Below are 57,671 nucleotides of genomic sequence, written 5' to 3'. Positions count from 1 at the left end.
CGCAAATCAATACGAAAACAACCAGACGCAAAAAAATATAACTAACAACAATTAGTTTTTAGCTGTAGGGTTTTTTGCAGGGATACCTTGTTTGATTTTGTGGTAAGTTAGTGGGTTTCGGATTCTTCTACAGATGGGATCAGTGGTGTTGAGGCAAACGCCATGGGTTCGCAGAGTAGAACAGTTGTAGGTAACATAGGGTTGTCCAGTAGTTTTTCCGGCCAAGTTTTCAATCTGATATTTGGTCTTCTCGGCATTAAAGTCAGATACCTTTGAAAACAAGTTGGCAATAGCATCAGTGCTGACGCCTTGATGGAGCAGGTAGGTGACCATGGTTATTCGCTCAGTATGGGAGAGATGGGCACCGCTCTTAGCTCGATCGATAAGAGCTGTAATACAGGGAGGATATTCACCTTCTTCTGCACGTGGACCTATGTCAAATTTTTCTTCCAATTGAGATTTTACTTTTAGAAACTCTTCTTTCAACTCGTCTACATCCGCTTGGATTTCGGGGGGTAAGGCAGTTACCTTGTTATTGAGACTGGTTTCAATTCTTTCCTGAACTTCTTCTTGTAAGAGACGAGATAGTTCTTCAGAACTCACCAGCACCCAGCCCCTATCTAGGGCGCGGTTTCCTAGTTTCCATTTGGAAACTTGGATTAATCGTCCCTTGGAGGTATTTTTGAGGAAATTTGCAAAATGTATCCAAGTGCCATAGGTGTCAGTTCGAATCTGCCATTTAAAAGACTTTGCAATCACCGAAACAATCGCAGGGTTTTTTTCTGACTGCAAATATCTTTTGATTATTTTTGCCTCATGCAGTGCATAACGCGTTATCAACAAGGAATCTTCAGTTGCTGAAGCAAGAATAATAGCTGTTGGATAAGAAGCAATCTCTACTTCCATATTTTTGTCAGGCGGCAATAAAGGTTGATCAGGAAAAGATGCCAAGATCCGCTGCTTTGCACGTTTCCTCACCGCAGGGGCATCAACAATATCTTTGAATTCCAACTCTTTTTTAGCTATGAACTCACGTGCCTGCGCAATAAAAGGATACTTAACCATGTCTGCTGTAGCAATTGATATCTTAATACCCAAATCAGCTAATGCATCAACCCTCATATTCCTTCTGCATATAGAACCCGCACAGGTCTTCTTCTGCTATGGACCTGCAAAAGACAAATGGCTTAGAAATAGTCAAGAAAAAAACTAAAATATGCCAATAAAGCTGTATTTGGCGCTAAAACTTCAATTAATACTAAAACAGTTTATTTTTCGATTTTTTCGTAGCTTCGAAAACTCTCCAGCATCCGAATACCTTGAGGGGTTTGGATGAATTCCAAAAAACTGGAAAGTTTTTGCAGGGTTGGAGAGCACAGGATGTGTTCCATGGCGCAGGCGTCTTCTTCAGCGATAGCTTCATCGACGCCCAAAAGGGTAAGGAACGTTTGTAGAGAGCTTTCTCTTTTTTTGAGAAAAACTGCAAGATCGTTGCCTTTTTGTGTTAAAATTACGTTCCGATAGGGGGTATATTTAACAAAGCCCAAAGAGTCGAGTTTTTTGAGCATACTTGTGACGCTTGGAGATTTCACATCGAGCTCTTTGGCGATATCTGTTACCACAGCGTATCCCAGCTTTTTTGTGAGCTCATCTATAGTTTCGAGGTATGTTTCCTCAGTCGTGTTGAGTCTTGCCACACGTTCAGTTTCGCCCATAAGCTCGCTTCCCAGATACTTTCAGCCGGCAGCACTTATAAAATGTATGTTTAAACGGGGATTTTAACCTATCAAACTGATTCTTACACACAACAAGTAATCAGTAATGTAACAATAGTTACTACTTCCAACAGGTATACGGTTAATTTAGCAAAAAGAGGTTTTAGAGACAATCAGCAGGTGGTCTGCGATTGGTCGCAGAGAGAAAGGGAATTGTTCCCAACAAGACCGGCCCTTGCCGGCTGAATTTTTTTCACACAAACACCGCATGATCTTAGTTTATTTGAAGATGCAGTAGAGGGTAAAAGGGGGTAACAAGTTGTGTCTCCAAAAATGGGGCAGAAATCAAACGTTAACAAGCGTTACAGTAGCAAATTTGGAGAGTTTCGGTGTTATAAGGAGACGTTATATCAGTCTCCTCTCTATTTAACAAATGGTTAAACCTTGGAGTTAAGCAAAAAAAGCGGTGTACTCAATCTATGGCAACTACAGGACTAAAAAACTATTCAACAGCTATTCTTGTCATTATAACCTTTACTTTGCTCTGCACCGCTTTATTTTGCCCGATTTCTTCAGCACTACCAACTCGCAGATCAACGCCCATGTTACCGCTCATAAATGTTGCCGCACAGTTGCCAACTTCCCCGTCAGATAATAACTGGCCAATGTTTCGCGGCAATCCTACCAGATCAGGATATTTAACTAACACAACAATTGTTACAACAGGCTGGAACTATTCAACATATAATCCCATATCTTCCTCGCCAGCTATCGCTAACGGTTTAGTGTACATCAAAGGCGAACAGTTACTGTGTATAAACGCCTCAACAGGAACAAAAATCTGGGAATCCACAGTAAATATGGCACAAGAATTTTTATCTCCCGTAGTGTGCGACGGATATGTCTATGTCTGCTCAGACTTTCGAGGTGTAAGCAGTAATGTATACGCATTTAATGCCGCCACCGGCAAACAAATCTGGAGCTCACAAATAAATAATAGTGCATCTACTCCCGCAGTTTTCGATGGAGTACTCTACATAGGCTCAAATAGCGGCAAAGCTTACGCACTAAATGCCCAAACTGGAAAAATGCTCTGGAAACACAACATCGGAAGCGAGATAAACTCATCACCCACAGTAGATAACAATATGGTCTATATCGAAGCAAACGACGGCAAAACATATGCATTGGATGCTTCAACTGGTAAAGAAGTATGGAACCACACAACAGGCATCGAGGTCAAGTACCCCAGAGCATCATCGCCTGCTGTCGATAAGGGTGTTCTCTATATCGGTTCGAATAATAATGGGGTCTATGCTCTAAACGCTAGCACCGGAGAGGAAATATGGCATTTTTCACTCAATCATGCTGTACTTACAACCCCTGCGGTAAGCGACAACACAGTTGTTATACTGACCCATGCCGGTATATATGCTATAAATGCAAATTCCGGAATCGAAGTATGGAAATTCAAAACATCCCCCGAATTCCTGCCAAATGGTCACGAAGCATCTTCACCCGCTATCGCTAAAGGTATTGCCTATGTAAATTCTTATGACTACAACCTCTACGCGCTTAATGTCTCAACAGGTGAAAAAATAGGGAACTTTACAATAGTTGAACCAAAAATTGATGCTCTTACAAGAGTCTCATCACCTGCTGTGTCAAACGGTATCGTATATGTCAGCATCGACAGAACTCTTTTTGCAATCCCCGAATCGACTTTTATAATCACACCCAATCCATCATCAGAACCAGCATCGATCTTCATCTACATGGGCATAACAGGCACTATTTTGGGACTTACGGCAATAGCAATAATTATTCTGAAACTCAAACACAAAAAAGTAGCGTAAACTCCCTTAAACTCCGCCCGTCCATTTTAGATACGATAATAAAACAGTAGACACCTAATCATCACAAAGAAAAGGAAGCAAACAACACCTCCCGCTTAATCTCTTTCTACAAATAACCATTTTGCTCTGGCTTCAAACAGCATACCTCAAGAGTCAAAATCCATATGTCACAAATTTGCCAAGAAAACGCTAAACAGCCATGCAAAAAACCCATTTTTTCCAGTAGGAAAAGAGCAAGTCGACATATAATTACTAAAATAATCAGAAAACGTCTTAAAGTTGTTTTTATGTATGGTTATGCGAAGTTTATATGCCTACTAATCTGCCGCCTGACGCACTCGATAAATGGGAAGAAGTAGAGAACTCCAAGAGTCCTCGCGAGAGAATGGAGAAGATGCAGGAATTTCTAAAGTATGTTCCGCAGCATAAAGGTACCCTCAAACTCCGAGGCGAAATTAAACGCAAAATTGCCATGATCAAAAACGACATGGAAGACAAGAAACGCAAAGGCACAGGCAAAAGCAGTGGAGGACCCAAACTTTTTGTTGAAAAAGAAGGCTCCGCACAGATAGCAATTCTGGGCATGACCAACACGGGCAAAAGCTGTCTAATGCAGGCAGTCACCAAAGCCAACGTTGTTGTTGCACCAACGACATTTACCACCCGACAACCAGTGCCGGGTATTATGGATTTTGGGGATGTTCAGTTTCAGTTAGTAGAAACACCAGCGGTTATGGACGGAAGCGGCGATGGTCGCGCGTGGGGACCTGTAACACTTGGAGTGGCACGCAATGCAGATGGCATATTGCTAATGGTGGATCTTACCCAAAACCCAGTGGAACAACTAGAACTTTTAGTGTCCGAGTTGGAAAAGAGCCGCGTGTTAGTAACCCGGCCTAATGGACGGGTGGAAATTGATCGTCGTCACGCTGGAACCTCTTTGCGTATCATTTTAATTGGTAAACTCATTGGCACCACCATGAAAGATGTTGAAACAATGCTTCGTAGCTACCGCATAAACGATGCGATTGTCAAAATCACAGGTGAAGTCACCCTCGATGATGTTGAAGATTCCATCTTTGAAACCACTACCTACAAAGCCGCCGTAGTTGTCGCCAACAAACTCGATACAAAAGGCGCCGAAAATAATTTGCGCATTCTCAAAAAATATGTGGGTGACAAGATGCCGATCATAGCGATGTCATGTGAACAGAAAAAAGGCATTGAGGAACTGGGCAGAGCCATGATTTCCAGCTTAGGCATCATACGCGTCTACACAAAAGAACCCGGCAACAAACAAGACACCGGACGCCCCTTCGCACTAAAAAAAGGCGCAACCATGGGCGATTTAGCCCGCAACATCCACAAAGAATTCGTCTCAAACTTTATGTTTGCAATGGTTTGGGCAAAACGACTACCCTTTAGCCCCAAAAAAGTCGGCTTAAACTTTGTACTCGACGACGGAGACATCGTTGAAATCCACGTCAAAACCCGAGGCACAACCGAGTAACATACTAAACTTTTGACACGGGCAGTTAAGCTATTGTAGCAAGCTACCAGTTTTTGCCGAAACAAATTTGTTGTCTTTTTGTTTTAGTAACCTCAACTGCACAAATTTTGGGGTAATACGTTTTTGAGAGACAACTTTGTGAGTGGAGTTTCGACCTTTTTTGGGATTTCAATTAACCGCTATTTTATATTTGCATGTTTGACGACGTAGACCTTGGAGAGCAAAAAAAGTAGCTCTCAACGAGATCTCCCCCACCAAATCCGCCACCCGCAACTTCTCCAAAACCCGAAAATACAAAAACAAACAAAGAAACGAAACAAAAAAATAACCCCTAACCGCATCACTATCACCCAAATACACTTATCATTCTCCAACTCATTTTTCATAGCATCAAACACCACCTCAACTAACTCCCGCTCCTCATAGAGCATATAAACTCTCTCCACTCAAAGCCAAATTAGTCAAAATCGAAATCCGCCCCAGCCGACGCTCATCCACCACAATACCGCCCTTTAGTGTCTTTCACCTTGCGCTTTAACAAATTCGATATCGTCTCCCCACGCAATAATACACCTTCAAAGACAAACAACCGCAATATTTTTGGTTGCGTCTTTTTCGGGCAATTTTTGGGCCTCTTTGGGCCTATGCGATTGACAAGACGGCAGTGATAGATTTCGGGCAGTATATTAATACAGGTATAAATTAACTGATGGACTAATGATGGAATAAAATTTTTGGCTACTATAAAAAGAGGGGTCAGGGTGAGACAGCTGGATAGGCGAAGAAGGTTAGGTGAATAAGGGAAGGGAAACTGCCCAGCCATATGTCCCGATGGAAGCATGACACGATGTGAGGATACATCAGTGTGTCATACCTCCATGCCCCTTTGCAAGATACATAGAGGCTTTGTTTGATTTAATGCTAAGCACCAGAACAAACTGTCCAATTATTAGATAAACAAACAGCCGCATCAATACGGTATTGGATAAGTATTGAGCGTTTTATCTAACAATTAGACATACAAACAAATCTAACCGACTTTTAGGTGTTGGCGACGAATAAAACAATCATCTCCCCCATCATTGTGGAACAATATTTGTTTGTCAAACATATACAAATTTATATCAGAATATAGAGTTCCGTAAGGATATACTGTTTTTCCCTTTGGTAGGGTGTTGGAATTTTAGCACATATTTAGCATTGAACTTTATGGAAATTACGCAATATCGTTACAATATTTGCTAGGGATCCTCACGGGGCTAAATACGTACAAAAATTGCAAGGTTTAGTTTTGCCTTTAGCGATTTTTGTTAAATACCCTCTGAAGGGGGTTTTGGAAAATTTGATGACCGATAAATCAATATGCGCTCCAACCACCGTCTACTGTCAGTGTGGTGCCGTTAACAAAGCTTGAATCCTCAGACGCAAGGAAGAGAGCCGCTTTTGCGATTTCTTCTGCAGAACCCTGGCGAGGATTTGTGACCATACCAGATCTCACCCGTGAGAGGCCAAACGCACTAGGATTTTTTATACCAACAGAAATCTCGGTATCTATTGAACCTGGACAGATTGCATTGCACCGGATACCTTTTGATGCATACATAAAGCCAACGTTTTTTGTCAGACCGACAACAGCAAACTTGGAGGTAGTGTACGCCGTACCTGCACGTGAGCCAAAGAGACCACCAACAGATGCAATGTTTATGATAACGCCTGAGCCTTTACTTATCATAATGGGCAAACTTTTTCGAATCAGATTAAAGGGCGCTTTAAGGTTGATGCTCATAACGTGATCCCAGAGTTCGTTTGTTACTTCAGTAACAGGCATCATATCATCCATAATACCTGCATTGTTAACCAAGATGTCTAGTGTACCAAATTCGGTGACAATGCTATCTATGAGTGTATTCATGGTTGACTCATCGGAGACATCGCCTTTACGTGCTATAATTTTGCCCGATAGCTCTGCAGATGAGTTCTCAAGTTCAATGAGACGTTCTAAGCGTCTTGCAACTGCAATAACTGTTGCTCCTTCTTTGGCAAAAAGCAAAGATATAGCCTTGCCCATACCAGAACTTGCACCTGTAACTAATACGATCTTGTTCTCTAGTTTCAACATCTAACATTCCCCAGTTTATTTACGCTTTACCTTAACTAACAATAAGACCAAAAAACATACCGGTATAAAATAAAAAGAGTACAAGTCTCGCAACGGTCTGCGAGTATTACCACATCAGTTAAACGGTTAGAACTTTAGTTAGAACTAAGTGTAAATGGGCAAATTAAAAAAGAGAAGGCAGAGTTGTTTTATCTGCTGGATTGTGCGACGCGTTCGATTTCGTTGCGTTTTGCGACGCCGGCGGATTTGATGTCTTTAGCGGCTGCGAGCACGAGTTCGTCTGCGAGTGTTTCTTGTATGCTGCGTGGGTTGTTGGCTGAAGTGGCGCGGGCACCAGATGTTATGTGGCGGATGGCGAGGTCGATTCTGCGTTGGGGGGCAACATCAACTGAGAGGTGATAGACGACTCCACCGTAGCTGACACGTGTGGTGTCTTCGCATGGGGCGGCGTTTTCTACTGCCTGTACCAGTACATCGATTGGGTTTTTGCCTGTGCGCAGGTTGATTATTTCGAATGTTTCTTTGACAATGTTTGTTGCTTTGGCTTTTTTGCCTGCGTTTTTGCCGCCGCGCATCAAGCCGTTGATTAAGCGTTCAACGATGTTGACTCGGGCTTTGCGGAATCTTTGGTGTTCATGGCGGCCCATGCTGTGGGGGGCAACCATTGGAGTTAGGTTTAGGTATCGTTGAAGTCCGATGTCTTTGACGTTGATGTCTTTGAAGCTCCATTTCTGGAAAAGCTTGATTTCCTGGGGCGGGGAAACAGTTATTGTTTGTGACATAACATTTACCTTGCTGGTTTCTGTTTACGTCCATAGACGAGTTCGTTTAAACTGACGCCGTTGACCATGACAACTTTCCATCTGACACCGGGAATGTCGCCCATAGCACCCCCACGGGTGCCGCCGATGCCTTCTACCACGACTTCATCGTGTTCGTCAACAACGTTTAAGGCGCCGTCTCCGGGGAGGAAAGCAGTTATGGTTCTGCCGTTTTTGATAAGCTGAGTGCGGACACATTTACGAATGGCGCTGTTTGGCTGTTTGGATTCGACACCTACTTTTTCGAGCACAATACCCCGGCTTTGGGGAGCGCCCTGCATAGGGTCAACTTTTTCGTCGAGCATTAACATGCGTCGGTTAAAGTAACGATCGTGCCAGCGGAAATTCTTCCGTTTTTTAGCTAATTGCCTTGCGGCGAATTCGCCTCTTGGTGACTTGGAACCCATACTGTAGATATTCCTTCTTTTTGCACAACCATAGTTCAAACACTCATATTTAAAGGAAACGAAACAGAAACATCATAGCGACACCTAAAGCGTCAGGTTTATCAAACAAACCTACCAATCACCTAAAAAAACACAATTTTCCAATAAAAACTCCGGGGCAGACCCAAATTAGCACCCACAACACAACAGACACACAAAAAGCTACAGGAAAAAAGCCAGCAAAATAACCACAACAACATTGCCAAGAGAGTTAAACACAGAAAGTGAGGAGCTTATTGCTCCAAGTTTGTTTAGCACTTGTTTACCACATGAATAGGTGTGGTGTGTTTATGAGATGAGTTTTTGTCTGCCTTCTTCTATGAGTTTTATGGTTTGGGCTTGCCATGCTTCAAAGCCTTGGGGTGTTGCGGGGTAGGTGTTGTAGTGTGCGCCTAGGCCTCTCATCATGGTGACTGTTAGGCGGAGTTTGTTTAGGAAGCCGACTCTGCGGATGCCGCGGAAGACGCGTTTGGCGGTTTCGGTGATGTTTAGGTGGAAGTCATCGCCCATGCCTGCTTTGAGGACGTCGTCTTCGGTCATGAGTTTTTCGTTCATGCCGTAGTTGAGGTCTTCGTCGTTGCAACTTAGCAAAAACATTTTAAAGATATCAAGGGTGCCCTGTTTTTTGCCATAGGTGTCCATGTATTTTTTGTTATAGTTCCAGAGGCCTTCTTTGGTGGGTTGGTCTTTTTCTATGGCTTCAACGATTTGTTGTCCTGCAAAGTAGCCAGATAGCATTGAGGGACCAATACCGCCGCCGTGGATGGGGTTGACAAGTGATGCTGCATCGCCGACTAGGACAACGCCGTTGCCGACCATGTTGTCGATTGGTCTGCGTACAGGGTCAAACCATGCGCCGCCGGTTAGTACGGTAGAGTTGTTGAACATGGGTTTGGTGAAAGTTGTTTTGTAGAGTTGTTCTTTGGGGTTGGGGTAGCCGGTTTTGCGCATGCAGGTGCCGATGCCAACATTGACGCGGGCGCCGCCTTTGGGGAAAATCCATACGTAGCCGCCTGGGCTGCTTTTTTGGTTGAGATATATTTCGCAGAAACGGGTGTTTTGGGTTTCTTGTTTTAGTTGGCGGATTTCGCGGTAGCAAGCTTCAACGTCTTGGTTGTCTATGTTGCGCTCAATGCCAAACTCGGCTGGGAGTTGCTTGCGAACCATGGCAAAGTAGCCGCTGGCGTCCACTACGACTTTGCTACGTAGCTCGGTGACTTGTCCGGTTTTTGTGTTCTTAGCAACAACACCTGTGACTGCACCCTTTTCGATTATGGGAGAGCGGAAGTTTGTGTTGTCCTGCAACATGGCACCTTTGTCAAGGGCCTTTTTGAGTAGCCATTGGCCAAAGAGGTGTCGGTTAAGGATAAAGCCCACGAAATCTTTGTCGGCTATGGTAAATACGGTGTTTTCGTCGGGGGAGAAGATTTTGATGCCGTCAATGTTGGCGTCTATTTCTCCGCCGGTGGGTTTTTCAAGGCCCAAAAAGGTGAGATGATGTTCGCCTATGGCGTCACCGCAAATTTTTTCTCCGATTGCTTCTTGGGGGCTTTTTTCGATTAGAGTAACTTTTAGTCCTTTTTCAGCGATGGTTTTGGCGGCTAAGCAACCTGCTGTTCCAGCGCCGACAACTATTGCGTCATAGTTCTCCATGGTCCTCTCTCCAATTAACTTTACTTATTACACTATGTTGTGTAAGTAAACCCTAATAAATTAGGAAGTGAGAAAAACCACACCAAGTGACAACAATGAGCACTCCTCTAACGTTGAGCGCGGAATTTCGTAAAACTGTTGAATCTCAGATGAACCAAGTACTTCAAGGCATAGAGATCACCTTTAATCAAATCATAGAAAAACAAAAAATCACCCCCACCGAACTTAAAAACGAAGTTGAGAGCCTCCAAGACACCTTCAATCTTCTCTTCCAGAAATGGAGCTTAGAAATCCTCTACACACTTATGCTAAAAGACACCATAGGTTTTGGAGAAATCAAAAAAATCTTAGGCGTCAACTCCCGCACCCTTAGCGACAAACTCAAGATGCTCCAAACCCACCGATACATAACCCGCAATGTCACCACCGGCCCACCCCTGAACGTAAAATACACTCTAACCATGAAAGGAAAAAACACAGTTCTATTAGCGCTACCACTGCTCTACTACACAAGCTCAACAGAACCAAACGATCTGCCCAAAAAAGACAGATAACTTGGAACGACAGAAAATCCGGTGTATATTTGGCTAACATACAAACATACAAAAGGGCTGTTTGCTTGCAGATGGAAAATGCACTCTCACAACCACACAACCACGGCTTACCTTTGCATATTTATCATATACAAAGATTTATTAAAAAATAAAACATATCAGATGTTTAGGAAATAAAATGGAAACTAAAGAAATGTCATATAAACTTATAGCAGTAGGTTTTATGGCAGTTCTTCTTATAGGGTATAGCTCACTAATTCTCTATTATGGGGTGGCGGTAAGCCTGTCAAGAGGGTTTTTTGGCGGCATAAGTAGTGGTCTAGGAATATGCATTGCAATGCAATTGACGGGCTTAGGGTTATTGCTTATGCTTAGAATTCATCATAAGTCCAAATTAAAATTAAAGCAAACACATGAAACCAAAGTATAGCTAACGAAGGAGCATTCGTGTTATGAATGTGAATAGTCTTGTTTTAGTTGTTGATGTAAGCTTGTTGATTCTTTTATAGTCTCAAATACCATGCAGGTTAGGGTTTTGTCTAGGCCTTTGATGCGGCGGAGTTTGTCTACGACGAATTTGCCGATGGCTTCTACGTTTTCGGCTCGGAGTTTTACCAGCAGGTCCCAGTTGCCGGTTATGATGTGGACTTCTTGGACTTCTGGGAGTTGTGCGATTTCTTCTGCGACGTCTCTTTGGGTGATTTGGGGTTCGTCGTTTTTGCTGTAGGATACTGAGGCTAAGATAAAGGCGGTGGTGCCTAGGTTGAGTTTTTGGGGGTCGAGGATGGCGCGGTATTGTTTGATGATGCCGTGGTCTTCTAGGCGTTTGATTTTGGCAAAGACGGTGGTCAGGGGGATGTTGATTTTTTTGGCGATTTGATTGGCGGTTAGTTTGCTGTTTTCTTGGATGAGTAAAAGAATGGCGTGGTCTTTTTCGTCGAGTTTAACAGCAGGAGCAGTCATGTGTAAATATTACAGGTTTTGGGTATAAAAAGCTATAGGAATTGTAATTTATACAGGTTTTTTTTATAAAAAATTTATTAGTTTCACAGTACAACTTAGAACCAAAAGGGATCTGTATATGCTAAATCAAGAACAAATCGAAATCCCAAAACCCCTCGATCAGCTAACGCCAGAGGAAATCACCCGCAAAGCCGCCATAGGTAAACTCATGACCTACACTCTAAAAAGCCTCACCGACACCTACATCAACAAAGGCTTCCAATGGCTCCTCCCAGTTATGTTAAGCCAAAGCACTGACCCACTCTGGCCAGATCCCAACCTATCAATAGAGAAACGTATCGAATTTGAAATTTATGGCAAACCGGTGCGCACAACCACCAGCATGATAATCCACAAACTCGCAGCAACCTCTACTGCTTATCCTAAACTATTTATCCTCTCACCCAACATCCGCATCGAGAGAGCAGACCGCGCCAAAACCGGCCGACACATCTACGAATTCACCCAACTCGACTTCGAAATCGTAGACGCCACCACCCAAGACGTCTTTACACTCGTCGAGGAAGCCCTAATCACACTCATAAAAGACATAAAACAAAACCATAAAACCGAACTAACCACCCTGGGCCGCCTAAACAACCCAGAAGTACCCAAAGCACCCTTTAAAATCTATGACCGAACAGACCTCGAAGCCAAACACGGCCTCGACTGGGAAACAAACCTCATATCAGAACTCAAAGAACCCGCCTGGGTCATAAACATCCCCCGCCAATTCTACGACTCAGAAGACTTCCAAACAGGGAGATGGGACAACTATGATCTAATCCTACCCCAATTCGGAGAAGTCCTCTCAGGCTCTAAGCGCGAATACCAATATGAAAAAATCATCAAAAAAATGGAACGCGACCAAGTCAAAAAAGAAAACTATAGACGCCTCATCGAGATGGCAAAAGAAGGCAAACTAAAACCAACCGCAGGCGCAGGCATAGGCATAGAACGCCTCGTCGGATGGATAGCAGGCGTCAAACACATAGCAGAATGCCAACCCTTCCCCCGAGCACCAGGAAACGTTAATGAACTCTAACCGTAACTGCTAAACTATGAATCCATATTTAGAAGCCCTACAACCCAAACTAAGCCCCTCAGACTTTAAAAAACTCAGCGCCATAAACAACCCCAACGTACACGAGTTCATCGCAAAAGAAAGCGACCTCTGCGCCCCCGAAAAAATATTCATCTGCAGCGACACCAAAGAAGACATCGAATACGTCCGCAAACAAGCTATAGCCGCCGGCGAAGAAAAAGCCATCCTAAACATGGAAGGACACACCGTACACTTTGACGGTGAACAAGATCAAGGACGAGACCGCCAAGCAACCAAATACCTAGTTTCCAAAGGCTCCACCTTGAGCAAAGCACTCAATCAAATGGATCGCCAAGAAGGCCTCATAGAAGTCAGAGGCCTGCTCAGAAACAGCATGATAGGCAGAACGATGATTGTCCGCTTTATCTCTCTGGGTCCAGCTGACTCCATCTTTACCATTCTTGGACTACAATGCACCGATTCATGGTACGTTGCACACTCCGAATCACTCCTCTACAGACCAGGCTATAACCAGTTTGTGAAAGCAGGAAATATAACTGACTTCCTCAAAGTCGTCCACTCTGCAGGCAAAGTCAACAGCGACATGGTCAGCATAGATTACGCCAAAAAAGCCATCTACATCGACCACATGGACGAAACCATCTATAGCGTCAACACCCAATACGCAGGTAACAGCGTGGGCTTCAAAAAACTGGCCTTCCGCTTAGCCATCCGCAAAGCCAGCAGTGAAGGTTGGCTAGCAGAGCACATGCTACTTATGGGTGTGTTTGGTCCCAACGGACGCAAAACCTATTTTGCAGGAGCATTCCCAAGTGCATGCGGTAAAACCTCCACAGCCATGTTACCCGGCGAAACCATCCTAGGCGACGACATAGCCTACATACGCGATGTCAACTCAACGGCCCGCGCAGTCAACGTAGAGTCAGGCATATTTGGCATTATCCAAGACGTAAAACCCAAAGACGACGCCCTAATCTGGAAAGTCCTAACTAGCCCCGGAGAAATCGTATTTAGCAACATTCTAGTAAAAGACGGCAAACCCTACTGGCTGGGCATGGGTGAAGAACTACCCAAAGACGGCCTAAACTATACCGGCACATGGTATGAAGGTAAAAAAGATGACGCAGGCAACGATGTTCCAGCCGCCCACAAAAACGCACGCTACGCAGTAGCTCTAAAAGCACTCGAAAACGTCGATCCTGAACTTGACAACCCCGCAGGTGTTGAATTAGGCGGTGTCATGTATGGCGGACGCGACGCAAAAGCCTACGTACCAGTTCAGCAAGGTTTCAGCTGGGAACACGGCATCATTGCATACGGCGCATCATTGGAAACCGAAACAACATTTGCCACCATCGGCAAAGAAGGTGTACCTGAGATCAACATGATGAGCATACAAGACTTCATCTCCATCCCTATGGGCAAAAACGTCTCAAACAACCTAAACTTTGGAAGCAAACTCGCAAAACAACCCACCGTGTTTGGAGTTAACTATTTTCTGCGCGACATCGAAAGCGGCAAATACCTCAACAGCCCCCAAGACAAACACGTCTGGATCAAATGGATGGAACAAAGAGTCCACAAAGAAGTAGACGCAATAAAAACACCAACAGGGTACATACCCAAATACGAAGACCTAAAAAGACTCTTCAAAGAAGTCCTCAACAAAGACTACCAAAAAGAAGACTACAACAAACAATTCACCATCCGCATCCCCGAAAACATCGCAAAAATTGAACGCGTACAAAGATTCTACCAAGAAAACGTCACCGATACCCCTCTAGAACTCTTCGGCATACTCTTCCAGCAACGCCAAAGACTAATCGAAGCAAAAGAGAAATACGGCGAATACATTTCACCCGAATGCTTCGAAAAAGAAACCCAAAACTAAAAACAAACCCCACAAGGGTTTTCTCTTTTTATAGTAACCCAACTTTCAAGTTAACAATATAGGAACAACACCAGTTAACCCAATTAAAATTAATAGAGAATTCTGAGACGCCAAAGCGGTAGACCATTACGGGAACGCCAAGAATAAACCAATAAAATCCCAAAAACAGGAATTCAGAGACTAAACTATAGGGCTTAACTCGGAAAAGTTTTGGGTAAAACCATAAATCAAACAATTTTAAATAAACCCCACTAACGCCACAGTTAATTTAATAAAAAAAGAAAAACCATAAGAGAAAGGAAAGGACCAGACGGTGAAAAAACCAGAAAATAAAAATCCCACATACACACTAGACATGACTACTGATGCACAAGGTGACGGCTCAGTTACATGCCCCAAATGCAACACAGCCATCTCACCCGATGATGAAACAGAAGAAAACTATGAAATCATAAGCAGTGAGATCCAAAACGGCGAACTCGCAGAACTAGTACTCAAATGTAGCAAATGTAACAACACCATAAAACTAACAGGCTTCTAGTAAACTCCACAAAACAAACCAACACCAAACACACCATCATAAACTCGATTCTGTAGGTATATATTTTTTTAAATGAGAATTGTCGTGTAAGTACGTTTACTTAGTTTGTGTTAGATGATGACGGATTTACATATCGTGTTGGTACGGCTGGTTTTGTTTAACGGTTATTGCTTTTGTGATTTTTTTTAAAAAATAGAAATAAACCAACAACAATACTGACAATTACAACTATTGGAACTATAAGCACCACATAACCCATCAGACTGTCATCGTCGTCGTTAGGATATATGTTGCTATACTGTGTAGCAGTGTTGCCAGAAATTATACCATCATGTCGGTTAAATGTGCCAGCGTTATATATACCTCCGCCAACGTCAGCCACATTATTAGAAATTACACTATTTCCAGACAAACTAAAATTGCCATCAGGCCAATTATATACCCCACCCCCATTGGTAGCTTGATTATTAGAAATCATACCACCAGACATACTAAAAACACCACTGTTAGACACACCCCCACCTGATTGCATCAAATTTCCACCAACATTATTAGAGATTTCACCACCAAACATACTAAAGATACCCGTGTTTTGCACACCCCCACCATCATTATTACGAATTACACCACCCTTCAGCTCAAAAAGAGGACTCAAGTCATATAGACGACGGTTGTACACGCCAAATCCTATGTTGTTAGAGATTTCACCACCAAACATACTAAAGATACCGTGGTCGCAGTTGTACACACCTCCACCATAGCCAGCATTGGCATTGTTATTGGAAATTTTGCCACCATACATTTCAAATGTGCCCCAATTATTTACACCATCACCAAAATTATTGCCTGAAATCTCGCCATCATACAGAATAAGTGTACCGCCTACACTAACACGTACAAGTCTATTCCAAGCAATAGGATCATTTATGCAAGTTACAACAACACCATCAAGTCTTAACACGCTACTGCTCTCGACATCAATAACAGAAACAGGAAAATTATACTCATTTGGAGTAATTGCAAGGCGACCTGTTTCTCCGCCGATCAGTTTGAAAAACTTGGATGCACTTGCACTTGTTAAGGTAATGTTTTTGTCAACAGGAATAATGAGTGGTTCTGTAAGTGTAATATCGTTAGCAAGAGCAATAACTGTAGAGCCTGCAGCGTTATTGACAGCAGTTCTAAGTTCTCTCTCGTTACTAACTACTCTGTCAGATGCACCCGATACAAAAGGAGAAACACCGCTACTAAACATAGAAATAAAACAAGAAGAAACCAGCACTGTAACAAACAATAGGGAGACAAAAAAAGCCTTATTATAGAAACAACTGGAAGTAGCTTTAGACTTAACATTTGTATACATGAAGGTATCCTCTTAGAGGCGTATCTCCTAATTCAATATATAAGACAATTTATAAATTTTACGAAATAATACTTTTCGGTTTATTTTTAAATTGCCGCTTAACATCGTTTAGGCAAACCCGACAAGATGCGTCCGGTGTGATCGATTTCTCCACGGCGGATACGGGTCGTTGAGATAGGATGATGATTTTGGGCGGGAACCATATCCACCACCACAAGCGCAATAGACCGATAACCAAGGGTAGCTCGTTTTTGGTTAATTATCTGCCCTATTTTCTGGGTTTCTTCACTCACAATTAGAGCCTCAATATCACTATCTAAGAGCATTAACCCATAGGAATCAATTAGCGGTACAATCTGGGCACGTTCAACAAGCCCTTTCTGTGCCAAATAGGCCTCAAGCCCCAAACGTCGGTCTTCATAGGAAGCGGTTTTGTGGGGCTTGTTGATTTGCTCTACAAACACATCAGAAGTTAGACCGATAACAACTGTCTCGCCAACATCAAAAGCCCGGCTTAGAAGAGCTTTGTGTCCGCTGTGCAATTCATCAAATGTTCCACCGACGGCAACCTTTTTGTACGATTTCATTTTATCAGTCTGACGCCCTCAAAATCTATTCGGCTCACTATTACTTGATTGGAAGATAAAGTTTGTTTAAAAGCTTCTGCTACCGAGGAGGCGTTCTCTTCATGAACCACGGCATGCACTACTTCACCAATCATATTCTGCGCCGCCCCAATGGCACCAGCTTTTTCGGCCACTGAAACAAGTTCACGAACACCCTCAGTGGCAAACTCCGCATTCTGCGCGAACAGCCAGCACTGAGCCAAAAAATTCTCCAAACTGGGCTCAGCCAAGATAGCCTCAAGGGCCCTTTGGCCATAAACATTAATCTGCTGCATCCGCTGAGGTGAAGTCAGCACAGGCTTTTTGGGGATTAAGGTTTTATAGCAACCCACAACCACCACATAATCTGGGTTTAGGGGGATGCGATCGATTTTACAAATACCCGGCGCGCCGGGTTCGGTAACCAGTATAAGACCACCGTTAAAAGTCAGTGAGCTCACGGTGCCCAATCCGGTTTGGAGCTGAATTTCAACTAAATGCGCAAGTTTGCCGATTTGGTTGTAGGTTAGGGGCAGATTTAGGACTTCTTTTAGAGCTAAGGCTGTTGTTAGGGCGCCGCCGGCGCTTGTTCCAAAGCCCATACCGATAGGGACATCAATTTGATGTTCAACTGTTACTGCATATTTTTTGGTAACTTGGTTGAGAAGTATTTGGGTTATGGCTTGGGTGACTTTGGCATCGGGGGTTGGTTGATTGTTTATAGAAATTTCAATACTGCTCTCTGTGGCGCCGTTTAGAGTGACTTGGGTGTGGGTACCGCGTTGGAGTCCAAAGCCGCCGCCTCTTGCACCCATGTATTGTAAGTCGGTTATGGGGGTGCCGTTTGGGTGGGTGTTGAAAATTTCAAAGAAGCTGGAGATGGCTCCAGGGGCAAATGCTTTAGCGGTTTTTTTGGTCAATTGTCCCGCCTTTGTTTTGAGGTTTATTTCGGTAACGTAGGGCTGGAAAAGCGCTTTGCACTACTGCGATGATAGGTGGTCCAGCTATTATAATGAATGGGATTTCGGTTGCTATGGTCCAAACAAAGAGCGGTAAAACAAGCGCTACTCCAAAGGGTACTCCGAAATAGTCTAAAAACAGGGGGCTAACAGCCCACACCGTTATCGAGAGTAAAAGACCACCAGCGATTTGTCCAACTATGGCGCCTATGGCGTAGCTACGCCATTCTTTCCAATACACAGAGACTATAGCAATCGCAACTAAACTACCAATTATGGTTAACCCAAAGATAAGTAGAAAGACCCCAGCTGAAAAACCGGCAAAAAGAGTCATGTCGGGGAGGAAAACAATAGAGGGCACTAACAACCCTACAATGGCTAAAGATACGAATATGAGCGCTTGTTTTAGGCTAATGTTTTTAGTGTATAGATATCCTATCAGGAAGAACAAAACAAAGTTTGCCGGAACTCCTGCTACTAAGCTTAGGGGGGCGTTTCCGTGTACAAGCACGTCGCGTATGAATATGCCAATAGCTCCACTTATACCACCAACCCAAGGACCATAAAGTGCAGCAAAAACTGCAGGAATAAGAACTGCGGGAAGAAAACCTATGCCAAAAAAACTAAAACCCGAAGTTACGTAGCCAAATACTGCATAGAGCGCGGAACAAACAACTATTGCAGTAAGGTCTTTTGTTGTAAGGTTGATGTTCAATAGATAGCCCTCTAAACGTTGAATTTAACCTTCAAAAGTTGCAGTCTAAATAAGTATTCCGTATATAACGTTTAAACATGACTATACAAATTTAGAGTTGTCTTAACAAAATATTTTCTGGACTGAATTAACCATTTTAAGGCAGTATAAACGGTCCAAACGGAACAGTAAAAATCAGTTTCGTTGGAACATAACACTAGATGAATAAACAGTTGAATTAACGTATTGTCAATTAATTTTATATTTTTTGATCAAACAGCGAAATAAATAACACAAAAATGGACACTGAACAAGGTATTAAAATAAAAAAGCGGAAAGCCAGCTACAGATTTCTGAAGCTTATTCGGATTCTTTGTCTTCGTTTTTAACTGGTTTCATGGGTTCTTGACAGCAGATCAATGCACAACTCTCGTCACATTCGCAGGGGTTTTCAACGACAACAACAAGACCGCAATCTTCACATTCAAAAGTTTCACCTTTATTTTTTGCCAAAAATTCACCTTCTAAAAATAGCGCTACTAACTATATGGTAATCAAAAAATATAAAATTTTCTGAGCCGTTGCTTTCTGAGATAGAGGAAGTTCAATAGTGTAAAAAGCGTTTGAACCATTCGGTTGCGTATTTGGCGACTTCTTCGAGTTTGCCGGGTTCTTCAAAGAGGTGGGTGGCGTTAGGGATTATAGTGAGTCCATTTTGGTTAGTCATTTGATTTTGGGCTTGGCGATTGAGCTCGATAACCTCTTCATCCCATCCACCTACCAGTAGAAGTGTTGGAGCTTTAACTTGTGAGAGATAAGCGCCTGCGAGGTCAGGCCGGCCACCTCTTGAAACAATAGCGGTCACGGTATCGGATAGTTTTGTTGCTGCGATTAGTGCGGCTGCGGCTCCAGTGCTTGCGCCAAAATAACCCAGTTTTAGTTTTTTGGTTTGGGGTTTGTTTTGCAACCATTGGGTTGCGCCTATGAGACGGTTTGTGAGCAGGTCGATATTGAAACGGTATTCTGCGGTCAGGACATCTATTTTTTCTTCGTTGGGGGTTAGCAGGTCAAAGAGTAGTGTTGCTATGGAGGCTTGGTTGAATTTTTGGGCGACGTATTGGTTTCGGGGGCTAAGACGACTGCTTCCACTGCCATGAACAAATACCACCATGCCTTGGGTGTTTGAGGGTAGAGTCAGATCGCCTTCAACGACTATGTTTTCGATGGGGATTTTTTGGGTTGATGAGAAGAAGGAGGTTGTCAAATTATGACCTCTTGGGTTTGGGGGGTTTGTTTTTTTCTGTTTTCTTGGAGCAGAGTTATGACTTCTTGGTCGCTTGTTTGGTTAAAGTTGTTGTAGAATTGTCCTATGGCTTGGAAGAAATCAGGGGTGTAGAGACATATTACGCGGTCGGTTTGTTGTTTTAGTTCTTGTATGGTTGTTGGGGGTCCGACTGGAATTGCGATGGTTGTGGTTGTTGCGTTTTTGTTTTTGACTGAGGCTAGGGCTGCTTTCATGGTGGAGCCTGTGGCTATGCCGTCATCAACAAGGATAACGTGTAGTCCAGCTATATTGGGGGCGGGTAGGTTTTGGCGGTATGTTTTGAGCCTGCGTGCGATTTCTTTTTTTTGTCGTTCGCTCTCCTCTTGGATGTATTGGTTGGTTATAGCCAAGTAGTTGATGGTGTTGTTGTCCAAGACGGTGGTGCCGTCCTCGGTTATAGCGCCTATGGCTAGTTCGGGGTTGTTGGGGGCGCCTAGTTTGTGGGGTATGATCACATCTATGGGCAGGTTTAGGGCATCGGCGATTTGGTAGCCGACAACAACTCCGCCGCGGGGAATTGCCAAAACTATACCGTTTTGGCCTCTAAAATTCTCTAATGCTGATGCTAAGCGTTTGCCGGCATCTATACGATCATTAAAATAAGCCATGGTAATACCTCAGAAATCTACTTGATAAATGGCAGATTTAGGTATAAAAGGTGGTGCCTGCACACCAAAAATAACATCGCTGGCTATGTTAGTCAAAAGTTAACGCCTCAAAAGTTGGTGTTTAACCTGTTTGTTGATGTTTAATTACATTAAGTCATTATAAGAGGATCTGAGCAGGCTAATGTTCATCAGATGATAGGATCTGAGCAGCTGGATTTGGTTTGGATCTCAGTGAACCCAATCGGTAAGATGTTCCGGGCAGCTAAAATAGGCACACCTATAAAAGAGTCCAGAACAATCATGCCTACATTAAAAGCGGATTTAAGATGAGTGAACAACCAAACGAACAACCACCTCAAACTCAGATAACTAAACTTTTAGTCGATGACCCCGAGAATTTTCAGTTTCATGCTGCATACCTTGTTTATGAGGAGGCCTTTGATAAGGCACGGGACAGCCAAGCAAAAACGGAGCTCAATCGAAATATTTTAGAGTTAAGCGAAAACAAGATTGATACTGAAACGTTTTACATGAATGTGTCTCGTTTTCGAAAACTAGACGTTCCTCGACAGGAACGGTTTTCCATGCAGACACAACGTAAAAAAGACTGGCGCAAAAAGGAACAACGTCAAGACAGAATTAAGCGTCATAAAAAATAGGTAATAAACACTGGGTGTCTACATGACACCCTAATTTTAACATCTAAAAACTAAGCTAAAGAGGTCTTTGCGACAATATTTTTGTTTTCTCTTTGGCTGTTTTTGTTTGACAGCTATTCTTCTTTGTCTTCGTCTTTGATTTTGGTAATAACAATATAACTCATGTTCAATGTATCTTTTTGGCACATCAGCTTTAGCAGAGTTCCCAAAGGTGTAACCACACGCTCCAAGAACCCCGCCACCTCAACCTCAGACAAAGAAAAACCACATTACTCAACTATTTTCTACCCACATCAAATCACACAAGCTAACCGAGATAACCTCATATACTTTTTTGCCCAATATACAGACAAGCAGGCGCCGATATGACCCAAAAAACCAAACACCATACAAAACTTCATGAGCAACCGATTTCGGATCCGGCTAATTCTATGCTTAAGCAAAGAGAATTTTGTAAAAAGTTAAGTCCACGCAAAGGTATACAGGAAGCGTTCAAGTTTCTGGTTCACAATATTGAGCAGATTTACTGCTTAAAGTGCCTAAATCCCAAAGTGTTAAAGATGGAAAGCCGTAAAAATAATTTTTTTGCAAAGTCTAATTACATATTTTGTTTATCAGGTGTCTAAACTATGGATGCCATATTTTTGTATTTAGTGGAGTTTTTAGTATTTATAGTGGCACTAGTTTTTTCCTTCGAATTTTTGATTAAGTGGTATAAGCCATTGCTTTCGAACCGCCCGCTTAACAGAAACAAATCGACAAGATACATACTAGGCTTACTGCCGATAGGCTCTCTTGGTGTTATTTTATTTACCTTAAGAATGTTAGCTTCATTTGATGTTGTGGACAGTTTTATTTACATTTCGATGTATCTGGTTTTAGGGATTGCATGGCTTTTCCTTGGAGTGACACTTATGTCAGGAGTTTTTGATTTGTCATGGCTTGATGATGCGCTGAATTTGAATAATAAAGCTGCTTTAATAGCGGTCGTGGGTGGATTTCTTGGATTAACAATTATTTATTCTGGTGCAAATATCGGGAACGGGCCGGGATGGTGGTGTGTTGTTTTTACCGGAGGATTAGGTCTTGGTGCATGGATTGTTCTTGGGCTTGTAATCAACAGTTGCACAAAAACTTTTGAGCGCATTACCGTTGAGAGAGACATTGGATGTGGAATACGGTTTGGATCTTACCTGTTGGCAAGCGGAATTATTTTGGCGAGAGCGTGCGCCGGAGATTGGACTTCTTTTTATAGAACCACAGTTGAATTTATAGACGGCTGGCCGGTGCTCGTTTTGGCAGGAATTTTGATTTTAGTTGAGCTATACTATATTCATAGAGCCAAATCTAATAAAACTAATAACACCATTTTCAGTTCAATATTTTTGGGAGCTGTTTTTATAGCAATGGCAATCGCGATTGTATATTTGTTGTCACTAACAAGTGGAAACCCAATATATAGAGTAGCACTTGAAGTCTTTTGGAGCCTGCGTATATGAAACACTCAATTAAACTTGAATTGATCCCAGAGGATAAGTACTCCGATTATCGGTACAACGTTATTTTCAAAGCGTACAAATGGGATCCGCAGGTTGGGGACAGTAACACCGTTTCCAAACATGTTATCATATTAGACCCAAAAACTGTTGAACAATTAAAATCATGGGCTGAACAGTTGTCAAGCGAAACAATGCTTATGGAAGAAGAACTGTTAAAAAACCTTTCTTTAGCAAAAGAACTGGGATTGCCCGATAAAATAAGAAAAATGCTTGGCCGTTCGTCAAATTACAATCGAAATAAAAATGTGCGGTTGATGCGTTTTGATTTTCATCCAACTAAAACCGGGTGGGCTATATCGGAGGTAAACAGCGATGTGCCGGGAGGTTTTGCAGAAGCATCTGTTTTACCTGAGATTACCAATACATATTTTGACGGATACACGCCCGCTGAAAATTTTTCAAACATAATGGTTGAAGCCTTTAAAAGCAAAACTAAAGCTGGCGCAAATATAGCTTTTGTTCACGCGACAGCCTACTCTGACGACCGACAAGTTATGCAGTTTTTAAGCGACCGTTTCGTGGAAAACGGCATGAACACAGTTTTTGCTGCACCGGATCATATAAAATGGGCAGATAAAAAGGCGTTTAGCATTGTAGAAGGAAATGAGTGTGAAATAGACGGTATTATTCGGTTTTTCCCATTAGACTGGCTTGTCAGTTTGCCGCGAACAGCGAAATGGCAAGGGTATTACGACTGTGAAACGGTATCCTGCAATCATCCAGTAGCCATATTGACCCAATCAAAAAGATTACCGCTTATTTGGGATAAACTTGGCGTTAAAATTCCCGTATGGAAAGAATTATTACCAGAGACAAAATCTCCAAAGGATATAAATCCACAAAATACTGATTGGATTTATAAACCGGCACTGGGAAGGGTTGGTGAAGGAATTTCAATCAAAGATGCAATCAGTAAAAAGGAACTATCAGAGATTGAAAAGTCTGCGCGTAGGGATTCAAAAAACTGGGTTTCTCAGCAAATGTTTGAAAGCGCTCCTGTTAAATCGGTAAATGGTGAAAATTATCATTTGTGCCTAGGCGTATTTACGATAGACGGAAAATTTGCAGGAATTTATGGAAGAATCAGCTTGTATCCACGCATAGATTCTAACGCGGAGGATATTTCGGTATTGGTATCAAAGGAGAGCGTATAATGAAAGACAAAATGGGCATGTATAAAATTTGGGCTCCAGACAACGTTTTGTGGACGCAATGGACAAAACCTGTGTTATTTACAAGTTTGCTATGTAATAATGATGACAATTACGAGTTAAAAACGCCTAATTCTAACCATATGCAAATGGTTGATTACAATGCAGTTATTATTGTAGATTTACCCGGAAAAGAAAGTGTTGACGAAGGACTGGCTTTGGCACAGTGCGGATATAGACCAGTTCCTCTGTACAACGGAGTATACTGTAATTCAAAATTTTCAATGATTGTAGATGTACAAGGCATTGCCAAAGCACTGCAAGAGGGAACCGATATACTGTCTTCATTAAATATCAAAGCGGATGCTCCACCAGTATTTCTATTAGATTCTAACAGAATGACAGGACAAGGAAAACAACCGGGCAAATATGATAACCGCTGGTGTGTTTTTCCGCAGGATATGCCCTCCGCCTCTTTTCTGTTGAAAAGCGGTATTCAAAAAATTATTGTACGCTCCACAAGGATTCAAGAAGATTTAGCACACATCTTATTACGTTATCAAAATCAGGGCATCAACATTTTCTTATGCGATAATGATGAAAACCCAAAGGAGATAAAAGTTTCAAAACCGTCATTGTTTATGAGCATTTTTTACCGTTTCAAGGTAACTCTCGGCTTAAGCCGTAACGCAACCGGCGGATTTGGCGCAGTTATCCCCGAACCGCAAATAGGCTGGTCAAACAGGAGATATTATATGTATGGATAGACTTTGGGACAAAACTCTTTGAAACCATTTGCATAGTTTCCCTTTGAATACCCAACCATTTAGCTAAGAGAAGTTAAAATTTAGCTATAGCTTAAGTATTTTGGGCTGGATACATAAATTTTTGTAAAACACCAAACACAAAGCAAAAAACAGGTGGTTTAGGGCAAGCCAGTTATGGAAGAGAAGAAGAAACAGAAAGAGATTGATCAGCTGTTTTTTTCTTGTGTGTAAACACAAACCGCACAGCCATGATCAACACCGCCAATAGGAGAATAACCTGCAGAATAGTCCAATTATTCACCAGTCCCATTGGACAAGTCATATCCTCAGTAAATAGAAAAACAACAATACCTGCAACACCCATGACAAGTGCGGCAACTAACCAATAATTAAAGTGATTGTTTTTCTGTTTTTTGGTTCCTCGCTGGCTTGTGATTTCTTTTGCTTTTTCTTATGTTGCAACAGAACACAAACAACTACAACGATAGCCAATATGAGACCCACTACACTTAGCACTAGGTTTACAAGGGCCCACATTTGTACGGGTTCGTCAGTGTCATTGCGTAGAAGTAGTATTGTGCTTGGCGAGGACGGAGTTGCACTTGGAGCTGGAGGTGTCAACCAATATTCACCTAAACAGCCACCCAATCACAAAACAACCAACAACAACCCAACAACAACCCAACAACAACCCAACAACAACCCAACAACTAAACAGACACTAAACCTAAGACAAAAACAAACCACAAAACAAATGTGTATACCGACTGCCAACAACCAAAGCATGGAACCAAAGCTACCAGAATCGACACCTTGCTAAGATGCAGATATTTTGATTCTTAAACGTGAATTATAAAATCAAAGACATCTATTCGCCGACTTTTTCCTAATCTCTTCCTGCTGCTGGGGTGAAAAAACCTCTTCGGCACATACAGGGCACCTCAGAGCCGCCACATCATAAAGCACCACATCGCCGACTTCTAAATCAAACACTACCTCAACATATTCGACACAACAAATAGGACAGAGCAAAGCACCTGCCTTTGTATCTTTGCCTTTGGCACCATCAGGCATAATCCGCGTTTTGTCATCTGCCAGGTCTATCACCACTCAAAACAGCGGCGCACTAAGTAATAAATAACAGGGTATATTGTGATCCACGTTTATATGACACACCACAATTTAGTCAAAACCAGCAGTCCATCAAGCATATAGTCCTCTAGAGGTAACTTTTACCGCTAAACAACGGTGTTGATAGAACAGTTATACCCGCAATTTTTACACTGATTCTGTTGTTGTACCGTCTGAGTTTATATGCAGGTATCAAGTTTAGCCGCTATATGTTACTCTGTAGTTTTTTGCCGCAACAGCCGCAGAAAATGGCATCAGAGGGATTTTTTGCCCCGCAATTTGTGCAGATTATGATATCTGTTTGTTGAGATGAATTTTGGGAGGGCTTTTGGTGCATTTCTTCGTTGACGTGGTTAAACGCTGTCTGTATTTCATGTGCTGCAAAAATGAATGCTTTTTCTAGTTCGATACCGGTTTGGTAGAGAGCTGTACGCAGTGCATCTGTGGGATAGTCGGCGTGGGCGGTTTTGCCGGCTTCTGTTTTGGTGCCGCATCGTGCACAGAAGTAGGCGTCATCGGGGATTTGGGTGCCGCATTTTGAACAGTAAACCATGTTTGTTACCGCTAAGGGTGGGGTGGATTAGGATTTAAGGTTTTATTATCTTCTCGTTATTATTTAGTAGGGGGTTTAGGGTCTTTTTTTGAGTGTTGATTCGGTTTTGTCAAAGATGTATTGGTTGTAGTGTTGGGTATAGTAGAGTTGGAGGTATTCAGTTGCGAATTGGGGGTGGAAGGGTAGATCTGAGGGGGTTAGTTTTTCTTTTTGTTGGAGTTGTTGGGTTATGGCGGTTTTTGCTGTGGGATAGTTGAGGAGGAATTCTTTGCGGTCGGCATATATTGTAAGTGTTTGTATGGCTTCATTGAGGTGGTTAAGAGATAGGGGCAGGTTTTCTAGGATTTGGTTGATGGGGTATTTGGTGGTGTTGGCTATTATTTGGAGGGTTTGTTCTAGTTGTTTGTGTAGGGGAGTGTTTTTTTCCCAGAGGTAATCTTGGGTGGGTAGGAGTTTGTTGATGGTTTTTTGGTCGTGTGTTAGGTTGGTGTGGATTATTGTGAGGATGCCGTTTGATATGGTGATGCAATTTTGTACGTCAGTGGTTAATTCTACGACATCGTGTAGGGTTAGTTTTTCTTTTTCTGCGCGGTGTTCTGCGGCTGTTTGGATGTCTTTTGCTTTTTTGGCGTAGTTGAGTACTTTTTGGGTGTTGCTACCAAAAGCTTGGGATAGTGTTGTTTGGGTTTGGTTGTTTAGCAACAGTAGTTGTAGGTTTGCTATGGGTTTTAGTGTGTGTTGGAGGTGGTGGTTGGTTGTTTGGATGTCTGTGCTGTATTGGCGGGTCCAATTGTTGAGGGCGTTGTAGAGGGCTTCGAGGGCTATCCAGGGGGCTTGGTTTGTGGAGAGTTTTTCTTGGGCGAATTCGATGGCTTTGCTTTTTTTGGGCAGGGTGGGGTCGTAGAGGGGTTGTATGATGTTATAGATGGGTGTGGCGGTTGTTGTGACTTCTTGGGTTAGGTTTTTGGCTGTTTGGATGATTTGTTTGATGGTTTCTATGCGTTCTTCTATAGGCATATCTTTTTGGGGGTTTATGTTGAGGGTGGTTTGGATGGGTAATTCTGCGTTTTTGAGTTTGCCAATCCAGTTTGCGAATTCACAGGTTGAGAAAACTTGATATTTGTAGAGGAGGTTGTTGAGTTCTACTTCTATGGTTTCATGGTCTTTATTGAGTTTGTCTAGGTTTGTGAAGTGTTCGTCGAGTTCTTGTTGTTGGAATTCTTTTAGGGTGGCGCGTTTGAGGGTGTCTTGGAGGGTTTCTTTTAGGATAATTATTTTGCCTTCGGGCAGACTTGCATTTACGGGAGTGTTTTCTGTTACGTTTTTGATTTGGTTTTCTAAAGTGAGGGTTTTATCTAGGAGCATTTGGGCTTTGGTGGCGATTTCTTGGTTGGTTGCGCGTTGTTTGGGTGTGTTATCCATAAAAAAGATGGGCAGGGTTAGAAGCAAGGTTGTAAATATGCCCAGAATCATGGTTGTGACAGTTATATCTGCACTAAAGGCTAGCTGGGTTTGAAGTGCACTGGCTAGTATGAAAAATAGTGCAGCCGTAAGAGTTGCTGTGATGCAGGGTAGAGTTCTATCGGCTGAGCCGAGAAAGTTTTCTTTGATAAGTATGCGGGTTAAAAAAAGCATAGCGGCCACCAAGCCGGCGATTATGATTATAAATATGACAATGCCGGGAATTGAGTCAAGATATTGGGTCAGGACCTCAGTTATGGTGCGTCCGGTCCAGTCGGGGGTCCAGGTGGTTTGGCCGGTAATGTTGTAGAGGATTTGTGAGCTGTCATATAGGCGGAATTGTGACATGGAGCTTGTGAGATCTTGAGAAATTGAGCCCAGCGATACAAACAGGGGTGGTGCGGAGCCAGGAGCAGCCCACCAGTCGCTTTGTTCAATGAGTAAAACAGTGTATTGGTAGTATTGCAAAAGTTGAAGCGGTACAGAAAGCAACGCATAGTAGATAAGGGTAAGAGAAACAAACTTTTTAAAAAATACGGCTGAGGCTAAAATTAGTGGTATGGCCAAAAAGAGGGTTGGTTCAAAGAAAAGCGCCACGACGGACAGTATACCAAAATCGATGGCCAGTGCACTCCGGTAGCGGTTAAACAGGGCAGGCAGAGCTGTGAACAGCACCATCCAAATCACTATAAATGCAATACGTATCGAGGTATCGCCTAGAAATGAGATAAAATAGAGTTCAGATAGATGAAAGATTAAACCTAACCCAATGACTGCGCCGCCTATGGGCATACCAAATTGGGGTTTTTGGTAAGTGATAAAAGCTACTAGAAAAGCCAAAAGTATCGGCAGAGGCTGGGGAAACAGGGGTAAAAAAGACATACCTAAACTCATGGCGACCATGGTCACCGCAAAAGTGAAAAGTTTAAACGCGGTTGTTTCAGCTTGGCGTTCGCGTTCGTCTGTTTCGTTTTTCCTCTGTTGTCTGGCTTTATTCCAGCGGCTTATGCCCGAAAGCTTATGGAGGGGCTTTAACAAGCAATATACCTAAACCTTATTTTATGTAAACTCCTCTTAAAGGTTATGCAGGTACGCCCGATGAGGGATGGAAAAAACACATTTAATATCCTTTCAAGTATTGAAAAACACATCGAATCGCTAAAACCTCTGCTACCTAAACAGCTCATAGTTTGCATCGGTGAGTACCCCATAAAAACAGTTCTAAAACAACCCACAGCAAACAGTGCCTTACCGATTTTTATTGAGAAGTCAAGTGAGGATATCTATAAATGGATTCCACACAACTACACCCCCCAATTCGTACGGGGCTTTGAAGATGAGGACATCGATACCCACTTTTGGTACGATGTGCTCCCCGCCATAGCCAAAGATAGCACAATTATCGAGAGCCTAAAAAACAAGCCTACTGAGAAGCTACGAAGTGCCTTAATTTTTGCATCTGTTTGGGATGGCGTTGGCAGTGCCGCAGTACCAAGCCTCACCAGCAAATTCAGAAATCAAAACATTGATTCCCTATCTATGGTAGTGTTACCCTCAAAAATCCAGCCTGCTGATGCCCACTTTAATGCCTATGCCTCTTTGCAAATGTGCCTATCAACCAAGGGATCGACTGTTTTGCTCTTAGGCCGAGATGAACTGGAAACGTTTGAAGGATTGGATCGAGAAGGCACACCTATCAAAGGTAAAGAAGTTGTTAATTATCTGCTTAGCTTGTTTTTAGCTAAAGAACTTTTGGTACCAGAAATAACAGAACTAGCCCGAACCTTTGATATCAAAATGTTTGGTGTTGCAACAGTTACAGCTGTCAGCTACCGGGTCTATGGCTCCTTAAAAAACATGTTAAATGTTGCACTGTTAAAACCGCTTCTAAGCTTTGAGTTATCTAAAGCCTCTTTGCTCTATGTGCTTTTGCGAATGCCCTCAAACCTCAAAGAACAAATCCCAAGAACCGAAATTGAACTAGCCATCACTATGTGGTTTAAAGAAAAAACCAGTCTCCAATCTATCCATATTACAGAACCTATCTATACTGAGGATATGTCTGATCGCATAGATATGGTGCTTTTCATCGGCGGCTTTGACATCAACAACATGTTTGGAGCACAAGATACAAAGGTGCAAAAACTCAAAAACAGCGCAGTTGAGAAGGGGTATATAACTAAAGATTGGCAGTTACTTCTCAAAGTTGACGAACCAAAAGAACCCAAGAACCCAACATCCTCCGAAAACCAGATTACCACCAAACCATCAGCATCAACAGAACAGAATCAGCTCATAGAAGAACCCCAAACTATAAACAAACCAGATCCAACCATAGAGACAACAACCGACTCCGCCCAAACAACAACGAAAGCAAAAGTGAAAACAGGAGAGTAGACCAATGGGATATAGTGTTGATTTGAATCAAATACCGCTTCTCCAATATATGGAAATTCTAAAAAAACAAAATTTGTTACCGGGTCGAAAAATACTATTGATGAATCTTGAAGAGAATTTCCACAAAATATCAGCCGCTGGTATTGATAATTTGGCTGAACTTAAAAACAATATAACTTCGACGCCGCGGCTTGTAGCATTTGCCGCAAAAACAGGGGTACCTGAAAATTATCTGACCATTTTGAAAAGAGAAATGGGCAGTCTGGAACAAAAAACTGTAGCTATCACTGATTTCCCAGGCATTTCGACCAACACCATCACCACTCTTTTGAATAAGAATATAAAAACATCAAAAGAGGTATATAATTTTACAATCAACCCCAACAATACAGCCATAGCAAGCCGGGAAATGGGCATTGAGGCTAACGAACTGCAAGAATTAAGCAGTTTGTGTAATCTTGTTAGAATCAACGGCATAGGACCAATCGCCGCAAAAACTCTATACGAGAGCGGCTATAGAAGCATTACCGAAATTGCCCAAGCAAAGGCAACGGAATTGCTTGAGCACATGAACACAGTTAATGCGAACAGACAATATTATAAAGCTAAACTTGGCGAAAAGGATATGCAGTTTATCATTGATGCAGCAAATATGATTCTAAACAGAGATAAATAAAATTTAGAGCAACACTTAGAGTTGAGACAACTCGAGAGTTACACTCTCGGAATTATTGCAGATGTCTAAACTCGTTTATACTCAAACACTTACTCGAACAAAGAGGGCGAAATAGAGCCCAATTCAGTTGTCAAGGAATACTTGACAGTTCAAAACGAGAGCTATCGGTTTCAAGAAGTGTCAAACACTACAATCTTGATGTTTTTTTCGGTTGGATATCGATCAAAATCTCTTCGGGTACTTAGTTTAGGCGGTGAGCTTGGAGGTTCTACGCGAGCATCTTGTCAAGGGCGTTTCGATATGATGACTTGCTAAAAAAATCAGGGCGGCAACTATTGGCACGAACTTTTAGAACGCATCCGCGATATTGCTCCAGTGAAAAGTTTTCTATCGCCAAATACCGGATCAAGAAATTGCAAAGATAAAAAAAGAGAAAAATCAGCAGACGAAGTGAATTATTTTAACTCTTATAGCCTACATGAATATTCCTCATTTGCATCAGGGAACCTAAAGTAACTTGCAAATTAACTGGTTGAGATGTGTTAACCTCACATAGTGTGCCATTCCATTCTGGTGATAAACTATCGCCATGCGGGTACACCATCATGTTTTTGATCGGTTTGTATTTATTAGCATCCTTTGTATAAAGAAGAGCATAATGTGTCGCAACACCTTGATTTAAATAAGAGTTAGCTGTGTGATACGAGGCGGTCACACCGTTGTGTGTAATATTTATGGTTGTTTGCAAGTTACCAGATGGGTAAGGTGTACACAATATATTTGTTATTGCATTTTCACGTTTCCCACGTTTTATACATAAAAATCTGTTGCGACCTGACGGGAAATGCAATAAGTTTTTTCCATAACCGCCTATAGGCAGATATCCTGGAGGACATTTAGTTTCAGCTTCCTTTAGGGTCATAGCAGATATAACCATTATATCTGTTATAAACGTCTCTTCTTCTGTTGGTATGATTTTACCGGCCATGTGATTAAATGTTTCCTCAATCTTGTCACGTCTGTCGTTGTTTTTACAGAAGGTCCAGATTGGAGTCAGACTGTTATAACTTGTTATGCCACAAGGGGCACATTTTGTTGGATCGTCAAGGGAAGCACACCATGATTTATACTCGCTACTCAAATCGTCAATTCCAGCGATTGCAAGAGCATTTCCACCAATAACGTTTACATTTAAATCACTTCTTGCGGACAGTTGACTTGCTTTTGTTTTGTATTCAGCAGATGCTGAACCGCTCACAAGAGCATAGGATGCTACAACTTCAGCTTTTATGGTGAGGTTCGTATCTTTAACTGTTTTTTTTGTTGTATAATTTAATTCAAGCCTGCCACCAAGGAATACCTCTTTAACAAGGTGTGTTCCATATTTGTTAAACAGAGCCACAGGATCCATAGAACTGTTAAGATCCGCCACAAATTCATCCGTAAATTTGTATTTGTTTTCTGATATATCTATCGTTTGTCTATTTTTTACAAAGTATGCATATAGCTTTGTATATGCTTTTTCTTCATGGTCTGTAGAGCTTTGTGAAAACTCTAATGAGGCTGAACCAGAAAACAGTCCGTACGTACCTTTTACCTGTAATTTTGCATTGAATTCTTTATAAACGTCACTTACTGAGCTTTCCGTTATAACTACAGTGTTGCCAAATATGTTTCGATAGTTCTTAACTTCATTGTCATCAATATCAAGTATCTTGTCTGCTGCGATCATGAATTGAGGACTGATATAGGGGCTTTCAAGAACATTATAGCCCATTCCGACACAAACATAGGATTCAGGTATAGGGGAACCAGAACTTTGTATAGTTTGAACAGACGTACGTTCCAAACTTTGTGTGGTTGCTATACACGCCAATTTGAACTTATTATTCGTTGAAGAATTTATCGTTGATTGATTTACAGTCAGATTACCCAAACATAATACACCTCATTCATGGATTATTGAGTAAACATTTCACAGCATATTTCATAGAGGTCGTTCCATTTTTTGGTGTATAGATCGCATCCAATGTGTTAGCATAAAGTTGGTCGAGATTTTGATCATCTATGGTATGCAACCCATAATTGGGGTCATATAAAAAGTAGGTTTCACCGTTTTTCACTAACGCGAGGGCGTGGTTGCTTAAAATATCGGGCGCATTAATATGCTGTACAAACCTATAAACAATGAGATGCGCCTCATTTAGCTCTTTAATTGAAATATCTTTACCAGAAACAAATGCAAATCCACTATCAACAGTGAGACGATTATTGGTCATTTCTGGCACAGCCAGCAACGCTTCGCTAAAAGGATCAGCATGGGTTCCATATTCACCTATTCTATATTTTCCAAATTTTTCTGCCATATCTATGGCGTTTTTAGCCGCAACAGGAGTGTCATCAGTCAATTCATCAAATATGATGTGCGCACGACTGGGATTTTGTTGGTTATTAGTTAGATACTTCAGAATGTAATTTACTGCTAATCCCAAGCACATGCCAGTTTCTATTTTAGCTATATGTTTACGAGCAGTAATGCGTTGTATGATTGCATTTTGGCTTTGTTTTGCAGGGTTACCATAAAATGTAATGCCGTTAACATTATGAGACATAACTTGTGAAACACCTCTATTATGGAAAGAGTTCCGTGACTATTTTTGCGGTGAATTCTGGGAATTTTATTTGCCCAAGATTTTGCGCTTCAGCAGTTGTTCCGGCTATGCTCAAGTTAGGGCGCCTCCAAAGGTATCGCGTGATTTTTTTTGTTGGAGATGAGTGTATTGATTTATGTTTTCATCATCAAATAGTTTTTTTATATTTATCAATCCCAAATTTTTCCCCCGAATTTTATTTTTATATACCTTTATAACACTCAATCACATAACAATAGATAAATTTAAGTTGAATGAGATGTTTATGAAACAACCTTTGAAGTCAAAACCCATACAGGTTTTCGACGAAAACAACACAAAATGCAGAGTTCCAGCGATAAATAAAGGTAAATGTACGTATGTATGAAGAAACAAAGTAGATGAGGGTTAATTGTTGTTTTAGTTTATTCTTTGGGGTTGTTGATGTTGCTATTATTGATTGGTGGGGTATGGCCGTTGTTGTTTTGGTTGATTTCTTTAATGATGTTTGTGGCATATACGCTGTGTTCGAGTAGAAATGAACGTGAGAGGTAGCGTTCGAAGTCATTGGATTTGCTGTAGAGGTTTTGCATTTCGTCAAAGGCTTCCATGTCCTCAGCTTTACCGCGTCCTCCAACGACTAGAACTCTGGTTATCCAGGGGTCTCTTGATTCGACGACACGCACAGTTACGGTTCGAGAGACCTCGCTTGTCACATAACCTGCTAGTGCGGTGTAGACTTCCTGAGACATATCCTCGGTCCACATATTGGGTGGAGTGGTTATGGTTACCCAGATGTAGTCGGTTTTGTAGGTTGGTTTATAGCCCATGACGCTTGGGGTTTTGAAACTGCGAACAACGCTTTTTATGTAGTCTTTAAAGTGGGCCATATCAAGAATATCCTTGAAGATTACGTCTCGGGTTAGTCCGTCTTCTTGTTCGGTTAGGATTTTAAAGATTATTTTAAGCTGTTCGCTCTCGGTAAGATCGGCTGATTTTTCGTAGTAGCGTTTAGGAGCAACTATCTCGGCGAGTTTAACTTGATATTCACGGTGAGCATCAACGATTTTGTTGAGGCGTTTGCGATAGGGGGAGGTTAATTCGAAGCGTTTAGCGAGTTGTTCGTAGAGTTTGATTGTGGCATCGACTTGGTCGAGGTTTTCTATGGCGATGGCTTCTTCTTCGCTTATACGTCTTAGGTCGCGGTCTAGGTTGCGGAGTTTTTCGTGGGCGTAGCGTTTTGAGCTGAGGAATTTGCGCATTTGTCGCTCAATGCGGGTTTTATCGAATTCTTTGCGTTTTTTTATATCGGCAATGCGTATGGCTTCGTTATCATAGTCGCCTCGTTTTCGCATACGTTTAGCAAGGATTTCGTGGATGTAGGTGAGGTGTTCATCGATCATTTTGGCTTCATCGGCGGGTGTGCGTAGCATTAGTTGGATAACTAGATAGATTATGTCGAGTTCTTCTTGGATGTCATTTAGTTCTTCGAGTTCGATTTGGCATTCAGGAAGGACTGTGTAGTATCGTATGAGGGCTTCGGTGATGTAGCGGGTTTCATCGTAGAAGCGTAGTGTGTTTAGGGCTTGTTCGGCGAGTTCAGAGATGTTGACTAAATCTTCGAGGACTTTTTTTTGGCGGAGTGTGAATATTTGGGAGCTGGGGATTAATTGGTTTAGGCGTTCGACGATGTCTGCTTTGTGTTCAGAGAATTCTAGGTGGTTTTTGGTTAGGGTTGTTAGGAGGGTTTCGAGGTTGTCTAGTTTTCGTGAGTCGGTTTTTTTGAGGGTTAAATTGATGATGGATTCTTCGATGGGTCCGATTTTTCCCATAAATTTGATGGTGAGCAGGTATTTCATGATGTCGTCGAGCCAGTTTTTGGCTTGGAGTTCGACGCCTTTAACATGTAGGATGACGTCGTCTTCGAGGCGGGGGTTGCTGTTGATGATGTTTTTTAGTTTGTCTTCGAATTGGTCTTCGTTGTAGATACCGGTTTTTATGAGGTAGTTTTTGAAGAGTTCTCTTGCTGTATCGTTGTCGACTTTGATGACGTTTTTGATTTCGCTTAGCAGCTCTAGTTTTTCTTTTCGGGATTCTTGGAGCAGGGTCATGCTCTCAAAGCTTAGTTTGTAGGCAAAGAGGTAGTCTTCAACTGGATAGATGACTTTGGTCATACTTAGGGTGTGTGCGGAATTATTTGTTAGGCCGACCTCAGTGCCTATGCCTCCTAGGAGATCTGCTAGGTCAAAGTCCATAAGTACATAGAGCAGATCAACGACCATGTCATCCATTTCTTTTCGGGCGGATACAATGTTGCCGACTTTGGAGAATGCTGGCAGCAGGGGGAGATAGATTAGTGCGTTGAGGGGGTTACGGTATATTTCGCCGTATTCTTTGACGATGTGTTCGTTGTAGTCTTTGTTTATCAACAAGGAGAGTTCGTTCATAGCTACAAATGCTGAGCAGCCCTTTGCGGGTGGGTCGTCTCCGCCGCAGGGGGTGATGACAAAGGCGATCATGGGGACGCCTGAACCTAGAATTTTTCGCAGATGACGTGAAAAGTCGAAGAATATGCCGCTTCCTGTGCCGCCGCCCATGCCATAGACTAGAACAATGGTTGGGGTGACAATGGAGGAGAGCGCTTGTTCTTTGAAGGTGTTGATACAGTTTCGGATAATACCTAGCTGGTAGTAGTTGAGGGCATAGATGGCTTTTGCTAGGGCGCGTCTGCGTCCGGCGCCGCCTGCCATGGGGGGAACGGCCATGGTGGAATGTAGCCAGGGATGGTAATTGGTGAGTTTGGAGCCCTCGCCTTGTACGTATTCGCCGTATTTTTGGTTGATAAAGTCGAACATGGCCTCAGCGGTGGGGAATTTGACTGATTCTGCGACAAGGCGCCATCGTTCCCGGGGGACTCCGGCTTTAAGGAGGGAATGTGAGATTTGTTCGTGTGCTTCTTGGAGGCTTCGGATTTCAGGATCAGCTATATCTATAGCTAAAAGAGAAAGACGGGTCAGGTCATGTTCGATTAGTTCGCGGGTTTTTTTGTTAGTTAAGAAGGATTCAACGATGTTTGTGCCTGCGGAGCCTAATCCGATGAGTTGAACACTGTTTTGGTAGATTCGCGTAGTATCACATCCCGATTAAATTTTTGAGGCGTTCTTTGACTGAGTTGAGATTGGCAGACATGGAGCGATCGATTTTGGATGCTCGAAGGGTTAGGCCTTCTAAGTCTTTGATTTGGTCTTCTACCACAAGGGTCATGTAGCTGACTTTGCCGCGGATTCGTAGAAATAAAATTGCAAACAGGACTGCTACGACGGCGGCAGCTATGATAAGGGGTAGAAATAGCATTTGCATAAGAGAGCTTGCGGGTTCGTTTGAGACGTCTAAACCATTTAGCAGTGCAATGGCGTTTGTGACATCGCCGTTGTCAGCTATATTTTGGGAGGTTTTTAGGACGTTTTGATAGATTTGGATGTATCCTGGGTCTATGCCGTTGGCTTTTAGGGAGTCTAGTTTGTTTTCTTTGTCTGCTAGAAGGGTCAAGTAATGGTTCATGTCTGCGCTGGTTGCTGTTATGGTGATTGTGTCAAGTGGTTCGTTGCCTGAGGGGCCATAGAGGCTAACAGCGGTGAGGGGTTTTGATGCGCTGTTGGTTGTGGGGACTTTTCCATAGAGGATCATTTCAAATTCGCCGGTTATCCAGTTAAAGGAGGTGGATTGTGCGTTTGGGCTAAAAGCAGAGCCTAGGTTGTAATCGTTTTTGTTTGGGGCTTCCCAGTAGGGACCTGAGGAGGGTTTGTTTAAGCCTGAGGTTAATTTGAGGTTTCCTTCGCCTGAAGCGAGGACATTGACTGTGAAGGTGATTTTAACTTCGGCTCCAGGTAGAACTGCGCCTGAACCAGTTAGTTGATTGGTTGTAGCGGAGTATTGGACTAAGATTTGTCCGGTGGATACATCTTCGATTTTGTAGTCGGTTATCCACTGTCCCTCTCCGGCAGCTTGGACAAACGTTAGGGAGGTTAAAAATAGAGTAATTAAAAACAGAGCGCTTAAAAATAAGGTGGCACTTAGTGCTGAAGCAACTTTCTTCATCGTTACCAACACAAATGGGTCTATAACTTGTTAGATATAACACTTGCGCTATTTCGCTGCTATAGTATGACTTTTTGTACCTATAGCAATGAATCAACTGAATCAGCGGTTGCTTGCTTGCTTTGTTAACTATATTTTGCAAAAGCCACGTACAAGTTGACAAAGCTAGCAAGTTGGGTTTTCAAAAAGCCATAAAATTGATTCAAGCGATAAGGTGTCAAAAATTCAGGAAGAGAGAAAAAACTTTGAAAACAAACATCCTTGGAAAATCTTTGCATAAAACACACTTTAAATGCGCCAATAGACCCATTGCGATCTGCCTCAGTGCATTGTTTATCATAAGCATGGTCTCTCCGCTTGCAATACAACCAACTCAGGCTGCAACACCAGCACTCCACACCGCAGGCAGTCAAATAATTGACGCCGACGGCAACGTCATCTATCTACGCGGTGTTGGCCTTGCAGGCTTTGTCCCCAATTTGATCCTCTGGGGTCAAGGTCAAAACGACGCATGGAGCAACCAATGGAACTACAACCCCCAAAGCGTCATGGACCAAACCTTCACAGCCATGCGTGATCAATGGCACATCAACTACATCCGAGTCTTTATCTACCCCAGCTGGTACTACCGCGACAACATCACCCCCGCCCAAGAAGACATCAACTATGCCGCCCAAACAACCCCCATAAGCACCAAAGCATACCTCCAAACACTCTGCACCCAAGCCGCCAAATACGGAATATATGTCAACATAGTACCCTACATGCTCACACCATCAGCAAGCTCCTCTGGAAACGACCCCTACGCCACACCAAACTCGGCAGGCGGCCAAGGCTTACCAATGTCAGGCTGGGACAGCGCAGCACAAAGATTCCTCTCAGACGCAGGCTATGCCAATAACGAAGCAGGCTTCTGGAGATGGTTCTGGACAGACATAGCAACCACCCTAAAAGACCACCCCAACGCAATCTTTGAAGCATGGAACGAACCCCAACTAGGTGCAGACAACACTCCCATACCCGCCTCATACATGCAATACCTCCAAACAATGTATAGCGCCATCCGAGGAACAGGCTCAAACCACCTAATCATGATGCAGTGGCGCGTAGGCTGGTTCCCCAACGGCTATGGCAACACCCTGAGCTGGACAAAACAAATCAGCGACGCCATCCCCACAGCAACCAACTTAGTCTACACAACTCATCTCTACTACTACGCACCAACCGACCTAACCTCATACTGGGCAACCGACTACAACACACTCAAAACACAACTCCAAACCGGCATCAACAGCATGGGCATCAACGCACCCATAGTCATAAACGAACAAGGCTCCTGCCTAACCAGCTCAAGAAACAAACAAAACGACTACACCTGGTGGCAAAACCTACTCCTAGCACAACGTGACCTAGGCATCGGCGCAGGCGCATACTACTGGCTAAGCGACGCAGGCCTAGGCCCAGTCTACTCCGGAGAAACAATGCTAAGCAACAACTACACACCCAACACCATGGGACAACACTACATCAACGCCTACAAACCAACAACAAACCCAACACCGACCACAAACCCAACCACAAACCCAACCACAAACCCAACCACAAACCCAACCACAAACCCAACCACAAACCCAACCACAAACCCAACCACAAACCCAACCACAAACCCAACACCGACCACAAACCCAACACCGACCACAAACCCAACACCGACCACAAACCCAACAACAAACCCAACACCGACCACATCAACACCAAAATGCCCCAAACCAACAACAACACCAACAACAACACCTGACCCAACCACACCACCACCAAAATGCCCCAAACCAACAACAACACCAACAACAACACCTGACCCAACCACACCACCACCAAAATGCCCCAAACCAACAACAACACCTGACCCAACCACAGATCCTTGTCCGACAAAGACACCTGACCCATCCCCTGATCCGACAACCGAACCAACTCCGGTAGTACCAAAACCACCAGCAACCCCAACCAAACACACAAAACCATATACAGCAACAAAACCAACACAACCAACCCAAGAACCAACACAACCAACCCAAGAACCAACACAACCAACCCAAGAATCGCCAAAATCATATGAGAATCGGGATTCATCTCGGTGTTTCTACTGGTCTCCTTGGCAACGTCACCACTTTTCGTGGTCACGATCCCACATGTGGTTGACTCACTACCGCTAAAATCCACCTCCCTTTTTTGTTTTTTAACTCAGCAATTAGGTATCGAGTTAGTTTGTAGATAAACCATAAAGCTATCGAGCACTAGAAAAGTAGGGTGGGATAGATTTGGATATTATTAATGTTCGTTTGCCTCCCAAAGTGCTCGCAGATGTGGATAACCTTGCCGAAAAGCACAGTTTGACGCGTTCTGAGGTCATACGTCAATCGCTTACAATTTATCTGCATTTGATTGAAAATATGGGTAGTCTGCTACGGCCCATAGCTTTTCAGGTTAAGCCTTCCCAGATCAGCTATGCTCGAAGGGGTGATGTGTCGATTTTGAAGATGCCCACCGGTCATGCCATTGTGACAGGTTCCACTTCCTCAGGAGCGGTGGGGCCTAAAGAGTTTGATAGGGTTAAAGTTGATGGGCAGGTGTTGGGCAAGTTTTTGGCGCGGGTGGCATTGATGGATGTGATTACAACAGGTGCTTTTCCTCTGCTTTTGTCGTTGACTTTGGGTGTAGAAAAACAATCTACGGGTGCGGCAATATCTGAGGGGGTTAGTCGGGAAGCTCGAAGCATTGGACTTGATCCCCAGCAGGTGCTTTTGGAAAACACAGAGGATAACTTTGAAACTGTGCAAACCGGTGCAGGTTTAACGGTTGTGGGCTTAGCAAATGAAAATGAGCTGCGGCTGGGAAAAACTCTGCCAGGTGATTTAATTGTGGCGGTAGGCAGGCCAAAAGTAGGTGAGGAAGTTATCGCCGCTGAGGCTAGAGGCGAAATAGCGGATCTTAGAAATGTGGCGCAACTTTGCCAGTGCAGATATGTTCATGATATCTCAGCGGTAGGCGGTTTTGGGATTGCCAGTGAAGCTAAAATGATGGCCTATGGAGTGGGCAGGCAACTCAAGCTTTGGGAGAAATCGGGTGTAGATCTTAACAAGTCTGCGGGTCCAGCCACGGTGGTCTTAGTCACTATTGATGGAGAGCGGTTGGAGGATTTAACCTCATTGATTTCTAAGCCGATAAATGTTATAGGAGAAATTCTCTAGTCAAAGCAGAGTTTCTATTGTTTATGCGGGAACGTTTTTTAGTTTGAAGTAGGAAATATCAAGATAATGTTATCAAACACTTGTTTTTTTCAAGTGGGTACCACTACAAAGAAAAAAGGATTTCCTGTTGAAAAAGTTGTAGGGTTTCTTTTAGTAGTGTTGGTGTTTGGTATTCTTCTTTGGCAAGCGCAGGGGTTAATTTCTTTATTTGGAGACTCAAAAAGCTCAGAGACAGAGTATACCACTTTGAGTTTGGTTCCCGGCATATCTAAAACCTATCAACATAACAGTGACAATTTTGTTTTCAGCTACAAACTATCAGATACGGATACTTCAAATCTGCTCTATGTGACCAAAAATGCAGTTGAACAGACAGGCTCATATCCAGCTGTTGCAGGTGCAACTTATTCAGATTTAGGCTTAGAAATGAAATTGGGTTCAGTATCTTCAAACGTGCTGGTTCTGCAAGTTAAACCCCTGTCCAAGTGACCAACTCTGTAAACGCCAATCATAAAGCTAATATTTTCCACCTCTACTAATTTGTTAGTTCTTGGGGAGCTGGAAATGACCGGCTGAGAGGACAGTATTTGCTGTCGACCCTGTGAACCTGAACCAGGTAATACTGGCGGAGGGAAAATAATGAACAACCATACAGAAGAGAATACTCTAAACTCTAAACCTAAAAATAGAATTAAAACCCAGATTCTTGCAGAAATAGCAATTTTTACGGCCTTGGGCACTGCGCTTAGTTTGATCCCCATTTTTCATCTTCCAAATGGAGGCTCAATTACTCTGGGCGCTATGGTACCCATACTTTGGCTGGCGTTGCGACGGGGACCAAAAGTCGGTATCTTTGCAGGAGTTGTTTACGGTCTTGTTCAGTTGGCCGTTTTACCTCAGGTATATTATCCAACACAGGTGTTGCTGGATTATTTCTTAGCGTTTGGCTGTTTAGGCTTAGCAGGTTTATTTAAAAAGCAACCAATCATAGGAGTTATACTTGCAGTTATGGGAAGGTTTGTTATGCATGTGATTTCAGGAGCCATTTTCTTTGCCGAATTCGCACCTGCGGGAATGAATCCATGGGTTTATTCAAGTATATACAATGGAAGCTATATGTTACCTGAACTGGGGATAAGCATCTTTGTTATCTATCTACTGTATAAGGCCAATGTGTTGAGGTCGTATATGTAATGGGAAAACTTGCGGCTAACGAACTCCAAAAAATGCTCAACTGTATCCCCCCTGATGAGCGGGTGGTGGTGCCGCCTCAGATAGGCTTTGATGCGGGGGTGCATCGGTTAGGGGATAAGCTTGTGGCGGTAGCAACTGATCCGTGTACAGGGGTTCCTGAGGAATGGTTTGGCTGGCTACTAATCAACTATGCCGCCTCAGACATAGCACTCTTTGGGGTAAAACCCGAGTTTTGCACCATCACCTTGCTGGGTCCCCGACCCACAAGTCCCAGTCGGTTCCAAAAGATCATGGCACAAATCTGCAAAGCCACCACCGAACTAGACATCGCCATCGTACGCGGCCACACAGCCATGTATGATAGCCTAAAAGACCTCTTAGGTGTATGCACCATCTATGGCACCGTAGAACCCATACAACTTATCACCTCAGGCGGCGCAAAACCCGGCGATCTTATTTTATGCACCAAACCCCTGGGGATAGAAACCATCACCAACTATGCACTAACCCATAAAGAAAAAGCACAACAACTCTTTGGCACCCAAAAACAAGCCGAATATGGAGAGCTTGTACCCATGCAGAGCTGTGTCAAAGAAGCCCTGGCACTCTCAAAGATAGCGGGCGTGCATGCTATGCATGACGCAACCGAGGGCGGATTTGTAACTGCCCTAAACGAGTTAGCAGAAACATCCAACACAGGATTTATAGTGAAGCAAGAAAACATAACCATACCCAACGAAGCCCATTTACTGCAGAAACACTTAGGGTTGAGTGAAACTCAGATGTTATCGTTTTCTTCAACAGGTACCATACTTGCAGCAGTCATGCCCAACGCAAAGCAAAAAGTCACTGAAACCCTGCAAAAACTTGGACTTACAGCCGCGTTTATTGGGGAATTTACCGAAACCAAAGAAAGAATCATACTACAGAACAATACCCAAACAGCATTTCCCAGCCAAGCTGACGACCCCTACACATCCATGATGACCATCACTTGAAATTGGCACCCTAAAAGTGAGAGTATAGCAAATGGCAAACTCAATATAGAGGAATTTTATAGATACAACCAACAAGCTTAGCGATCAACAATCCAAGACTGCAAGCATCGAACTGAATTTCAATATCAACAGGCTACACGGAAATATAATGTGCGGCTATGGGCTTGCGTGCTGGCTGTACCAAACCAGTTAACAAAGCCAACCTTAAAGAAAAGGTATACATTCATTTTGATGGAGAGGTTAAGTGTCAGATAAGTGCAAAGAACAAAAGCATAAAGAAAACAAGCTGGAGAGCAATATTTTGGAAACACAGATCCTAACTGATGCAGATACATATCCAGATAACAGCGTTATTGAGAAGGCGTTAGGGGCAGATCGGTTCGGTCTTTTTTTAAAGTTTATAGAAAAAATTGAAGCCCTGAATTTGACTATTGAGTGGCGTTATTATAACGATGGAAAAGCGTGGTTAGGCAAGATATGGTACAAAAAGAAAAACCTTGGTTGGCTCTCTATATGGAATGTGGGGTTTAAGGTAACGGTTTTCTTTACTGAAAAAACAATAGAGGGCTTTAATGCACTGGGTATAGACATAAAAGCTCAGATACCTACGGGGAAACTAATACCCATACTAATGACAATCAAAGATGACAAGATACTTGACAATCTGATATCAATTTTGAAATATAAAAAGGAGCTTAAATAACTATTACCCTGATGTTTTGGCCGTTTTACATTAGATTTCTCACATTTTTTGTTCATTTTTAGCTCGACTAAATTTCCCACTCAAATTTATTTTTGTTATCAAGTAGCATTTTGCGGTTCTGTTTTTCAAAAGATTCAAAGCATCAACCGCCTATGGATAACTTGGAAAACATAACTCAGTCCAATTTTAACTGATTTTTCCATCATGCTTACAATGCAAACAAAACCAAAACCCTACATGACTTGTGTGAAAAGGTCACTACCCGATGAAATCGAACTATTTTTATACTGTAAAAATATCAATGTTAAACTACCTTGGAGCTTCAAGATGATGGAAAAAACCCTTTTTTCCACACACACAATAAATGACATTATTGGGCCTCTAAATGAGATAGAAAAAAAGAGTACGCCCATACAAGTGTACACCTCTGGGAAAATACCACTTCCATTAACAACCCGAAGAGTTGCTATAGTAGGTTCAAGGAAAGCCAGTCCCGAAGGCATTTCTGAAACAAAAAAAATCGCCAAATATTTTGTACAACAAAATATAATAATTGTAAGCGGACTCGCAGAAGGCATAGACACAGCAGCACACACAACAGCCATAAACGAAAAAGGACAAACCATCGCAGTCTTAGGCACACCATTGAACAAGTTTTATCCCGCAAAAAACAGACAATTACAAGAAATAATAATGCAGGAACACTTAGCAATATCACAATTTATTATTGGGCAACCTGTGCAACCTAAAAATTTTGTTATACGGAACCGAACAATGGCACTAATATCAGATGCAACCATCATAGTTGAAGCCAGTTCTACAAGTGGCACAAAACATCAATGCTGGGAAGCACTGAGACTTGGACGCCCAGTGTTTATTCATACAAAAATAATGCAAAATCCACACATAGAATGGATAACAGACGCAAAAAAGTATGGGGCTACAGAATTTAGTGACCCTGAAGAAATTTTAGACTATTTACCCCCTGAACAGAGATTTATAGAAGCTGTTTTGAAATGAAAATTTCACAGGTAAAATTTTGTTCCCTTTTATCTTACTCACCACGTGGAATTAGCCCAGAAGCGGAACAAGCAAAAACTTACACGTACGCTTTAAAAGATGGAAGAAGTACAAGTTTAAAAAATCCGCGTTTTATGCCTGACTATATAGCAGATAAACTTTATGGAAGAATAGCAGTACATCCTTTTAACAGTTTTTTTAAACCAAATACTGTTTTAGTACCAATTCCTGGACATGCTGTGTTGCAAAAAGATTCGCTATGGGTTCCTCATCAAATTGCTTCTGCTATAGAACGTAAAGGGCTAGGCAAGATTTCTCCGTACCTTTATAGATACCAAACAATACAACAATCATATAGAAGTCAACACCAAAGACCTACTGCTCAAGAACAGTATAATTCTATTGCTACACGAGATAAAGATCTGTTTGAACCTGAAGAAATATTATTAATTGATGATGTTATCACTCAAGGGGCCACCATTCTAGGCTGTGCTAACCTGTTACGTGACATATTTCCTAAAAGCAATATACAAGCGTTTGCGGCTGTACGTGTAATTAGTGATGCAATTAATTTTGAAAAATTTTACAAGCCCTGTGAAGGCACAGTTAATTTACTTGCAAACGGTGGAACACGACGTTTAGATAATTAGGTCTTAAATAAAATACGAAGCAAATTTAAAATCGGATAATTCCATCAAAAAACGATGAACTCATAGTGTATAAAAACGGCTAAAATCCACATATTTAAAGGATTTAGGCTTTTTTAGTATTGATAGCAACATCATAGTTTATCAAGGTGCATCATACACATCGTTACCTATGTCAGCGGTGTTACCAAAAATCTCCCCGCCCGATCGCTCAACAAAGGTCGAGTTCCCATACAAGCCGCCACCCTGTAGAGCGGTGTTACCAGAAATCTCGCCGCCAGACATAGTGAGAAAACCATATTGCAGATACACACCGCCACCATAACCGCCACTATCTACATATCCATATGCAGGCTTTGCTGTGTTATCGGAAATCTCGCCGCCAGACATTTTAAACACACCTCTGTTATACACTCCACCGCCCCATGTTGCGGTGTTACCCGAAATTTTTCCACCATATAACTCAAAAACGCCACCCTCATCAATGCCTACGCCACCACCTCGACCAGCCAGGTTACCTGAAATTTCGCCATTAACCATTATCAGTGTACCACCATAAGCAATGCCTACCCCCGTACCTGTAGAACCGTCCTCATGAGTTATAATAATGCCATCAAGTGTCAGTCGTCCACCATTTTCAACCGTAATAACGTTCTGACCATCCAAACCAATCAGTTTAAAAAAATTATTATCGCCTGTACTTTTTAACGTAATGTCTGCACCTGGAGGGATAGCAAGTGCAGCACCAATAGAAATATCGTTAGTGAGAGCAATATTGACAGGCACGCCAACTTCAGCCTTATTAACAGCGTCTCTAAGCTCAGTTGCATTCTTTACACGTATAAGACCATCATCTACCGCTAAAAACCAATAGGCAACCAAAGAACAAACAATCACAGCCACAAGAACCAAAGAAACAACTATCAAAGTCCTACGGCGTGAGCCAGAGTTGAGCTTAACAGACATGCCAAGATACCCTTTTACAAGTTAAGCACAACACTTTAAAATATATATGCGTTGTGCGACAATGTAAAAAAAATCAACAAATATATCGCAATTATTTATAAAGATAGACGTAAGGGGTTTTGTCAGGTTTGTTTTCTATCTATTTTTTGATTTCGTTGAGTACATATTTGACGATTTCGTCGGCTATGTTGACTTTTGCAACCATTTGGAGGCCTTTCCATCCGGGTTGGCTGTTTACATCTACAATACGGGGTCCGTTGGGGCCCTCTAGTATGTCAACACCGGCGATTTTGCATCCGACTGCTTTTGAGGCTTTTATGGCTATTTCTTTGAATTCTTCGCTGATTTCTGTGGGTGCGGGTCGTGCGCCTCGGCTGTAGTTGGTTTTCCATCCGTCTGCGATACGGCACATTGAGGCGATAACTTGGTCGCCTATTACAAATGCGCGAATGTCGCTGTGTCCATGGTCAACAAATTCCTGCATGTATATGACGCCGTGGTGGAAGGTTATGGCTTTGAAGATGGTGTCGGCGATGTCTATGTCGTTTATGCGTGTGGCTCCTTGTCCGCGGCTTCCAAAGATTGGTTTGACAACTATGTCTCCGCCAAGTTCGTTAAAAGCGCGGAGGGCTTCGTTTACGCTCTCAGTGGCTAGTGTGCGTGGGACAGGTACGTTGACGTCTTCGAGTAATGCAACGATGTCGTATTTGTCGACGCAGTGTTCGATGGCTGTTGGGGGATTTATCATGTAGAAGCCTTGTCGTTCGAGTTTGTAGAGCATATCCATGCGGAAAACTAGTTCCTCGAGGCTACCGCGGCCGATGGGTCGGATGATAAGTGCGTCTAGATCGTCAAGTATGCTTGTGTTGTTGACTTTAAAGTAGGGTTTGTAGGCAATTCGGGCGACTAGGCGTGGGAAAGTGAAGCATTCATAGGGTATGCTACGTTTGTTTAGTGCTTCGCGGACTTGGGTGCTGCTCCATGCTTCTGGATTGCGGGTTACTATACCGAATTTCATGGGGGTCTTCCTTGGAGATGACGGTTAAGATGCTTTAGGGTTTTAGCTCTTAAAGTTTCTGGCCAACAGATGCAAACCCACGCGGACTATGCTGAAAGTGATATGCCTGTTTGCGTCTGGAGCCTTTCCTCAAAGTCACGACTTAGACTTTGAAAGGTCATTTTAAACACTAAAATGAAGTTGTTGATTACTTCTAATAAGTTGCCTTTGCGTAAGCTCAAACATATCAAAAGGGTAAACCGGTAAATCCGCTCAAATTTTTTTGCTTCACAGTTCATATTAACGAAAACTGTTTTATAGGAAAAGTAACAAATAGGCATATGTTAAATATGGATAAATTTATTCCCGTCATATTGCTTTTCTTTTTCATAAGTGGAACATTCGCAACAGCACTTAATCCTGTTTCAGCTTCAGAGCTAGTTGAGGATTCATGGAATACAAAAACACCCATGACTCAAGCACGTGCTAGTTTAGGGGTTATTGCTGTTGATGGGAAAATTTATGCTATCGGTGGTTATTCCGCTGATGGATCTGTTGTTGGTACAAATGAGCGATATAACCCTAAGACTGATGAATGGGTTACTATGACATCTATGCCTACGGCAAGAAAAAATTTTGCTGCAGTGGTACATGAGGGAAAAATTTACTGTATAGGTGGAGAATCAAAAAATGGTATAACTAGTGTGATTGAGGTTTATGATACAGTTACTGATAAATGGAATATTAAAAAAAATGTCCCATTTAATGTTGTGTGTAATATTCGAGCTAATGTTGTTGGTGGACAAATTTTTATCATACACGGTAAAAATCTGTTCATATATGACACAGTTGCTGATGTATGGACACAAAAAAATAGTATACCACACCTCGATGATAGTATGCCACAATCTGATGATACTGGCGTTCCTAGTTATGATTTTACGTTTGTAATGGATAACAAAATAATAGCTTATTTCAAATACTCCTATGAGTACCTTCGCTATAACGAAAAAGTTATGATTTATGATATCAAAACTGATGTATGGAGTGAAGGAAAAACATCTACTACAGAAGGCATATATGCTAAGCCCAATAAATGGTCTGATACTTCAGGCTATATTCACATTACTGCTAGTTGTATGACAACGGGCGTTTATGCACCAAAGAAAGTTTATGCCTTTGGATTGGGCCCTGGCCCTGGGCAACCGACTTTTATAAATTGGGTTTATGATCCTGTAAAAGATACATGGTCAAATATCGAAAATATTCCCATCTATATAGACCAGTTTGGAGTTGCAGTCGTTGACGATATTTTATATGTAATAGGCGGAAAAGAGGCCTTTGGTTACGGCGTTTGTTCGGGCAATGAACAATATGTACCAATTGGATATCACAATACACTATCATCAATTATTTCACCATCTGCAACTCTCCCACCTTCTAACGCGGTTGTTTCCACTGAACCTGACTCTTCTGAATCTGAACATGTGTGGTCTTTCTTAATCCCATCTGTTGTGGTTGCAACAGTTCTAACCGTAGGTGGTGTTACAGCATTGTTTTTCTATTTAAGAGGAAGAAAAAGACCAGGATCCGATACACCGAGGTTAGTTTAAGGAATTGTTTAGACTAAATGGATAAAGTTTGTGCATCTTTATTTGTAGCGTGTTTGAGTTATGTGTTGTTAGAGCATTAGGAACATGGATTTTACTTGTTGGATTCCGTGCATGCCGCGTAGTCGGTTGATGAGGGTGAGGATGCGGGTGTTGTTTCCTTGGGTTATGAATATTTCGAGGCAGTATTTTTCGCCGATGTGGCGGTGGACATTTTCGATAACGACGTCGTCGAATTCGTGTCGGAGTTCAGTTAGTTTTATGTCTACGTCTTTGCGTTGGTGGTCACAGGTGACCATGATGGTGGCGGCTACATTTTCGGTTTGGGCGGTGGCTAGTTCGGTTTCAGAAATTAGGTTACGCAGGGCGTCACGAAAGGCCTCTGAGCGGCTGTAGTAGCCTTTGGTTTCCATAAAAGTTTCGAATTTGTGGAGAAGCTCAGGTGGGAGGGTTATGCTGATTACGGTCATAGGGTCACCTTCAAGTGTTATTAACTTTTATGGCCATTATTAATAGTATATTAATATATTTTCATATCGGTTTAGCATCAACCTAATATTTGTTAATGGACAACGTTGCTTAATCTGAGGACACAATATGGACGCTTGCGAAGAAAAACCAACACCCCCACGGAAAACAATTGTAATTGGCGAAGAAGAAGAAAACAAGAAGGTTCTAGTGGGTTTTGCGGTTTGGCTGGGTATAACTGTTCTGGCTGCGGGGTTACTGGATTTGTTTCTCAAGGGCATACCGTTGGGTTTTACCTTTCCCCTTATCAACATCGAAGCCTCCGTTTCAATGATACTTTACTATGTTGCCATCATTGTTGCCGCAGTCTACATCGGGGTTGTGGGTTTAAAAGAGTTAGTTATCGAGCGGCGCTTTAGTGTCGAGTTTCTCATGGCAGTTGCCGGTTTAGGGGCCTTGCTACTTGATTATCGCTTTGAAGCGGCCACGGTGTTGTTTCTCTACTGTATAGCCGAATACTTTGAGGGCTACATCCAAGACCGAGCCCGGCGCACGGTTGAGAAAATTTCTCAAGTGGTCCCTGAAAAAGCCCGGATTATAGCCGATGGCAGAGAAGTCAGTGTGAATGTGGATCAGGTGCAGACCGGTGCAGTTGTCTTGGTTAGGCCGGGGGAGCGTATTCCGCTTGATGGGGATGTGATTGAGGGGTTTAGTCATGTGGATCAGTCGCTAGTTACTGGCGAGTCGGTACCTGTGCCTAAAAAAGCCAAAGACTGTGTTTATGCAGGAACCCTAAATACGGGAGGGGTTCTCCAAGTTGTGGTCACTAAAAAGTCCAGTGAAACTTTGGTGTCACGCATTATTCAGCTGGTAATTGAGTCACAGAAACGTAAAGCTACCATCGAGCGGCTGGTGGATCGGTTTGCCCGGTTCTATGTGCCCATCATTCTTGGTTTGGCAGTTTTCACAACTGCAGTGTTGCCGTTTGTTTTTGGGGGCGGGTTTGAAACATGGTTTTACCGCTCACTGATTCTTATTGTGGTGTCATGTCCTAGTGCGTTTATCATCTCGGTGCCTGCAACAGTGTTTATAGCCATAACCATTGCAGCCAAAAGAGGAGTCATCATAAAGGGCGGGATTTTCATCGAGAAACTAGCCCAGGTTAAACAGGTAGTGTTTGATAAAACCGGTACGCTAACTCTTGGACAACAAGCAGTACATAGAGTGCATCGGGTAGATATTTCACGGGCTGAGGATGAATCTGTTATGTATGCTGCTGCACTTGATCAGTATTCCAATCACCCCATTGCGCGGGCGATTGTGCGCCGAGCAGTGGAGCGCGGTATTGATTTGAGCAAAATTAAAGTTAGCGATGTAGTGGAGGTACCTGGAAAGGGTATTGTGGGTATGGTTGAGGGCAAGCATGTCGCTATCGGAAACCCCGAGTTCATGGAGGAGCTGGGCTGTGATTGTATGGATGCGTTTGAGGTAACCACTGGTGATACACATACAGCGGTTTGCATCTCGGTGGGCAAAACTGGGTGGGCGACGATTTGTGTGGTTGATCAAGTTCGCGAAGATGCGCTTCAATCCATTGGTTTGCTTAAGCAACAAGGGGTTCGTACTGTGATGCTTAGCGGAGATAGAGAAGCCATTGCAAACGATACGGCAAAGTCTTTGGGTATAGATGAGGTTCATGCTGAGTTGCTGCCTCAGGATAAGTTGAGCTGTATTGAGCATATGAGAGGCAAAGAGGGTTTGGTGGCTATGGTTGGGGACGGGGTTAATGATGCGCCGGCTTTGGCAGCCTCAGATGTGGGTATTGCCATGGGAACCCATGGGGTGGATGTGGCGTTAGAGTCAGCAGATGTGGTGCTGGTAAATGATGAGCTATCCCAGATTCCTTATTTGCTCAAGTTGAGTCAAAAAACGATGGGTATAGCCAAACAAAACATTGCGGGGTCATTGGCGATAAAGTTTGCTTTGGGCGCTTTGGGTCTTTTGGGGTGGGTGCCGCTGTGGTTTACCGTAGCCGCGGGAGATGATGGGTTAACCTTGTTGCTGTTACTAAATACGCTACGCCTAGAGCGGCTAAAGAGTTAATCTCTTGGATGCATGTACAAAAATCTAAGGCTATAGAGTAACATAAAAACCAACAAAACCAAACTCATCACAACCTTGTATACGAGCGGGAAAAAAATAAAATATATATGTAACACTTTGCGTTTGTTTGTAGACGATGCACGGTATGGCTGTTAAATCTAAATCTGGTTTGCACGGTATATGTCGCAGAGCGTTATTAGTTGTTTCTTTGCTTGTTATGTTGTTATTTTCTTCTTGTTTTGTTTATGTGTTTAGCAGTAGTGTGTCTCCTTTTGTGTCAGGGTCGTCTAATAGGGTGGTTAGTTCCGAGTCTGAGCTTAGAGCCGCTGTTAATGATTCTGCAGGGCCTATAGTTATTGCTTTTAATGGAGATATCCAACTTTCAGGGGAGTTAAAAATTCCTGCTGATAAAGATGTTACGTTGACAAGTAATAATGATGATAACACTGGATTTTTCAAGTTGGTTGGCGCAAATGGTGAGAGTACAATTTTCGTTGATGGCACATTGAGACTGGCGGGCATTATTATAACTCATGCAAACGGTGATAGCGGTAGTGGTGTAACAGTCAATTCGGATGGTACGTTTATAATGTCAGGTGGCGAAATTTCTGGGAACTCCGCTTTTCGTGGTGATGGTGGGGGTGTATTCAATGATGGTATTTTTGAGATGTCTGGCGGTATGATTTCTTACAATACCGCGAATGTTTTTGGTGGTGGCGTATTTAACAGGCGTACTTTTGAAATGTCTGGCGGCTATATTACTAATAACGAGGCTACTCTTGGCGGCGGCTTATATGTTCAATTAGGTACTTTTAGTATGTCAGGTGGCGAAATTTCTTATAATAAGGCTAATCGAGATGGTGGTGGCATACATAATCAAGAAAGTAATGTTAACTTGTTTGGAGGCGTGATTTCTCACAATACCGCAGAAGGTAAAGGGGGCGGGCTTTGTGTTTCATACTTTATGGATCTTGAAAAAGTTTTTGTTAGTGATGGAGTAGTGTTTGAGAATAATTCAGCCGATATAGCGTATAATAGAGATTCGGCTCATGATGATTTGTATAATTCGCACATAGACAGTAATGTTGTTTGGACCTCTCCCTTTAAACAGGGTTATAACAATTATGACATCAGCTATACCTATGGTACCCCATACGATAATACAAATGGATCGTATACTCTATTTATTGCCGCTATCGGGGTTGCAGTGGTTTGCATTATTCTTGGTTTAGCTGTTTACCTCAAAAAGAAGGCAAACAAGTAACAAAAACATGTACTTCGATGTTGCCTTTTTGTGAATTGCTTTTTCTTTTGATGTATTCAGCCTGCAGTGAAATACTGCTTTCATTAACCCACAGGCACAAAATGCATATTCAATCAGCTTGTCTTCAAGACACTGCTGATAACCGACGTCTGCTGGATTACAAGGGGGCTTGCTTGGGGGTATTGCGGATCGTTTGGTTGTGTGTATATGTGTTTGAGGTTAGCTTCAGGGGTGGTTGATGGGAATGTTTTTAGGTGCTACCTATGTTTTGCTAAAAGCAAACACTAACATGGGATGATTTGCATGCAGCCTATGCCTAAAGATTACAACCTTATCGAAATTGAGCAGAAATGGCAAGCTAAGTGGGAAGAGATGGGCATTTATCGCTATAATTGGAGTGATAAGAGCAACCCGTCGTTTAGTATTGATACACCTCCGCCTTATCCGTCAGGTGAGCTCCATATGGGTAATGTTCTTAACTGGACCTATTTTGATATTGTTGCTCGCTACAAGCGTATGCAGGGCTTTAATGTACTCTTTCCGCAGGGATGGGACTGTCATGGGTTGGGTATAGAAATACAGGTCGAGAAAGCCAACAATATTCGCAAACGTGACATACCCCCTGAGCAGTTCCGCGGCATGTGCATGGCCTTAGTTGAGAAATACATTGCCATGATGAAAGAAGGCATCCTAAAACTTGGCGCCTCTATTGATTGGACCACTGAGTACCGCACCATGGATCCCGACTACTGGCGCAGAACACAGCTAAGTTTTATTCAACTCTACCAGAAAGGCTTCATGTATCAGGGCACCCACCCCGTTAATTGGTGTCCCCGCGATGAGACAGCCATTGCCGATGCCGAAGTGGATCATATTAAAAAAGAAGGCAATCTACACTACATCAAATTCCACATAGCAGGCAGTGAGGAATATCTTTTAATTGCTACCTCGCGCCCCGAGTTTATTCCGGCATGTGTCGCTGTGGAGGTTAATCCCAACGATGAACGCTATGCCCAATACATCGGCAGAAAAATCAATGTCCCATTGATGAATCGAGAAGTTACCATCATAGCAGATGAAGCAGTAGATCCCAAATTTGGTACGGGCGCTATGCAGATTTGTACCTATGGTGATAAAGAAGACGTTAAAACAGTCATAAAACACAAACTCCCCATCATACGGCTCATACAGCAAAACGGCCAAATCAGCGATGCCGGAGGCAAATATGCAGGCCTCTATGTGAACCAAGCCCGAGCCGCCATAGTGGAGAATCTTAAAACCGCAGGCTTACTTGAGAAAAGCGAGAAAATCCAACAAGAAGTAGGCGTATGTGACCGATGCAAAACATTGGTAGAGATTCTTGAAGTTAAACAATGGTTTATGAAAACCATGGAACTAACCAATCAAGTGGAGCAAAACGCTAACGCCATACCCTGGTACCCCGACTATATGAAAAACCGTCTCATTGACTGGGCCAAAGCCCTAGATTGGGACTGGGTTATAAGCCGCCAGCGCCTCTTTGCCACCCCCATTCCAGTGTGGTACTGCAAAGGTTGCGGTGAGCGCATCATCGCTAAACCGGAGTGGGTGCCTATCGATCCCAAAATAGAGGGCCCCAAACTCGAAGCATGTCCCAAATGCAGTGGCAAAGACTTCCAAGGTGAACAAGATGTTATGGACACCTGGATGGATAGTTCCATCACATGCGCGGTTCATGCCGGCTGGCCTGATCGATCAGATTGGAAACAACTCTTCCCCGTAAGCATCCACCCCTCAGGCACCGATATCATCCGCACCTGGGCATACTATCTCATGGTCCGCCACCTCGCACTCTTTAACGAGCGCCCCTTTAACAGCGTACTTATAAACGGCATGGTCCTTGGCGCAGACGGTAAAAAAATGAGTAAATCCCTCAAAAACTATGCCGCCGCTCCCGAAGTCCTAAACAAATATGGCGCAGACGCCACAAGACAGTGGGCCGCAGGCGGAGGCGCAACAGGCTCAGACATACCCTACCGCGCCCAAGACGTCGAATACGGCAGACGCTTTCTAGTCAAACTCTGGAACGCCGCAGGATTTGCAAGCACACTCCTAGCTGAGTACAACCCCCAAGAACAAACCAAAACAGAGCTCCAACTGCTCGACAAATGGATAATAAGCAAAACCGAAAATCTAACCAAAAAAGTCACCGAAGCATACGAAAAATGCCAATTCAACACCGTCACCGAAGACATCCGCAACTTTACCTGGCACGTCTTCTGCGACCACTACCTAGAAGCCATAAAAGACCGCCTCTACCGCCCCGACGTATATGGCAAACCCAACACAACAGCAGCCCAACATACCCTCTACGAAGTCTTCTACCGCCTACTCCAACTCTTTGCACCCATCGCACCCCACCTAACCGAAGAAATCTATCAACACATGTACCAAATCACCAAAACCCACCCAAGCATCCAAGTCTCACCCTGGCCAAAATTCAACCCAACACAAATAGATGAAAAAGCAGAACAAGACGGTGACCTAATCACAGCCATCATGAGTGAAATCCGACGTGACAAAGCCGAGAAGAAACTCCCCCTAAACGCGCCCATCAAAAGCATAGTTATCTACGCCAAAGACGACGTCACCACAATTAAACAAGGAAGCATTGACATAGCAGCCACCCTTAAAATCGAAAACATCACAGTCCAAACAGAGCAAGGCCAAGGCCGGCAAGTCGCCCAATACAAAGTCTACATCAACCCCCAATACTGAGAGATGACTATGACTAAAAAAGTCGGGTTAATTGGAGCTGGTGCCATAGGCACCGTACTCGCAGAAGCCATCGAACACAAATTGATAGCCTGCGAGGAACTCATAGTCTTTGATGCCAACAAAGATAAAGCAGAAAAACTAAAAACCTCAGTTACATTCCCAGTCAAAATAGCATCAAACATAGACGAACTGATTACTACCAACCCCAGAGTCATTGTAGAAGCTGCGGGACAAGGAGCAGTCCAGGAATACTACACCAAACTCACAGCCACCAACGCCGAACTAATTTTCATGAGCACCGGCGCCCTGCTTGATCTTCAACTAACACCCAAAGTACATTTCCCCGCAGGAGCCATCGGAGGACTCGACGCACTCTCCGCCGCCGCCAACGCAGGTATAAATGAAATCACACTAACCACGCGCAAAAACCCCAAAGCACTAGGCAAAACCGACACCCAAGAAACAACCCTCTACAAAGGCACCGCAGAAGAAGCCGCAAAACTCTTCCCCAGAGAAATGAATGTCGCAGCCACCCTAGCACTAACCGTTAAACCCACAAAAGTCCAAGTTCGCGTCATATCCGACCCAAAAATAACACGTAACACTCACGAAATCATTGTCAAATGGCAATATGGCGAAATGCAACTAAAATTCGCAAACCAACCACACCCAGATAACCCTCACACAAGTGCACTAGCCGCATGGGCAGCGATACAATTATTGCAAAAACTACTCAGCATATAACACATTTCTCCAATTGTACTATTTTTAACAAACCATTTTTTACAGCACCTTTTGCACTTGGCAAACAATCAGCCATGAGGTAAACTCTCCCAAGTTCAACGGGTTAGTTCAGAACACCTGTATCTACAACTGCCTTAATTTTAGAGACAATTCTTAACTTTGATTCTTTAAACACTCTAAAATCATGACGTCTCCCATTAGCAAAAGAAGTGCAAATAATTTGGCCATCGGCTTTGTTTACAACCACTTGGGTTTTTATGGTGTGTCTCTTCTTCTTTCCGCTGTAGTAACGTTTTTGCCCCTTTTTGGACGCTCAATCGGCGACTCCGTCGCATCAATCAAAACCACCTCATACTCAGTATCACTTTTCAACAGTGCTTTACATCCGGGCAACGAAAACATTCCATCCCTAACCAAAGTATCCTCCACCCAGCGTATGATACGGTAAATGTTGCTTTCATCAATTTGATAACTTGTAGCAATATGCGCATATGTTCGATATTCACGAATATACTCCAAAGTTGCAAGCAACTGCTCTTCTAAAGGTAACTTGGGCCTACGACCACCTTGGGCATGTTTGAGAGCAAAACTACGGCTCAATATTTCCAACATCTTTTCAAAAGTAACACGCTTAACACCAGTTATCCGATGAAACTCTTCATCCTAATAACTTTTCATTCATATTTCATCCAACCACAACAAGCACAGAAAACATCAATTACACTTATTTTAGTTTCGCAAGAAGTCGGCATTGGGACAAAACTATTTCGGGTGAGTTCTGATGGTGTAGATGTTGTGGAGCAGGGCATTTGAGAAGAGTGTTGTTTGTTGCCGATCAGTCCTTCTTTGTTTAATAATACCGCCAAATCGCCCCTTATCTGCTGAAAAACCACTCTCAGAAAGATTCCGATAAAAATACTGCCTCAAAAAATCAACCGGAGAAACCATTTTAGACAAAATACTAGCCCAAGCACCAACCTTTCTAATGCTCTTTTTAGGAATCAAATACAGCGCAGTACTACGCTCAAAAAGCTTGATAACATAGCGGGTACTGAAATATTTATCCAGCCGCAAAGATTTAATGGCAATGCCTAAGTGCCTCAACATAGCCAAAGCCTTTTTGAAAGCCTCCAGCTCCGATAC

55 protein-coding genes, 2 pseudogenes and 1 riboswitch (1 of these 58 running past the window's edge) are annotated in these 57,671 nt (G+C 42.8%); of the genes and pseudogenes, 29 read left to right on the top strand and 28 right to left on the bottom strand.

The window, feature by feature from the left end; genetic code table 11:
* Positions 1 to 55, top strand: the 3' portion of a protein-coding gene (locus tag FWF39_RS02830; RefSeq protein ID WP_343381922.1) for a hypothetical protein. Its footprint begins 785 nt before the window's first position; the window shows 55 of its 840 coding nt (coding positions 786-840); its start codon lies beyond the left edge, outside the window; its stop codon occupies positions 53 to 55.
* On the opposite strand, the gene FWF39_RS02825 is transcribed toward FWF39_RS02830, so the two are convergent.
* Complete coding sequence (locus FWF39_RS02825) at positions 52 to 1,065, bottom strand: hypothetical protein (RefSeq protein WP_343381921.1); 1,014 nt, start codon at positions 1,063 to 1,065, stop codon at positions 52 to 54. The genes FWF39_RS02830 and FWF39_RS02825 overlap by 4 nt on opposite strands.
* On the opposite strand from FWF39_RS02825, the gene FWF39_RS02820 reads away from it, so the two are divergent.
* The gene (locus FWF39_RS02820; protein WP_343381920.1) at positions 1,064 to 1,213 is read left to right on the top strand and encodes a hypothetical protein; all 150 of its coding nucleotides are present in this window, start codon (positions 1,064 to 1,066) and stop codon (positions 1,211 to 1,213) included. The two genes, FWF39_RS02825 and FWF39_RS02820, sit on opposite strands and share 2 nt — an antisense overlap.
* Positions 1,214 to 1,268: 55 nt before the next feature.
* Here the strand turns inward: FWF39_RS02820 and FWF39_RS02815 are convergent, their stop codons facing one another.
* Positions 1,269 to 1,715, bottom strand: a complete 447-nt coding sequence (locus FWF39_RS02815; protein WP_343381919.1) for a metal-dependent transcriptional regulator — start codon at positions 1,713 to 1,715, stop codon at positions 1,269 to 1,271.
* 479 nt (positions 1,716 to 2,194) lie between these two features.
* On the opposite strand from FWF39_RS02815, the gene FWF39_RS02810 reads away from it, so the two are divergent.
* Positions 2,195 to 3,571 (top strand): PQQ-binding-like beta-propeller repeat protein, encoded by a 1,377-nt coding sequence (locus FWF39_RS02810; protein WP_343381918.1) that lies wholly within the window; start codon positions 2,195 to 2,197, stop codon positions 3,569 to 3,571.
* Between the two features lie 310 nt (positions 3,572 to 3,881).
* Positions 3,882 to 5,081 carry a GTPase gene (locus FWF39_RS02805; RefSeq protein ID WP_343381917.1) on the top strand — a complete coding sequence of 400 codons (1,200 nt, stop codon included), beginning with the start codon at positions 3,882 to 3,884 and terminating at the stop codon, positions 5,079 to 5,081.
* Positions 5,082 to 6,438: 1,357 nt separating this feature from the next.
* Here the strand turns inward: FWF39_RS02805 and FWF39_RS02800 are convergent.
* The 4 genes from FWF39_RS02800 to FWF39_RS02785 all read right to left on the bottom strand — a co-directional run bounded on the left by FWF39_RS02800 (position 6,439) and on the right by FWF39_RS02785 (position 10,120).
* Positions 6,439 to 7,200, bottom strand: a complete 762-nt coding sequence (locus tag FWF39_RS02800; protein WP_343381916.1) for an SDR family oxidoreductase — start codon at positions 7,198 to 7,200, stop codon at positions 6,439 to 6,441.
* 188 nt (positions 7,201 to 7,388) lie between these two features.
* Positions 7,389 to 7,982: a 30S ribosomal protein S7 gene (locus FWF39_RS02795; protein ID WP_343381915.1), complete on the bottom strand. Its 594-nt coding sequence runs from the start codon at positions 7,980 to 7,982 to the stop codon at positions 7,389 to 7,391.
* Positions 7,983 to 7,987: 5 nt separating this feature from the next.
* Positions 7,988 to 8,428 (bottom strand): 30S ribosomal protein S12, encoded by a 441-nt coding sequence (locus tag FWF39_RS02790; RefSeq protein WP_343381914.1) that lies wholly within the window; start codon positions 8,426 to 8,428, stop codon positions 7,988 to 7,990.
* Between the two features lie 327 nt (positions 8,429 to 8,755).
* Positions 8,756 to 10,120, bottom strand: a complete 1,365-nt coding sequence (locus tag FWF39_RS02785; protein WP_343381913.1) for an NAD(P)/FAD-dependent oxidoreductase — start codon at positions 10,118 to 10,120, stop codon at positions 8,756 to 8,758.
* Positions 10,121 to 10,215: 95 nt separating this feature from the next.
* On the opposite strand from FWF39_RS02785, the gene FWF39_RS02780 reads away from it, so the two are divergent.
* Together FWF39_RS02780 and FWF39_RS02775 are read left to right on the top strand one after the other, a co-directional pair.
* Complete coding sequence (locus tag FWF39_RS02780; RefSeq protein WP_343381912.1) at positions 10,216 to 10,674, top strand: winged helix-turn-helix transcriptional regulator; 459 nt, start codon at positions 10,216 to 10,218, stop codon at positions 10,672 to 10,674.
* 178 nt (positions 10,675 to 10,852) lie between these two features.
* Positions 10,853 to 11,104 carry a hypothetical protein gene (locus FWF39_RS02775; protein WP_343381911.1) on the top strand — a complete coding sequence of 84 codons (252 nt, stop codon included), beginning with the start codon at positions 10,853 to 10,855 and terminating at the stop codon, positions 11,102 to 11,104.
* Positions 11,105 to 11,124: 20 nt separating this feature from the next.
* Here FWF39_RS02775 and FWF39_RS02770 read toward each other — a convergent pair whose 3' ends face one another.
* A complete protein-coding gene (locus FWF39_RS02770; RefSeq protein ID WP_343381910.1) occupies positions 11,125 to 11,637 on the bottom strand; it encodes an Lrp/AsnC family transcriptional regulator in 513 nt (170 codons plus the stop codon).
* Positions 11,638 to 11,755: 118 nt separating this feature from the next.
* Here FWF39_RS02770 and FWF39_RS02765 point away from each other — a divergent pair, with 118 nt between their 5' ends.
* The 3 genes from FWF39_RS02765 to FWF39_RS02755 all read left to right on the top strand — a co-directional run bounded on the left by FWF39_RS02765 (position 11,756) and on the right by FWF39_RS02755 (position 15,174).
* Positions 11,756 to 12,721, top strand: a complete 966-nt coding sequence (locus FWF39_RS02765; protein ID WP_343381909.1) for an asparagine synthetase A — start codon at positions 11,756 to 11,758, stop codon at positions 12,719 to 12,721.
* Positions 12,722 to 12,737: 16 nt separating this feature from the next.
* Entirely contained in the window at positions 12,738 to 14,633 is a 1,896-nt protein-coding gene (locus tag FWF39_RS02760) for a phosphoenolpyruvate carboxykinase (GTP) (protein WP_343381908.1), read from the top strand.
* 313 nt (positions 14,634 to 14,946) lie between these two features.
* Complete coding sequence (locus FWF39_RS02755) at positions 14,947 to 15,174, top strand: hypothetical protein (protein WP_343381907.1); 228 nt, start codon at positions 14,947 to 14,949, stop codon at positions 15,172 to 15,174.
* A gap of 157 nt (positions 15,175 to 15,331) precedes the next feature.
* Here the strand turns inward: FWF39_RS02755 and FWF39_RS02750 are convergent, their stop codons facing one another.
* The 7 genes from FWF39_RS02750 to FWF39_RS02720 form a co-directional block, all read right to left on the bottom strand.
* On the bottom strand, positions 15,332 to 16,429 hold the full coding sequence (locus tag FWF39_RS02750; RefSeq protein WP_343381906.1) for a hypothetical protein: 1,098 nt from the start codon (positions 16,427 to 16,429) through the stop codon (positions 15,332 to 15,334).
* A 206-nt stretch (positions 16,430 to 16,635) separates the two neighbouring features.
* Positions 16,636 to 17,124, bottom strand: a complete 489-nt coding sequence (locus FWF39_RS02745; protein ID WP_343381905.1) for a pantetheine-phosphate adenylyltransferase — start codon at positions 17,122 to 17,124, stop codon at positions 16,636 to 16,638.
* Complete coding sequence (locus FWF39_RS02740) at positions 17,121 to 18,062, bottom strand: hypothetical protein (RefSeq protein WP_343381904.1); 942 nt, start codon at positions 18,060 to 18,062, stop codon at positions 17,121 to 17,123. The genes FWF39_RS02745 and FWF39_RS02740 overlap by 4 nt, the downstream gene beginning before the upstream one ends.
* Positions 18,043 to 18,816 carry a hypothetical protein gene (locus tag FWF39_RS02735; RefSeq protein ID WP_343381903.1) on the bottom strand — a complete coding sequence of 258 codons (774 nt, stop codon included), beginning with the start codon at positions 18,814 to 18,816 and terminating at the stop codon, positions 18,043 to 18,045. Before FWF39_RS02735 ends, FWF39_RS02740 begins: the two co-directional genes overlap by 20 nt.
* Positions 18,817 to 19,155: 339 nt before the next feature.
* Entirely contained in the window at positions 19,156 to 19,308 is a 153-nt protein-coding gene (locus FWF39_RS02730; RefSeq protein ID WP_343381902.1) for a hypothetical protein, read from the bottom strand.
* Positions 19,309 to 19,399: 91 nt separating this feature from the next.
* Positions 19,400 to 20,059 (bottom strand): dienelactone hydrolase family protein, encoded by a 660-nt coding sequence (locus tag FWF39_RS02725; protein ID WP_343381901.1) that lies wholly within the window; start codon positions 20,057 to 20,059, stop codon positions 19,400 to 19,402.
* Positions 20,056 to 20,727 carry a phosphoribosyltransferase gene (locus FWF39_RS02720; RefSeq protein WP_343381900.1) on the bottom strand — a complete coding sequence of 224 codons (672 nt, stop codon included), beginning with the start codon at positions 20,725 to 20,727 and terminating at the stop codon, positions 20,056 to 20,058. Before FWF39_RS02720 ends, FWF39_RS02725 begins: the two co-directional genes overlap by 4 nt.
* Positions 20,728 to 21,053: 326 nt before the next feature.
* On the opposite strand from FWF39_RS02720, the gene FWF39_RS02715 reads away from it, so the two are divergent.
* On the top strand, positions 21,054 to 21,386 hold the full coding sequence (locus FWF39_RS02715) for a hypothetical protein (RefSeq protein WP_343381899.1): 333 nt from the start codon (positions 21,054 to 21,056) through the stop codon (positions 21,384 to 21,386).
* Positions 21,387 to 21,499: 113 nt separating this feature from the next.
* On the opposite strand, the gene FWF39_RS02710 is transcribed toward FWF39_RS02715, so the two are convergent.
* On the bottom strand, positions 21,500 to 21,643 hold the full coding sequence (locus FWF39_RS02710; RefSeq protein ID WP_343381898.1) for a hypothetical protein: 144 nt from the start codon (positions 21,641 to 21,643) through the stop codon (positions 21,500 to 21,502).
* Between the two features lie 372 nt (positions 21,644 to 22,015).
* Here FWF39_RS02710 and FWF39_RS02705 point away from each other — a divergent pair, with 372 nt between their 5' ends.
* The 3 genes from FWF39_RS02705 to FWF39_RS02695 are packed head-to-tail and all read left to right on the top strand — an operon-like array spanning position 22,016 to position 24,863.
* A complete protein-coding gene (locus FWF39_RS02705) occupies positions 22,016 to 22,885 on the top strand; it encodes a hypothetical protein (RefSeq protein ID WP_343381897.1) in 870 nt (289 codons plus the stop codon).
* Positions 22,882 to 24,099: a glutathionylspermidine synthase family protein gene (locus FWF39_RS02700; RefSeq protein WP_343381896.1), complete on the top strand. Its 1,218-nt coding sequence runs from the start codon at positions 22,882 to 22,884 to the stop codon at positions 24,097 to 24,099. The genes FWF39_RS02705 and FWF39_RS02700 overlap by 4 nt, the downstream gene beginning before the upstream one ends.
* A complete protein-coding gene (locus FWF39_RS02695) occupies positions 24,099 to 24,863 on the top strand; it encodes a hypothetical protein (protein WP_343381895.1) in 765 nt (254 codons plus the stop codon). The genes FWF39_RS02700 and FWF39_RS02695 overlap by 1 nt, the downstream gene beginning before the upstream one ends.
* 172 nt (positions 24,864 to 25,035) lie before the next feature.
* Here FWF39_RS02695 and FWF39_RS02690 read toward each other — a convergent pair whose 3' ends face one another.
* Positions 25,036 to 25,227, bottom strand: coding sequence for a hypothetical protein (locus tag FWF39_RS02690; RefSeq protein ID WP_343381894.1), 192 nt, complete (start codon positions 25,225 to 25,227; stop codon positions 25,036 to 25,038).
* Between the two features lie 189 nt (positions 25,228 to 25,416).
* Between FWF39_RS02690 and FWF39_RS02685 the strand changes: the two genes are divergently transcribed.
* Positions 25,417 to 25,683, top strand: coding sequence for a hypothetical protein (locus tag FWF39_RS02685; protein ID WP_343381893.1), 267 nt, complete (start codon positions 25,417 to 25,419; stop codon positions 25,681 to 25,683).
* Between the two features lie 38 nt (positions 25,684 to 25,721).
* Here FWF39_RS02685 and FWF39_RS02680 read toward each other — a convergent pair whose 3' ends face one another.
* The 3 genes from FWF39_RS02680 to FWF39_RS02670 all read right to left on the bottom strand — a co-directional run bounded on the left by FWF39_RS02680 (position 25,722) and on the right by FWF39_RS02670 (position 29,046).
* Positions 25,722 to 25,973, bottom strand: coding sequence for a hypothetical protein (locus tag FWF39_RS02680; RefSeq protein ID WP_343381892.1), 252 nt, complete (start codon positions 25,971 to 25,973; stop codon positions 25,722 to 25,724).
* A 226-nt stretch (positions 25,974 to 26,199) separates the two neighbouring features.
* Positions 26,200 to 26,547, bottom strand: a complete 348-nt coding sequence (locus FWF39_RS02675) for a zinc-ribbon domain-containing protein (RefSeq protein WP_343381891.1) — start codon at positions 26,545 to 26,547, stop codon at positions 26,200 to 26,202.
* Between the two features lie 75 nt (positions 26,548 to 26,622).
* Complete coding sequence (locus tag FWF39_RS02670; RefSeq protein ID WP_343381890.1) at positions 26,623 to 29,046, bottom strand: hypothetical protein; 2,424 nt, start codon at positions 29,044 to 29,046, stop codon at positions 26,623 to 26,625.
* Between the two features lie 60 nt (positions 29,047 to 29,106).
* On the opposite strand from FWF39_RS02670, the gene FWF39_RS02665 reads away from it, so the two are divergent.
* Positions 29,107 to 30,405 carry a hypothetical protein gene (locus tag FWF39_RS02665; RefSeq protein ID WP_343381889.1) on the top strand — a complete coding sequence of 433 codons (1,299 nt, stop codon included), beginning with the start codon at positions 29,107 to 29,109 and terminating at the stop codon, positions 30,403 to 30,405.
* A gap of 4 nt (positions 30,406 to 30,409) precedes the next feature.
* Positions 30,410 to 31,081 (top strand): DUF4332 domain-containing protein, encoded by a 672-nt coding sequence (locus FWF39_RS02660; protein WP_343381888.1) that lies wholly within the window; start codon positions 30,410 to 30,412, stop codon positions 31,079 to 31,081.
* Between the two features lie 460 nt (positions 31,082 to 31,541).
* On the opposite strand, the gene FWF39_RS02655 is transcribed toward FWF39_RS02660, so the two are convergent.
* The 4 genes from FWF39_RS02655 to FWF39_RS02640 all read right to left on the bottom strand — a co-directional run bounded on the left by FWF39_RS02655 (position 31,542) and on the right by FWF39_RS02640 (position 37,809).
* Positions 31,542 to 33,017, bottom strand: a complete 1,476-nt coding sequence (locus tag FWF39_RS02655) for an MAC/perforin domain-containing protein (protein ID WP_343381887.1) — start codon at positions 33,015 to 33,017, stop codon at positions 31,542 to 31,544.
* Between the two features lie 16 nt (positions 33,018 to 33,033).
* Complete coding sequence (locus FWF39_RS02650; protein WP_343381886.1) at positions 33,034 to 33,693, bottom strand: YopT-type cysteine protease domain-containing protein; 660 nt, start codon at positions 33,691 to 33,693, stop codon at positions 33,034 to 33,036.
* A gap of 443 nt (positions 33,694 to 34,136) precedes the next feature.
* Positions 34,137 to 36,809 (bottom strand): tubulin-like doman-containing protein, encoded by a 2,673-nt coding sequence (locus tag FWF39_RS02645; protein WP_343381924.1) that lies wholly within the window; start codon positions 36,807 to 36,809, stop codon positions 34,137 to 34,139.
* Between the two features lie 34 nt (positions 36,810 to 36,843).
* Positions 36,844 to 37,809, bottom strand: a complete 966-nt coding sequence (locus FWF39_RS02640; protein WP_343381885.1) for a hypothetical protein — start codon at positions 37,807 to 37,809, stop codon at positions 36,844 to 36,846.
* 245 nt (positions 37,810 to 38,054) lie between these two features.
* Here FWF39_RS02640 and FWF39_RS02635 point away from each other — a divergent pair, with 245 nt between their 5' ends.
* The 8 genes from FWF39_RS02635 to FWF39_RS02600 all read left to right on the top strand — a co-directional run bounded on the left by FWF39_RS02635 (position 38,055) and on the right by FWF39_RS02600 (position 45,622).
* A complete protein-coding gene (locus FWF39_RS02635; RefSeq protein WP_343381884.1) occupies positions 38,055 to 40,022 on the top strand; it encodes a cellulase family glycosylhydrolase in 1,968 nt (655 codons plus the stop codon).
* Between the two features lie 126 nt (positions 40,023 to 40,148).
* Positions 40,149 to 41,057, top strand: a complete 909-nt coding sequence (locus FWF39_RS02630; protein WP_343381883.1) for an AIR synthase related protein — start codon at positions 40,149 to 40,151, stop codon at positions 41,055 to 41,057.
* Between the two features lie 93 nt (positions 41,058 to 41,150).
* The gene (locus FWF39_RS02625) at positions 41,151 to 41,546 is read left to right on the top strand and encodes a hypothetical protein (protein ID WP_343381882.1); all 396 of its coding nucleotides are present in this window, start codon (positions 41,151 to 41,153) and stop codon (positions 41,544 to 41,546) included.
* A gap of 52 nt (positions 41,547 to 41,598) precedes the next feature.
* A riboswitch (TPP riboswitch) is annotated at positions 41,599 to 41,708 on the top strand.
* Positions 41,697 to 42,251, top strand: coding sequence for an energy-coupled thiamine transporter ThiT (thiT, locus tag FWF39_RS02620; RefSeq protein ID WP_343381881.1), 555 nt, complete (start codon positions 41,697 to 41,699; stop codon positions 42,249 to 42,251). Its footprint overlaps the riboswitch before it by 12 nt.
* On the top strand, positions 42,251 to 43,249 hold the full coding sequence (locus FWF39_RS02615) for an AIR synthase-related protein (protein ID WP_343381880.1): 999 nt from the start codon (positions 42,251 to 42,253) through the stop codon (positions 43,247 to 43,249). Before thiT ends, FWF39_RS02615 begins: the two co-directional genes overlap by 1 nt.
* A 301-nt stretch (positions 43,250 to 43,550) precedes the next feature.
* Positions 43,551 to 43,952 carry a DUF3788 family protein gene (locus FWF39_RS02610; RefSeq protein ID WP_343381879.1) on the top strand — a complete coding sequence of 134 codons (402 nt, stop codon included), beginning with the start codon at positions 43,551 to 43,553 and terminating at the stop codon, positions 43,950 to 43,952.
* Positions 43,953 to 44,165: 213 nt separating this feature from the next.
* Positions 44,166 to 44,972, top strand: a complete 807-nt coding sequence (locus FWF39_RS02605; RefSeq protein WP_343381878.1) for a DNA-processing protein DprA — start codon at positions 44,166 to 44,168, stop codon at positions 44,970 to 44,972.
* Positions 44,969 to 45,622: a hypothetical protein gene (locus tag FWF39_RS02600; protein ID WP_343381877.1), complete on the top strand. Its 654-nt coding sequence runs from the start codon at positions 44,969 to 44,971 to the stop codon at positions 45,620 to 45,622. The genes FWF39_RS02605 and FWF39_RS02600 overlap by 4 nt, the downstream gene beginning before the upstream one ends.
* A gap of 141 nt (positions 45,623 to 45,763) precedes the next feature.
* Here the strand turns inward: FWF39_RS02600 and FWF39_RS02595 are convergent, their stop codons facing one another.
* Both FWF39_RS02595 and FWF39_RS02590 read right to left on the bottom strand, forming a co-directional pair.
* Entirely contained in the window at positions 45,764 to 46,585 is an 822-nt protein-coding gene (locus FWF39_RS02595; protein WP_343381876.1) for a hypothetical protein, read from the bottom strand.
* Positions 46,586 to 46,724: 139 nt separating this feature from the next.
* Positions 46,725 to 47,603 carry a RimK family alpha-L-glutamate ligase gene (locus tag FWF39_RS02590; protein WP_343381875.1) on the bottom strand — a complete coding sequence of 293 codons (879 nt, stop codon included), beginning with the start codon at positions 47,601 to 47,603 and terminating at the stop codon, positions 46,725 to 46,727.
* Positions 47,604 to 47,932: 329 nt separating this feature from the next.
* On the opposite strand from FWF39_RS02590, the gene FWF39_RS02585 reads away from it, so the two are divergent.
* A complete protein-coding gene (locus FWF39_RS02585) occupies positions 47,933 to 49,195 on the top strand; it encodes a kelch repeat-containing protein (protein ID WP_343381874.1) in 1,263 nt (420 codons plus the stop codon).
* Between the two features lie 68 nt (positions 49,196 to 49,263).
* Here the strand turns inward: FWF39_RS02585 and nikR are convergent, their stop codons facing one another.
* Positions 49,264 to 49,662, bottom strand: coding sequence for a nickel-responsive transcriptional regulator NikR (nikR, locus tag FWF39_RS02580; RefSeq protein ID WP_343381873.1), 399 nt, complete (start codon positions 49,660 to 49,662; stop codon positions 49,264 to 49,266).
* A gap of 127 nt (positions 49,663 to 49,789) precedes the next feature.
* Here nikR and FWF39_RS02575 point away from each other — a divergent pair, with 127 nt between their 5' ends.
* The 4 genes from FWF39_RS02575 to FWF39_RS02560 all read left to right on the top strand — a co-directional run bounded on the left by FWF39_RS02575 (position 49,790) and on the right by FWF39_RS02560 (position 56,528).
* Positions 49,790 to 51,763, top strand: a complete 1,974-nt coding sequence (locus tag FWF39_RS02575; protein WP_343381872.1) for a cation-translocating P-type ATPase — start codon at positions 49,790 to 49,792, stop codon at positions 51,761 to 51,763.
* Between the two features lie 145 nt (positions 51,764 to 51,908).
* Positions 51,909 to 53,027: a hypothetical protein gene (locus tag FWF39_RS02570; protein ID WP_343381871.1), complete on the top strand. Its 1,119-nt coding sequence runs from the start codon at positions 51,909 to 51,911 to the stop codon at positions 53,025 to 53,027.
* A gap of 303 nt (positions 53,028 to 53,330) precedes the next feature.
* Positions 53,331 to 55,784, top strand: a complete 2,454-nt coding sequence (locus FWF39_RS02565; protein WP_343381870.1) for a valine--tRNA ligase — start codon at positions 53,331 to 53,333, stop codon at positions 55,782 to 55,784.
* A gap of 9 nt (positions 55,785 to 55,793) precedes the next feature.
* Positions 55,794 to 56,528: an aspartate dehydrogenase domain-containing protein gene (locus FWF39_RS02560; protein WP_343381869.1), complete on the top strand. Its 735-nt coding sequence runs from the start codon at positions 55,794 to 55,796 to the stop codon at positions 56,526 to 56,528.
* 115 nt (positions 56,529 to 56,643) lie between these two features.
* Here the strand turns inward: FWF39_RS02560 and FWF39_RS02555 are convergent.
* Both FWF39_RS02555 and FWF39_RS02550 read right to left on the bottom strand, forming a co-directional pair.
* A pseudogene (locus FWF39_RS02555) lies at positions 56,644 to 57,173 on the bottom strand (transposase family protein); the annotation flags it as partial.
* 117 nt (positions 57,174 to 57,290) lie between these two features.
* Positions 57,291 to 57,671 (bottom strand): annotated as a pseudogene (locus FWF39_RS02550) (ISNCY family transposase); the annotation flags it as partial.

The sequence above is a fragment of the Candidatus Bathycorpusculum sp. genome (assembly GCF_009778815.1).
GTDB lineage: Archaea > Thermoproteota > Bathyarchaeia > Bathyarchaeales > Bathycorpusculaceae > Bathycorpusculum > Bathycorpusculum hydrogenotrophicum.
This window is presented reverse-complemented; position numbering and strand designations above follow the sequence as displayed.

What these genes read in the sequence shown, in the direction of transcription:
- FWF39_RS02570 (WP_343381871.1), top strand. Translation starts at nt 51,909, where the DNA reads ATGGCTGTTAAATCTAAATCTGGTTTGCACGGTATATGTCGCAGAGCG.
- FWF39_RS02615 (WP_343381880.1), top strand. Translation starts at nt 42,251, where the DNA reads ATGGGAAAACTTGCGGCTAACGAACTCCAAAAAATGCTCAACTGTATC.
- FWF39_RS02790 (WP_343381914.1), bottom strand. Translation starts at nt 8,428, where the DNA reads ATGGGTTCCAAGTCACCAAGAGGCGAATTCGCCGCAAGGCAATTAGCT.
- FWF39_RS02585 (WP_343381874.1), top strand. Translation starts at nt 47,933, where the DNA reads ATGGATAAATTTATTCCCGTCATATTGCTTTTCTTTTTCATAAGTGGA.
- FWF39_RS02745 (WP_343381905.1), bottom strand. Translation starts at nt 17,124, where the DNA reads ATGAAATCGTACAAAAAGGTTGCCGTCGGTGGAACATTTGATGAATTG.
- thiT (WP_343381881.1), top strand. Translation starts at nt 41,697, where the DNA reads ATGAACAACCATACAGAAGAGAATACTCTAAACTCTAAACCTAAAAAT.
- FWF39_RS02705 (WP_343381897.1), top strand. Translation starts at nt 22,016, where the DNA reads ATGGATGCCATATTTTTGTATTTAGTGGAGTTTTTAGTATTTATAGTG.
- FWF39_RS02560 (WP_343381869.1), top strand. Translation starts at nt 55,794, where the DNA reads ATGACTAAAAAAGTCGGGTTAATTGGAGCTGGTGCCATAGGCACCGTA.
- FWF39_RS02665 (WP_343381889.1), top strand. Translation starts at nt 29,107, where the DNA reads ATGAGGGATGGAAAAAACACATTTAATATCCTTTCAAGTATTGAAAAA.
- FWF39_RS02810 (WP_343381918.1), top strand. Translation starts at nt 2,195, where the DNA reads ATGGCAACTACAGGACTAAAAAACTATTCAACAGCTATTCTTGTCATT.
- FWF39_RS02800 (WP_343381916.1), bottom strand. Translation starts at nt 7,200, where the DNA reads ATGTTGAAACTAGAGAACAAGATCGTATTAGTTACAGGTGCAAGTTCT.
- FWF39_RS02795 (WP_343381915.1), bottom strand. Translation starts at nt 7,982, where the DNA reads ATGTCACAAACAATAACTGTTTCCCCGCCCCAGGAAATCAAGCTTTTC.
- FWF39_RS02600 (WP_343381877.1), top strand. Translation starts at nt 44,969, where the DNA reads ATGAAAATTTCACAGGTAAAATTTTGTTCCCTTTTATCTTACTCACCA.
- FWF39_RS02640 (WP_343381885.1), bottom strand. Translation starts at nt 37,809, where the DNA reads ATGAAGAAAGTTGCTTCAGCACTAAGTGCCACCTTATTTTTAAGCGCT.
- FWF39_RS02775 (WP_343381911.1), top strand. Translation starts at nt 10,853, where the DNA reads ATGGAAACTAAAGAAATGTCATATAAACTTATAGCAGTAGGTTTTATG.
- FWF39_RS02780 (WP_343381912.1), top strand. Translation starts at nt 10,216, where the DNA reads ATGAGCACTCCTCTAACGTTGAGCGCGGAATTTCGTAAAACTGTTGAA.
- FWF39_RS02815 (WP_343381919.1), bottom strand. Translation starts at nt 1,715, where the DNA reads ATGGGCGAAACTGAACGTGTGGCAAGACTCAACACGACTGAGGAAACA.
- FWF39_RS02575 (WP_343381872.1), top strand. Translation starts at nt 49,790, where the DNA reads ATGGACGCTTGCGAAGAAAAACCAACACCCCCACGGAAAACAATTGTA.
- FWF39_RS02565 (WP_343381870.1), top strand. Translation starts at nt 53,331, where the DNA reads ATGCAGCCTATGCCTAAAGATTACAACCTTATCGAAATTGAGCAGAAA.
- FWF39_RS02690 (WP_343381894.1), bottom strand. Translation starts at nt 25,227, where the DNA reads ATGGGTGTTGCAGGTATTGTTGTTTTTCTATTTACTGAGGATATGACT.
- FWF39_RS02715 (WP_343381899.1), top strand. Translation starts at nt 21,054, where the DNA reads ATGAGTGAACAACCAAACGAACAACCACCTCAAACTCAGATAACTAAA.
- FWF39_RS02770 (WP_343381910.1), bottom strand. Translation starts at nt 11,637, where the DNA reads ATGACTGCTCCTGCTGTTAAACTCGACGAAAAAGACCACGCCATTCTT.
- FWF39_RS02700 (WP_343381896.1), top strand. Translation starts at nt 22,882, where the DNA reads ATGAAACACTCAATTAAACTTGAATTGATCCCAGAGGATAAGTACTCC.
- FWF39_RS02820 (WP_343381920.1), top strand. Translation starts at nt 1,064, where the DNA reads ATGTCTGCTGTAGCAATTGATATCTTAATACCCAAATCAGCTAATGCA.
- FWF39_RS02805 (WP_343381917.1), top strand. Translation starts at nt 3,882, where the DNA reads ATGCCTACTAATCTGCCGCCTGACGCACTCGATAAATGGGAAGAAGTA.
- FWF39_RS02750 (WP_343381906.1), bottom strand. Translation starts at nt 16,429, where the DNA reads ATGTTTAGTAGCGGTGTTTCTCCTTTTGTATCGGGTGCATCTGACAGA.
- nikR (WP_343381873.1), bottom strand. Translation starts at nt 49,662, where the DNA reads ATGACCGTAATCAGCATAACCCTCCCACCTGAGCTTCTCCACAAATTC.
- FWF39_RS02605 (WP_343381878.1), top strand. Translation starts at nt 44,166, where the DNA reads ATGCAAACAAAACCAAAACCCTACATGACTTGTGTGAAAAGGTCACTA.
- FWF39_RS02785 (WP_343381913.1), bottom strand. Translation starts at nt 10,120, where the DNA reads ATGGAGAACTATGACGCAATAGTTGTCGGCGCTGGAACAGCAGGTTGC.
- FWF39_RS02695 (WP_343381895.1), top strand. Translation starts at nt 24,099, where the DNA reads ATGAAAGACAAAATGGGCATGTATAAAATTTGGGCTCCAGACAACGTT.
- FWF39_RS02590 (WP_343381875.1), bottom strand. Translation starts at nt 47,603, where the DNA reads ATGAAATTCGGTATAGTAACCCGCAATCCAGAAGCATGGAGCAGCACC.
- FWF39_RS02595 (WP_343381876.1), bottom strand. Translation starts at nt 46,585, where the DNA reads ATGTCTGTTAAGCTCAACTCTGGCTCACGCCGTAGGACTTTGATAGTT.
- FWF39_RS02825 (WP_343381921.1), bottom strand. Translation starts at nt 1,065, where the DNA reads ATGGTTAAGTATCCTTTTATTGCGCAGGCACGTGAGTTCATAGCTAAA.
- FWF39_RS02720 (WP_343381900.1), bottom strand. Translation starts at nt 20,727, where the DNA reads ATGGCTTATTTTAATGATCGTATAGATGCCGGCAAACGCTTAGCATCA.
- FWF39_RS02675 (WP_343381891.1), bottom strand. Translation starts at nt 26,547, where the DNA reads ATGGTTTACTGTTCAAAATGCGGCACCCAAATCCCCGATGACGCCTAC.
- FWF39_RS02765 (WP_343381909.1), top strand. Translation starts at nt 11,756, where the DNA reads ATGCTAAATCAAGAACAAATCGAAATCCCAAAACCCCTCGATCAGCTA.
- FWF39_RS02650 (WP_343381886.1), bottom strand. Translation starts at nt 33,693, where the DNA reads ATGTCTCATAATGTTAACGGCATTACATTTTATGGTAACCCTGCAAAA.
- FWF39_RS02760 (WP_343381908.1), top strand. Translation starts at nt 12,738, where the DNA reads ATGAATCCATATTTAGAAGCCCTACAACCCAAACTAAGCCCCTCAGAC.
- FWF39_RS02660 (WP_343381888.1), top strand. Translation starts at nt 30,410, where the DNA reads ATGGGATATAGTGTTGATTTGAATCAAATACCGCTTCTCCAATATATG.